The organism is Micromonospora sp. M42, from assembly GCF_000568915.1.
Lineage (GTDB): Bacteria > Actinomycetota > Actinomycetes > Mycobacteriales > Micromonosporaceae > Micromonospora > Micromonospora chalcea.
On record NZ_KK037233.1, the window covers coordinates 2,548,545 to 2,601,788 of the forward strand.

At 73.2% G+C, this 53,244-nt stretch carries 41 protein-coding genes, 5 tRNA genes and 4 pseudogenes; 22 read left to right on the top strand and 28 right to left on the bottom strand.

The genetic code is table 11. The features are described from left to right. Both MCBG_RS11460 and MCBG_RS11465 read right to left on the bottom strand, forming a co-directional pair. The coding region (locus MCBG_RS11460; protein WP_084789501.1) for a histidine kinase dimerization/phospho-acceptor domain-containing protein at window positions 1–964 on the bottom strand (964 nt) is incomplete at its 3' end. Continuing rightward, window positions 961–1,617, bottom strand: a complete 657-nt coding sequence (locus MCBG_RS11465; RefSeq protein WP_043325535.1) for a response regulator transcription factor — start codon at window positions 1,615–1,617, stop codon at window positions 961–963. The genes MCBG_RS11460 and MCBG_RS11465, both read right to left, overlap by 4 nt. 95 nt (window positions 1,618–1,712) lie before the next feature. On the opposite strand from MCBG_RS11465, the gene MCBG_RS11470 reads away from it, so the two are divergent. Both MCBG_RS11470 and MCBG_RS11475 read left to right on the top strand, forming a co-directional pair. Next, window positions 1,713–2,822, top strand: coding sequence for a LolA family protein (locus tag MCBG_RS11470; protein ID WP_043325536.1), 1,110 nt, complete (start codon window positions 1,713–1,715; stop codon window positions 2,820–2,822). A 241-nt stretch (window positions 2,823–3,063) separates the two neighbouring features. Then, window positions 3,064–5,283: a HelD family protein gene (locus MCBG_RS11475; RefSeq protein WP_223201436.1), complete on the top strand. Its 2,220-nt coding sequence runs from the start codon at window positions 3,064–3,066 to the stop codon at window positions 5,281–5,283. A 496-nt stretch (window positions 5,284–5,779) separates the two neighbouring features. Here MCBG_RS11475 and MCBG_RS11480 read toward each other — a convergent pair whose 3' ends face one another. After that, entirely contained in the window at window positions 5,780–6,202 is a 423-nt protein-coding gene (locus MCBG_RS11480) for a hypothetical protein (protein WP_043325539.1), read from the bottom strand. 286 nt (window positions 6,203–6,488) lie between these two features. On the opposite strand from MCBG_RS11480, the gene MCBG_RS11485 reads away from it, so the two are divergent. Then, the gene (locus tag MCBG_RS11485) at window positions 6,489–6,863 is read left to right on the top strand and encodes a hypothetical protein (RefSeq protein WP_043325541.1); all 375 of its coding nucleotides are present in this window, start codon (window positions 6,489–6,491) and stop codon (window positions 6,861–6,863) included. Between the two features lie 61 nt (window positions 6,864–6,924). Here MCBG_RS11485 and MCBG_RS11490 read toward each other — a convergent pair whose 3' ends face one another. The 4 genes and pseudogenes from MCBG_RS11490 to MCBG_RS11505 form a co-directional block, all read right to left on the bottom strand. After that, a complete protein-coding gene (locus tag MCBG_RS11490; protein WP_043325542.1) occupies window positions 6,925–7,917 on the bottom strand; it encodes a sporulation protein in 993 nt (330 codons plus the stop codon). Between the two features lie 100 nt (window positions 7,918–8,017). Continuing rightward, window positions 8,018–8,737 carry a hypothetical protein gene (locus tag MCBG_RS11495; RefSeq protein ID WP_043325544.1) on the bottom strand — a complete coding sequence of 240 codons (720 nt, stop codon included), beginning with the start codon at window positions 8,735–8,737 and terminating at the stop codon, window positions 8,018–8,020. A 57-nt stretch (window positions 8,738–8,794) separates the two neighbouring features. Further along, window positions 8,795–9,571 (bottom strand): DeoR/GlpR family DNA-binding transcription regulator, encoded by a 777-nt coding sequence (locus tag MCBG_RS11500; protein WP_043330505.1) that lies wholly within the window; start codon window positions 9,569–9,571, stop codon window positions 8,795–8,797. 35 nt (window positions 9,572–9,606) lie between these two features. Next, window positions 9,607–11,614, bottom strand: a pseudogene (locus MCBG_RS11505) (beta-galactosidase). A gap of 243 nt (window positions 11,615–11,857) precedes the next feature. Here MCBG_RS11505 and MCBG_RS11510 point away from each other — a divergent pair. Genes MCBG_RS11510 through MCBG_RS11525 form a run of 4 tightly spaced genes read left to right on the top strand, consistent with a single transcriptional unit; the run spans window position 11,858 to window position 17,307 of the window. After that, window positions 11,858–13,225, top strand: coding sequence for an ABC transporter substrate-binding protein (locus tag MCBG_RS11510; protein ID WP_223201189.1), 1,368 nt, complete (start codon window positions 11,858–11,860; stop codon window positions 13,223–13,225). Between the two features lie 22 nt (window positions 13,226–13,247). Beyond that, the gene (locus tag MCBG_RS11515; protein WP_043325546.1) at window positions 13,248–14,204 is read left to right on the top strand and encodes a carbohydrate ABC transporter permease; all 957 of its coding nucleotides are present in this window, start codon (window positions 13,248–13,250) and stop codon (window positions 14,202–14,204) included. Then, on the top strand, window positions 14,201–15,079 hold the full coding sequence (locus MCBG_RS11520; RefSeq protein ID WP_043325548.1) for a carbohydrate ABC transporter permease: 879 nt from the start codon (window positions 14,201–14,203) through the stop codon (window positions 15,077–15,079). The genes MCBG_RS11515 and MCBG_RS11520 overlap by 4 nt, the downstream gene beginning before the upstream one ends. Further along, on the top strand, window positions 15,076–17,307 hold the full coding sequence (locus MCBG_RS11525) for an alpha-galactosidase (protein ID WP_043325550.1): 2,232 nt from the start codon (window positions 15,076–15,078) through the stop codon (window positions 17,305–17,307). Before MCBG_RS11520 ends, MCBG_RS11525 begins: the two co-directional genes overlap by 4 nt. 87 nt (window positions 17,308–17,394) lie before the next feature. Here the strand turns inward: MCBG_RS11525 and MCBG_RS11530 are convergent, their stop codons facing one another. Beyond that, window positions 17,395–18,783 carry a cellulase family glycosylhydrolase gene (locus tag MCBG_RS11530; protein WP_043325552.1) on the bottom strand — a complete coding sequence of 463 codons (1,389 nt, stop codon included), beginning with the start codon at window positions 18,781–18,783 and terminating at the stop codon, window positions 17,395–17,397. A 293-nt stretch (window positions 18,784–19,076) separates the two neighbouring features. Here MCBG_RS11530 and MCBG_RS11535 point away from each other — a divergent pair, with 293 nt between their 5' ends. Continuing rightward, window positions 19,077–20,039: a TIGR03557 family F420-dependent LLM class oxidoreductase gene (locus MCBG_RS11535; protein ID WP_043325553.1), complete on the top strand. Its 963-nt coding sequence runs from the start codon at window positions 19,077–19,079 to the stop codon at window positions 20,037–20,039. A 228-nt stretch (window positions 20,040–20,267) separates the two neighbouring features. Here MCBG_RS11535 and MCBG_RS11540 read toward each other — a convergent pair whose 3' ends face one another. From MCBG_RS11540 to MCBG_RS11565, 6 genes are all read right to left on the bottom strand, one after another. Then, a complete protein-coding gene (locus tag MCBG_RS11540) occupies window positions 20,268–21,065 on the bottom strand; it encodes an endonuclease/exonuclease/phosphatase family protein (RefSeq protein WP_043325555.1) in 798 nt (265 codons plus the stop codon). 4 nt (window positions 21,066–21,069) lie between these two features. Next, window positions 21,070–22,560: a phosphatase PAP2 family protein gene (locus MCBG_RS11545; RefSeq protein WP_043325556.1), complete on the bottom strand. Its 1,491-nt coding sequence runs from the start codon at window positions 22,558–22,560 to the stop codon at window positions 21,070–21,072. Between the two features lie 77 nt (window positions 22,561–22,637). Then, the gene (locus MCBG_RS11550; RefSeq protein ID WP_043325557.1) at window positions 22,638–23,639 is read right to left on the bottom strand and encodes a YihY/virulence factor BrkB family protein; all 1,002 of its coding nucleotides are present in this window, start codon (window positions 23,637–23,639) and stop codon (window positions 22,638–22,640) included. After that, a complete protein-coding gene (locus MCBG_RS11555; RefSeq protein WP_043325560.1) occupies window positions 23,632–24,639 on the bottom strand; it encodes a diacylglycerol/lipid kinase family protein in 1,008 nt (335 codons plus the stop codon). The genes MCBG_RS11550 and MCBG_RS11555 overlap by 8 nt, the downstream gene beginning before the upstream one ends. Before the next feature lie 91 nt (window positions 24,640–24,730). Next, entirely contained in the window at window positions 24,731–25,306 is a 576-nt protein-coding gene (locus MCBG_RS11560; RefSeq protein WP_043325562.1) for a Clp protease N-terminal domain-containing protein, read from the bottom strand. Continuing rightward, window positions 25,306–25,542 carry an HTH domain-containing protein gene (locus tag MCBG_RS11565; RefSeq protein ID WP_043325563.1) on the bottom strand — a complete coding sequence of 79 codons (237 nt, stop codon included), beginning with the start codon at window positions 25,540–25,542 and terminating at the stop codon, window positions 25,306–25,308. Before MCBG_RS11565 ends, MCBG_RS11560 begins: the two co-directional genes overlap by 1 nt. 97 nt (window positions 25,543–25,639) lie before the next feature. Between MCBG_RS11565 and MCBG_RS11570 the strand changes: the two genes are divergently transcribed. The 4 genes from MCBG_RS11570 (at window position 25,640) to MCBG_RS11585 (ending at window position 30,745) form a co-directional block, all read left to right on the top strand. Beyond that, a complete protein-coding gene (locus MCBG_RS11570; protein ID WP_043325565.1) occupies window positions 25,640–26,440 on the top strand; it encodes a PP2C family protein-serine/threonine phosphatase in 801 nt (266 codons plus the stop codon). Window positions 26,441–26,523: 83 nt separating this feature from the next. Next, complete coding sequence (locus MCBG_RS11575) at window positions 26,524–27,354, top strand: universal stress protein (protein WP_043325566.1); 831 nt, start codon at window positions 26,524–26,526, stop codon at window positions 27,352–27,354. Between the two features lie 128 nt (window positions 27,355–27,482). Further along, the gene (locus MCBG_RS11580) at window positions 27,483–29,885 is read left to right on the top strand and encodes a phosphoketolase family protein (protein ID WP_043325567.1); all 2,403 of its coding nucleotides are present in this window, start codon (window positions 27,483–27,485) and stop codon (window positions 29,883–29,885) included. After that, window positions 29,882–30,745: a universal stress protein gene (locus tag MCBG_RS11585; protein WP_043325569.1), complete on the top strand. Its 864-nt coding sequence runs from the start codon at window positions 29,882–29,884 to the stop codon at window positions 30,743–30,745. Before MCBG_RS11580 ends, MCBG_RS11585 begins: the two co-directional genes overlap by 4 nt. 48 nt (window positions 30,746–30,793) lie before the next feature. Here MCBG_RS11585 and MCBG_RS11590 read toward each other — a convergent pair whose 3' ends face one another. Continuing rightward, window positions 30,794–33,142, bottom strand: coding sequence for a heavy metal translocating P-type ATPase (locus tag MCBG_RS11590; RefSeq protein ID WP_043325572.1), 2,349 nt, complete (start codon window positions 33,140–33,142; stop codon window positions 30,794–30,796). Between the two features lie 155 nt (window positions 33,143–33,297). Between MCBG_RS11590 and MCBG_RS11595 the strand changes: the two genes are divergently transcribed. Together MCBG_RS11595 and MCBG_RS11600 are read left to right on the top strand one after the other, a co-directional pair. Further along, window positions 33,298–34,308 carry an Acg family FMN-binding oxidoreductase gene (locus MCBG_RS11595; RefSeq protein ID WP_043330507.1) on the top strand — a complete coding sequence of 337 codons (1,011 nt, stop codon included), beginning with the start codon at window positions 33,298–33,300 and terminating at the stop codon, window positions 34,306–34,308. A 93-nt stretch (window positions 34,309–34,401) separates the two neighbouring features. Then, window positions 34,402–36,069: a sensor histidine kinase gene (locus MCBG_RS11600; RefSeq protein WP_176722880.1), complete on the top strand. Its 1,668-nt coding sequence runs from the start codon at window positions 34,402–34,404 to the stop codon at window positions 36,067–36,069. A gap of 7 nt (window positions 36,070–36,076) precedes the next feature. Here the strand turns inward: MCBG_RS11600 and MCBG_RS11605 are convergent, their stop codons facing one another. Continuing rightward, window positions 36,077–36,715 (bottom strand): response regulator, encoded by a 639-nt coding sequence (locus MCBG_RS11605; protein ID WP_013284884.1) that lies wholly within the window; start codon window positions 36,713–36,715, stop codon window positions 36,077–36,079. Between the two features lie 186 nt (window positions 36,716–36,901). Here MCBG_RS11605 and MCBG_RS11610 point away from each other — a divergent pair, with 186 nt between their 5' ends. Then, window positions 36,902–37,876, top strand: a complete 975-nt coding sequence (locus tag MCBG_RS11610) for an Acg family FMN-binding oxidoreductase (protein WP_030501785.1) — start codon at window positions 36,902–36,904, stop codon at window positions 37,874–37,876. Window positions 37,877–37,944: 68 nt separating this feature from the next. On the opposite strand, the pseudogene MCBG_RS11615 reads toward MCBG_RS11610, so the two are convergent. Continuing rightward, window positions 37,945–38,946 (bottom strand): annotated as a pseudogene (locus MCBG_RS11615) (NAD-dependent epimerase/dehydratase family protein). Window positions 38,947–39,974: 1,028 nt separating this feature from the next. Between MCBG_RS11615 and MCBG_RS11620 the strand changes: the two are divergent. After that, window positions 39,975–40,550: a hypothetical protein gene (locus MCBG_RS11620; protein ID WP_043325575.1), complete on the top strand. Its 576-nt coding sequence runs from the start codon at window positions 39,975–39,977 to the stop codon at window positions 40,548–40,550. A gap of 64 nt (window positions 40,551–40,614) precedes the next feature. Here the strand turns inward: MCBG_RS11620 and MCBG_RS11625 are convergent, their stop codons facing one another. The 3 genes from MCBG_RS11625 to MCBG_RS11635 form a co-directional block, all read right to left on the bottom strand. After that, window positions 40,615–42,261: a PKD domain-containing protein gene (locus tag MCBG_RS11625; protein WP_043325576.1), complete on the bottom strand. Its 1,647-nt coding sequence runs from the start codon at window positions 42,259–42,261 to the stop codon at window positions 40,615–40,617. A gap of 153 nt (window positions 42,262–42,414) precedes the next feature. After that, window positions 42,415–42,486, bottom strand: a tRNA-Val gene (locus tag MCBG_RS11630). 11 nt (window positions 42,487–42,497) lie between these two features. Further along, window positions 42,498–42,570 (bottom strand) — tRNA-Gly (locus MCBG_RS11635). Window positions 42,571–42,728: 158 nt separating this feature from the next. Here MCBG_RS11635 and MCBG_RS11640 point away from each other — a divergent pair. Beyond that, a complete protein-coding gene (locus tag MCBG_RS11640; RefSeq protein WP_043325578.1) occupies window positions 42,729–42,974 on the top strand; it encodes a DUF6458 family protein in 246 nt (81 codons plus the stop codon). Between the two features lie 76 nt (window positions 42,975–43,050). Here MCBG_RS11640 and MCBG_RS11645 read toward each other — a convergent pair whose 3' ends face one another. The 6 genes from MCBG_RS11645 to MCBG_RS11670 all read right to left on the bottom strand — a co-directional run bounded on the left by MCBG_RS11645 (window position 43,051) and on the right by MCBG_RS11670 (window position 46,535). Further along, window positions 43,051–43,734 carry a hypothetical protein gene (locus MCBG_RS11645; RefSeq protein ID WP_043325579.1) on the bottom strand — a complete coding sequence of 228 codons (684 nt, stop codon included), beginning with the start codon at window positions 43,732–43,734 and terminating at the stop codon, window positions 43,051–43,053. 96 nt (window positions 43,735–43,830) lie between these two features. Next, window positions 43,831–45,216: a response regulator transcription factor gene (locus tag MCBG_RS33005; protein WP_051611176.1), complete on the bottom strand. Its 1,386-nt coding sequence runs from the start codon at window positions 45,214–45,216 to the stop codon at window positions 43,831–43,833. Window positions 45,217–45,340: 124 nt separating this feature from the next. Further along, window positions 45,341–46,159, bottom strand: coding sequence for an isocitrate lyase/PEP mutase family protein (locus MCBG_RS11655; RefSeq protein WP_043325581.1), 819 nt, complete (start codon window positions 46,157–46,159; stop codon window positions 45,341–45,343). Between the two features lie 111 nt (window positions 46,160–46,270). Continuing rightward, window positions 46,271–46,345: transfer RNA gene (locus MCBG_RS11660), tRNA-Val, on the bottom strand. Window positions 46,346–46,357: 12 nt separating this feature from the next. Continuing rightward, window positions 46,358–46,428, bottom strand: a tRNA-Cys gene (locus MCBG_RS11665). A gap of 34 nt (window positions 46,429–46,462) precedes the next feature. Beyond that, a tRNA-Gly gene (locus MCBG_RS11670) sits at window positions 46,463–46,535 on the bottom strand. A 275-nt stretch (window positions 46,536–46,810) separates the two neighbouring features. Here MCBG_RS11670 and MCBG_RS11675 point away from each other — a divergent pair. Next, on the top strand, window positions 46,811–47,413 hold the full coding sequence (locus MCBG_RS11675; protein ID WP_043330511.1) for a TetR/AcrR family transcriptional regulator: 603 nt from the start codon (window positions 46,811–46,813) through the stop codon (window positions 47,411–47,413). Between the two features lie 39 nt (window positions 47,414–47,452). On the opposite strand, the gene MCBG_RS11680 is transcribed toward MCBG_RS11675, so the two are convergent. Then, window positions 47,453–48,280, bottom strand: a complete 828-nt coding sequence (locus MCBG_RS11680; protein WP_043330513.1) for a hypothetical protein — start codon at window positions 48,278–48,280, stop codon at window positions 47,453–47,455. Window positions 48,281–48,469: 189 nt separating this feature from the next. On the opposite strand from MCBG_RS11680, the gene MCBG_RS11685 reads away from it, so the two are divergent. From MCBG_RS11685 to MCBG_RS11700, 4 genes and pseudogenes are all read left to right on the top strand, one after another. Next, entirely contained in the window at window positions 48,470–49,138 is a 669-nt protein-coding gene (locus MCBG_RS11685; RefSeq protein WP_043325583.1) for a class I SAM-dependent methyltransferase, read from the top strand. A gap of 9 nt (window positions 49,139–49,147) precedes the next feature. Beyond that, a pseudogene (locus MCBG_RS11690) lies at window positions 49,148–50,310 on the top strand (cytochrome P450). Between the two features lie 69 nt (window positions 50,311–50,379). Next, window positions 50,380–51,312 (top strand): ABC transporter ATP-binding protein, encoded by a 933-nt coding sequence (locus MCBG_RS11695; protein WP_043325584.1) that lies wholly within the window; start codon window positions 50,380–50,382, stop codon window positions 51,310–51,312. Further along, window positions 51,309–52,130 (top strand): ABC transporter permease, encoded by an 822-nt coding sequence (locus MCBG_RS11700; RefSeq protein WP_051611178.1) that lies wholly within the window; start codon window positions 51,309–51,311, stop codon window positions 52,128–52,130. Before MCBG_RS11695 ends, MCBG_RS11700 begins: the two co-directional genes overlap by 4 nt. A 20-nt stretch (window positions 52,131–52,150) precedes the next feature. Here the strand turns inward: MCBG_RS11700 and MCBG_RS11705 are convergent. Then, window positions 52,151–52,829: pseudogene (locus MCBG_RS11705) on the bottom strand (response regulator). Window positions 52,830–53,244: the final 415 nt, after the last annotated feature.

Here is a 53,244-nt window from a genome sequence, read left to right on the forward strand (position 1 = left end):
GCGCCAGCTCGCCCAGCTCCACCGGGCCCACCGGCGCCGGGCGGGCGTCCTGCTCGTCCAGGCGGGCCAGCAGCAGCAGGTCGTCCACCAGGCGGCTGAGCCGCTCGGTGTCGGCGAGCAGGTCGTCGGCGACCGCCGGCCAGTCGGTGTCGTCGCCGAGCCGCCGGGCCACCTCCAGTTCGGTACGCATGTTCGTCAGCGGGCTGCGCAGCTCGTGCGCGGCGTCGGCGACGAACGCCCGCTGCCGGTCCCGGGACGCGGCCAGCCGGTCCAGCATGTCGTTGAGCGTGACCGCGAGCCGGTGGATCTCGTCCTGCCCGGCCGGTACGGGCAGCCGCTCCGCGCCGGCCCGCCCGGTGATCTCGGCGGCGCCGCTGCGCAACTGCTCGACCGGTCGCAGCGTCGCGCCCACCACCCGCCAGGCCACCACGCCCAGCCCGGCAACCAGCAGCGGGAAGCCCACCAGCAGCAGGTTGCGGACCACGCGCAGGCTGTGCCGCACGTCGGTGAGCGACTTGGCGACCAGCACCGTACGCGGCTCCTGCGGCGTGCCGGCCGGCACCGTGACCACCCGGACCGGGCCGGGCATGCCGGCGCGCCGCCCGTCCACCACCAGCCGCTGCCGCTGCCCGGGCCGCAGCTCGTCCGGGCCGAGCATCGGCACCAGGCGGTCCGCGTCGATCGAGGCGGCCCGGATCCGGCCCTGAACGTCGACCACCTGCACCCGCAACTGCCCGCCGGCCACCGGCAGCGGGTCCGGCAGCGCGTCCTCGGCGGTGAGCAGCGCCACCGCGTCGGCGGTACGCAGCGCCTCCTCGTCCACCGAGCGCTGCAGCGTCCAGCCCAGCGCGCCGACCAGCAGCGTCCCGCCGAACGCGAACCCGACCGCCAGCCCCAGCACACCGAGCGCGAGCAGCCGGGCCCGCAGGCCGAGGCGCGGCAGCGGCCCGCGTACCCAGCTCACGTGGCCAGCCGGTAGCCCGCGCCGCGTACCGTCTCCAGCCGTTCCCGGCCGATCTTGCGGCGCAGGTAGCCGACGTAGACCTCCACCGCGTTCGGGGCGGTGTCGACCGAGGCGTCCCAGACGTGGTCCAGCAGCTCGGTCTTGGAGACCACCTCGCCGGGGCGGCGCATCAGATAGTCCAGCAGCGCGTACTCGCGACTGGTCAGCACCACCTCGGCGTCGGCCCGGGTGACCCGGCGGCGGGCCGGATCGAGGCGCAGGTCGCCGACGGTGAGCACGGTCGGCCGCCGGGGCGCGCCGCGACGCAGCAGCGCCCGCAGCCGGGCCAGCAGCACCACGTACGAGAAGGGTTTGGTCAGGTAGTCGTCGGCGCCGCAGTCCAGGCCGTCGGCCTGGTCGTACTCGCCGTCCTTGGCCGACAGCATCAGCACCGGCAGCCAGCGCTGCTCGGCGCGCAGCCGGCGCACCACCTCGTAGCCGGACAGGCCGGGCAGCATCACGTCGAGGATCATCGCGTCGTACTCGCCGTGCCGGGCCGCGTCCAGCCCGGCCGGGCCGGTCGCCGCCACGTCCACCGCGAAACCCTCCGCCGACAGACCCCGGCGCAGCGCCGCCGCGAGCCGCGTCTCGTCCTCCACCACCAGCAACCGCACCGGTCCAGCGTGCCACCATGGGGTCACCCGTAGGGGATCTCCTCAGCGTGGTCACAGCGACGCTCGCGCAGCATGGTGCGCAGGAGGTGCACACTATGTCCGTGATGAAGAACCGCGCCGTGCTGCGCTGGCTGGTCCCGGTGACCGCGGGGGTCGCCGTGATCGGCGGTGGCGCCGCCGTCGGCACGTTCGCCGCCGGCGCCGACCCGGCGCTGCCGCCGCGCAGCGCCGCCCAGCTCCTGGAAGACCTGCGCACGTCCCGCCTGGACGGGCTCTCCGGCACCGTGGTGCAGCGCGCCGACCTCGGCCTGCCGCCGATCGCCGCGCTCGCCGGCCAGGCCACCGGCAACGACCTGGCCGGCCTGGTCTCCGGTACGCACACGCTGCGCGTCTGGTACGGCGGCGAGGACCGGCAGCGGCTCGCGCTGGTCGACACGCTCGGCGAGCAGGACATCCTGCGCAACGGCCGCGACGTGTGGACCTGGAACAGCCGGGAGAACACCGCCACGCACCGGGTGCTGCCGGCCGACGCGCCGGACCGGGCCACCGTGCCGGCCACCCCGGCCGACGCCGCGGACCGGGCGCTGGAGGCGATCGACCCGACCACCGCGGTCACCGTCGGCCGCACCGCCACAGTGGCCGGGCGGGACGCGTACGAGCTGGTGCTCACGCCGCGCGACAAGGCGTCCCTGGTCCACCAGGTCCGGATCGCGCTGGACGCGAAGGAGCACGTGCCGCTGCGTCTGCAGGTGCTCGCCGACGGGCAGGACGAGCCCGCGTTCCAGGTGGCGTTCACCCAGGTCGACTTCCGCACGCCCGAGGCCGACCAGTTCCGGTTCAACCCGCCGCCCGGCGTGAAGGTCACCGAGGCGACCGAGGGCGAGCGGCCCGGACCGGCGGGTAAGCGGTTCGATCGCAAGGACGCCGAGAAGCCGGACGTGCGTACCGTCGGCACCGGCTGGACCACCGTGGTGGTCGCCAAGATCGGCGACGCGGCGACCGGCGACGGCGCGAAGCCCGGCGCGGACGCGCCGGACGCCCAGATGCTCACGCAGGTGCTCGGTGACCTGCCCAAGGTCAGCGGCGACTGGGGCAGCGGCCGGCTGCTCAGCGGCAAGCTGTTCAGCGTGCTGCTGACCGACGACGGCCGAGTGATCGCCGGTCTGGTCACGCCGGAGCGGCTCTACCAGGCGGCCAAGGGCTGAGAATCGCCGTGCCCGGGGCCCGGTCGGCTGACGTCGACCGGGCCCCGAGTCGTGTCCGGGCTTGGTCGGGTGGCGGCCGACGCGCTATCTTTCTCAGTTCAGGCACAAAAAAGGAATGGCTTCTGAATGCCATTCCTGCGGCAATTTTAGTCAATGAGGAGCCGGATTGTCAACGCACTCCGACGTGTCGGCTGACCTGCGCCAGGACGACGAGATCGGCCGCGAGCAGGAATACGTCTCGATGCTGTACGACCGGCTGGACGGCATGCGGGAACAGGCCGCCCGGCGGCTCGACGAGGAGTTGCGTCACACCGGCGGCACACAGCAGGCCCGCTCCCAGCGCGACTCGACCGTGGCGATGTACGCCGACCAGGTCGAGCAGTTCTCCGCCGTGGAGAGCGGCCTGTGCTTCGGCCGCCTCGACGACGACGACGGCGCGGTCCGCTACATCGGCCGGATCGGGATCTTCGACTCCTCCGGCGACTACGACCCGCTGCTGATGGACTGGCGCGCCCCCGCCGCCCGGCCGTTCTACCTGGCCACCGCCGCCAACCCGCAGGGCGTACGCCGCCGTCGGCACCTGCGTACCCGCGACCGGAAGGTGACCGGGCTCAACGACGAGGTGCTGGACATCACCGCCGCCTCCCCCACCGCCCACGAGGAGCTGACCGGCGAGGCGTCACTGCTCGCCGCGCTCAACGCCGGGCGGACCGGCCGGATGCGCGACATCGTCGAGACCATCCAGGCCGAGCAGGACCGGATCATCCGCGCCGACCTGCCCGGCGTGATGGTGGTGCAGGGCGGGCCCGGCACCGGCAAGACGGCGGTGGCGCTGCACCGCGCCGCGTACCTGCTCTACACCCACCGCCAGCAGCTCTCCACCCGCGGTGTGCTGCTGGTCGGCCCGAACGCCACGTTCCTGCGCTACATCTCCCAGGTGCTGCCCACGCTGGCCGAGACCGGCGTGCTGCTGCGTACCCAGGCAGACCTGTTCCCCGGCGTGCACGCGCGCCGCGCGGAACCCGCCACCACCGCGGCGCTCAAGGGCCGCGCGGTGCTGGCCGACGTGCTCGCCGCGGCCGTCCGCGACCGGCAGTGGGTGCCCGACGAGCCGGTCACCATCGAACTGCCGCAACGGGAGGTGCTGACGCTCGACCCGGACACCGTGCGGCAGGCCCGCGACCGGGTACGCCGCACCGGCCGCCCGCACAACCTGGCCCGCGCGCTGTTCGACGTGGAGATCGTGCACGCGCTCGCCGACCAGGTGGCCGAGCGGATCGGCGCCGACCCGCTCGGCGGGGAGAACCTGCTCTCCGAGGCCGACCGCGCCGAGATCCGCCGCGAACTGCGCGAGGAGCCGGAGATCCGCGCCGCGCTGGACGAACTGTGGCCGGTGCTCACCCCGCAACGCCTGCTCGCCGACCTGTACGCCTCGCCGGAGCGGATCGCCACCGCCGCGCCGATGCTCACCGAGGACGAGCGGGCCGCGCTGCACCGCGAGCCCGGCGGCTGGACACCCGCCGACGTGCCGCTGCTGGACGAGGCCGCCGAACTGCTCGGCGAGGACGAGCGCGCAGCCGTCGCCCGCCGGGAGCGGATCCGGGCGCTGGAACGCGAGTACGCCGAGGGCGTGCTGGAGATCTGGCGCGGCTCCCGCTCCATCGACGTCGAGGACGAGGCAGACGGCGGTGAGATCCTCGGCGTCACCGACCTGATCGACGCCGACCGGCTCTCCGAACGGCAGGAGGAGTCCGACCGGCTCACCACCGCCCAGCGCGCCGCCGCCGACCGCACCTGGGCGTTCGGACACGTCATCGTGGACGAGGCGCAGGAGCTGTCGCCGATGGCGTGGCGGCTGCTGATGCGCCGCTGCCCGAGCCGGTCCATGACGATCGTCGGCGACGTGGCACAGACCGGCGCGCTCGCCGGCACGCCGTCGTGGGGCGAGGCGCTCGCGCCGTACGTGGCGGACCGGTGGCGGCTGGAAGAACTGACGGTCAGCTACCGCACCCCGGCCGAGATCATGGCGGTCGCCGCCGACGTGCTCGCCGAGATCGACCCGGCGCTGCGGCCACCCCGCTCGGTACGCGCCACCGGCGTACCGCCCTGGGACCGGACCGTACCGGCGGACCGGCTCGTGGCCGAACTGGTCGAGGCCACCGCCCAGGAGGCCGCGTCGCTCGGCGACGGGCGGCTCGGCGTGCTGGTGCCGACCGGGCGGGTGGACGAGCTGGGCGGCGCGGTGGTGGCGGCGCTGCCGGAGGCGACAGTGGGCGAACAGCCGGAGCTGGCGAACCGGGTGGTGGTGCTGACCACCGAGCAGGCCAAGGGCCTGGAGTTCGACTCGGTGCTGGTGGTGGACCCGGACCGCATCGTGTCCGAGTCTCCAAGGGGCCACAGCGACCTCTACGTGGCCCTGACAAGAGCCACCCAGCGCCTGGGCATCCTCCGCACCCCCTGACCGCCTTCGCCTCCGCCCCGTTGATCATGAAGTTGGCGGCCTTGTCGATCTCCAAGTCGGCCGCCAACTTCATGATCGACCGGGCCGAGCACGTGCTGCCCCATGTCCCGCCGTGCCCACTCTCGCCCCTCGCCCCGCTCGGCGATCATGGAGTTGCGGCCCCGGAAAAGCGCCATCAAACGGACATTTTTCGGGTCGGAAGTGCAAGATCGGCGAGCGCGGGCTTGGGGGCGGCGGACGGGGGCGTGTGTCCGGGTGGCCTGTTCGCGCCAGTTCGCCGGAGTGGCGGTCACGCGCACCAGATCGGGGAAGTTGCTGCATCACACCCGCCCCGACCACACCACCCGCCGAACTGGCGACCCTCGCACCAGAACGGGGAAGTTGCTACATCATGGCCGTGCCGACCACGCCACTTCGGCGAAGTGGCGCAGTCAAGACGCGGGTGCGCGAGGGCGGGGCGGCCGGAGGCCGTCCCGCCCTTGCCGTGCTGCCTCGGTCAGCCCGGATTAGGGCGATTGTTGGTGAAGTTGCCCACCTGCGCGCCGGTAGCCGAATTGTCGCTCGTGGAGCCACCGGCCGGGGTGCTCAGGCCACCCGTACCCGCGTCCCCGGTCGTCGTCGGGGCCACCTTGCCCGGGTGCTTCTCGGGCTGCCGGGCCAACCGGCGCACACTGGCCGGGCCGGCCGTGCCACCGGTCGTGGTCACCGCGCCCTGACCCCGGGTCGGTCCGCCGTCGCGCAGCACCGTCGGGTCGACGGGTACGTCCGCCGGGTCGTCCGGGTCGAGTTCCTGCCGCATCCGCTCCACGTCGGTCTGCGGCACGGTGATCTCGTCCAGCGCGCCGTCGCCGTACACGCCGCCGGCGACCCGCTGCTCGGCCCGCCGGGCGGCGTCCTGCCGCATGTCGTCCTCACGCACGTCAACCACCTCGCAGCTCTCTCGGGGTATCGGTGTTGCGTGCCCGAGGGTGGGTGGCTGAAACCGGAACCGGCGGCGGGAGGACCGGTGTGCGCCCTCGTGTCCGGTTCCGGCTGCGAGGCCGAGCGTGGTGGCCATTCGACGGCGACCGGCGGTTACCTTGTCTCCGGCCTCGGGTAGACCCAGGGTGCCCCCGCCACAGAGCGCGAACCGCGCCGTGGCCGACCTGCGGTAGCGGGGCGAGGGTGTGCAGGTTAACGACTCATCAAATCCTGAGGAGGACCAGATGAGCACGCAGGCTGCATCCACCAGGCCGATGAACCGGCCGATGTCCGACGTCCAGAACCGGTCGAGCATGCAGGACACGTCGACCCGGCACATGCCGTCGATGCACGACGGTCACCGGGAGAACATGCCGTCCCCGGGTACGGAGACGAAGCAGGCGTTCCTGACCACCGAGTTCTGGGTGTACGCCGCAGCGGTCGCGCTCGTGGTGATCGCCGCGTTCTGGAAGGGCACCACCGCCAACGGCCTGAACATCAACAACCCGAACCAGGCCTGGTGGTACCTGACCGCGCTGACCGGCGCGTACCTGGTCAGCCGTGGCCTGTCGAAGGCGGGCAGCGCGCGCCGCTCCGGCAAGGAGCGCCGCGGACGTTGATCCGACGCCGTGCGAACGGCGACGCCCCCGGGATCCGTCCCGGGGGCGTCGTCGCGTCTGCTCACTCCTCGCCGAAGTCCCCGAAGTCGTCGCCGCCGCCGTCGAAGGCGTCGTCGAGCATCTCGCCGGCGATCATGCCGCCGGCGACGCCCAGCGCGGCGCCCGCGATGACGCCGCCCATGCCCGGGCCGCGCCGCCCGTGGCCGGCGTAGCCGTGGTGACCCGGGTAGCCGTGGCCGCCGTGGTGCGGCATGCCGAAGCCCTGGGCGCGCATGCTGCCGTAGCGGCCGGTGGTCTCCCGCAGCCAGCCGTCGACGACCTGCACCCAGTCGGTACGGGCGGCGTCGGTGTGCGGGACCGAGTAGCGGCCGATCACGTCGTGCCCGGGGCTGAGGAAGCCGCCCCGCTTGTCGCACTCCAGGATCACCTCGACGCCCTGCGGGCTGGTCACGAACGTCAGCTCGACCTCGTTGACCGTCTGCGCGTACTGCGGCGCGGCGAAGAACTCGATCTCCTGGTAGAACGGCAGCGTCTGCGGCACGCCGTAGATGTGGCCCCGCTCCAGGTCGGCGTGCTTGAACCGGAAACCGAGCGCCTGGAACGCCTCCAGGATGCGCTCGTGGACCGGCAGCGGGTGCACCGACACCTGGTCCAGGTCGGACTTGTCGACGGCGCGGGCCACCGCCAGCTCGGTACGCAGGCCCATGGTCATGCCGTGCAGCCGCTGGCCGTACACGTCGGTGATCGGGGTCTCCCACGGCACCGGCATCTGGAACGGGATCGACAGCTGCTGCTTCGGCGCCAGTTCGAACGCGCCGCTGACGGGCAGCCGGTGGAACTCCATGACGCCCGCGTACTCGTGGTCGCCGCTCTCGATCTCGACGCGGGTGACCAGGCCGAGGTTGATCTGCTCGATCCGCGCCGGGCTGTCGCCGCCGACCAGGTTGACGTGACCGTCCAGGGTCAGCCCGGGCCGGGTGTTCGGGTTGGTGAGCACCGTGTCGACGCTCGGGCCACCCACGCCGAACGCGCTCAACATCTTCTTGAAGACCATCGGTCACTCCCGCTGAACGGCACTCCGACATGGACCGTCGGACGCTTCGTCAGGGCACCCTAAATGCCGCGACTGAGAAGTGGCTGTGAGGCGCATCGGATCACAGGCCCTCCTCCTGGTGCTCGGTGTCCAGCGCCGGCGGGCTGTCGGCGTCGGGGGTGATACGGATCCGGCTGGTCTTGATCCGGTCGTCGAGTTTCGCGTAGCAGAACTGCGGCAAGGGTTCGCCGACCGGCACCAGCGCCGTCTCCGGAAACTCGTCGCACCGCAGGTCGCTCCAGCGGTTGTCGCTCGTGTACCGGCGGTGGAACTGCGCGAGCAGCCCGTCCCGGGTGACCACCGTCCGCTCGGCGGTCGCCGTCCACTTGAAGAGCTGGGAGCCCGACGGCGTGGCGACGACCGTGTAGACCACGTCGAGTCCGGCGTACGTGACCGTGCAGTCGAACGTCGCCGCCTGTTCGCCGGTGAATCCCTTGTTGTCGCAGCGGCTCGTCATCGGCTTCAGCACACCGGCGGAGGCGAGCACGTTCTGCTCCAGGGTGTGCCGGATACCCGGATCGGGCCGGCCGTAGAGGAGGTTGGGCTTGGGCCACGTCGGCTCCGGCGACTCGGGCACCGCCGGTGACGGCACCGGGCGGCCGAGGCCCTCCCAGTCGTCCTGGTTGACCACCTCGGTGATGAGCTGACCGACGCCGCAGAGACCGCCACAGACGAGCAGCGCGACGACCACGCCCAGCAGGATCTTCCGCCCACCGGGTCTCGCCTGCTGCGGGCCTACCGGCTGGGCCGTGGCCTCCGCGTACTGATGATCACCGTCCATAGTGTCTCCCCCGTCGATCGTGACGAGGGCAGAGGGTAGCCGACGGCGGACCGGCTGTCAGTCCGCCCGGACCACCACCAGTTCGCCCACCTGCTCGCCGAGTTGCCGACGGGCCTCTGGCAACAGGCCGCTGTCGGTGATCAGCACGTCGGCCTCCTCCAGCGGCGCGATGGTGGCGATGCCGATCGTCTCCCACTTGGTGTGGTCGGCCAGCACCACCAGCCGCCGGGCGGAACCGATCAGCCGCCGGTTCACCGCCGCCTCCAGCAGATTCGGCGTGGTGAACCCGGTACGCGGGCTCATCCCGTGCACGCCGAGGAAGAGCAGATCGACGTTGAGCGCGGCTATCGCCGCCTCGGCTACCGGGCCGGTCAGGGCGTCCGAGGGCGTACGGATGCCACCGGTCAGCACGACGGTCTGATCGGTGCGCGGGTTCTGGTAGAGCGCGTCGGCCACCGGGATCGAGTTGGTGACCACAGTGAGCCCGCGTACCTCGGCCAGCCGCGCGGCCAGCGCGGCGGTGGTGGTGCCGGCGGACAGCGCGACCGCCATCCCCGGCTCGACCAGGCCGGCGGCCCGCTCCACGATGGCGCGTTTCTCGGCCTGCTGGCGGACCGACTTGGCGGCGAAGCCGGGCTCCTCGGTGGAGCCGGGACCGGCGAGCGTCGCGCCGCCGTGCACCTTGTCGATCAGGCCGCGTTCGGCCAGCACCTCCAGGTCGCGGCGGATCGTCATGTCGGACACCCCGAAGCGGCTGACCAGGTGACTGACCCGGACGCCGCCACTCTGGCGGATCAACTCCAGGATGGCGCTCTGCCGTTGCTGGGCGAGCATGTGGACCTCCATCGGCGCGAACGGCAGGGTTGCGGTCAGGCGCTCACGGGCGCCGGCGCGGGCTCTCGCGGACCACCGCCACCTCCCCCGCCGGCACCTCCAGCTCGCCGTCGCAGCGGGCGCCGCCGAGCAGCTCGACGCCGGTGACCGGCAACCGTACCGGCTCGGTGGTGTGGTTGATCAGGAACAGCCAGCTCCGGTCGCCGCGCGGCGGCGGACCACCTCCACCCCGGTCGGCGCGCTCACCGGCGGCCGGACGCCGGCCTCGGCCAGCAACCGGGCCACCAGCCGGTCGGTGGCCTCGTCGTCGAGCCGGGTGCCGACGTACCAGGCCGCGCCCGCGCCGACGGTGTTGCGGGTCAGCGCCGGCACGCCGGGCAGGGGACCGTCGGCGTACGCGGCCAGCACCTCCGCGCCCTCGGCGTGCAGCCACTCGGTCCACACGTCGGCGCGGGCGCCGTCGTCGAGGCGTACCGTCTCGCCGGCCCGCAGCGGGAAGAACTCCTCGACGTGTACGCCGAGCAGGTCGCGGTACGCGCCGGGGTAGCCGCCGAGCCGGATGTGGTCGTGCTCGTCGACGATGCCGCTGAAGTAGGTGACCACAGCGGTGCCGCCGGCCTCCACGAACCGGCGCAGCGCGTCGGCGTCGGCGTCGCGGACGAGGTAGAGCGTGGGAACCACGACGAGCCGGTAGCGGGACAGGTCGGCCGAGGGGTGCACCACGTCGGCGGTGATCCCGGCCCGCCAGAGCGCGGCGTGCAGCGCGGACAACCGGTCGGTGTAGGTGACGTCGACGCTCGGGTGGGAGTCGAGTTCGGCGCCCCACCACGCCTCGTAGTCGAAGAGGATGGCCACGTCGGCGTCGACGCGGCTGCCGCGTACCTCGGCGAGCGCGCGCAGGTCGGCGCCGAGCCGGCAGACCTCGCGGAACACCTTGGTGTCCGGGCCGGCGTGCGGCACCAGCGCGGAGTGGAACTTCTCCGCGCCGGCCCGGGAGGCCCGCCACTGGAAGAACAGCACGCCGTCGGCGCCGCGCGCGACGTGGGCGAGGCTGTTGCGGCGCATCTGACCGGGTGTCTTGGCCACGTTGCGGGGCTGCCAGTTGACGGCGCTGGTGGAGTGCTCCATCAGCAGCCACGGCGCGCCGCCCGCCACGCCCCGGGTGTGGTCGGCCGCGAGCGCCAGGTTGACCTGCGGCTGCGGGTCGGCGGCGGTGAGGTAGTGGTCGTTGGCGACCACGTCCACGTCGGCGGCCCAGGAGTGGTAGTCCAGGTACTTGATGCCGGTGCCGATCATGAAGTTCGTGGTGACCGGCTGCGGGACGAGCCGGTTCAGCAGTTCCCGCTCGGCGCGCAGCTGGGCGCGCTGCTCGTCGGAGGAGAACCGCAGGAAGTCCAGCTGCTGGGTCGGGTTGGCGAACGTCGGCGCGGTACGCGGCGGGTTGATCTCGGCCCAGTCGTGGTAGCGCTGGCTCCAGAACGCGGTGCCCCAGGCGGCGTTGAGCGAGTCGAGGTCGCCGTAGCGCTCGCGCAGCCAGCCGCGGAACGCCTCGGCGCTGACGTCGCAGTAGCAGTGCACGTTGTGGCAGCCGAGTTCGTTGGAGACGTGCCAGAGCACGACGGCGGGGTGGCGCGCGTACCGCCGGGCGACCGCCTCGACCAGGGCGAGCGAGTGGTCCCGGAACACCGGCGAGCTGGGGCAGTACGCCTGCCGGCCGCCGGGCCAGAGCACCGTGCCGTCGGCGCGGCGGGGCAGCGTCTCCGGGTGCCGGTGCGCCAGCCACGGTGGCGGGCTGGCGGTGGCGGTGGCCAGGTCGACGCTGATGCCGCCGTCGTGCAGCAGGTCGATCGCCCGGTCCAGCCAGTCGAAGACGTACCGACCGGGGGTGGGCTCCAGCAGGGCCCAGGAGAAGATGCCGACCGAGACCAGATTGACCCCGGCCCGTCGCATGAGCTCGACGTCCTCGGTCCACGTCTGCTCGGGCCACTGCTCCGGGTTGTAGTCGGCGCCGTACCAGATGCCCTCGCCGTGCCAGTTCCGCATGACAGCAGAGGTTGCCCCCCGAACAGCACCCAAGTCAACACTTTCCAACATCGACTGAAGTTCCAACGTTTACCGGCTCTTTGCCCTGCCTTACCACCAACGGCGTCGCCTTTTTGCCCTCTTGACAGCGCCGCACCAAGGGGTAGCTTCAAGCGCCACCGGCTGTTTGTGTTCGGACGTGTGGATTCTCGGTGGATCTACCGCGACCGACACGACACCGCTCACCGCCAACGATCACGGTCCATGAGCGCAGCGCACCTCTTCCACGCAGGAGGCACCATGTCCCGTCCCCGCTCGCAAGCCGAATACCTCGCCCGGCTCGTACCCCCGTCCGTCGCCGGCCTGAACCGGCGCTCGCTGCTCGCCGGCGCGGCCGGCGCAGGAGCGCTGCTCGGCACCGGTCTGCTCGCCGGCTGCGGCGACTCCGACTCCGGATCCGGCGGTGACGCCAAGAGCGTCTCGGTCGGCTCCAACCAGTCGGACCCGAAGCCCAAGGACGTCGTCGCGAAGGTGATGGACGGCTTCAAGACGTCCTCTGGGGTGACCGTCAACATCAACACGGTCGACCACAACACGTTCCAGGAGAACATCAACAACTACCTGCAGGGCAAGCCGGACGACGTGTTCACCTGGTTCGCCGGCTACCGGATGCGGTTCTTCGCGGCAAAGGGCCTGGCCGGTGACCTCAGCGACGTGTGGGGCAAGCTCGACGGCTACTCCGACGCGTTCAAGAAGGCGTCCACCGGCGACGACGGCAAGCAGTACTTCGTGCCCGCGTCGTACTACCCGTGGGCCGTCTTCTACCGCAAGTCGGTGTGGCAGCAGCGCGGCTACGAGGTGCCGAAGACGCTGGACGACCTGAACACGCTCGGCGCGCAGATGAAGAAGGACGGGCTGAACCCGATCGCGTTCGCCGACAAGGACGGCTGGCCGGCGATGGGCACGTTCGACATCCTCAACCTGCGGATCAACGGCTACCAGTTCCACATCGACCTGATGGCCGGCAAGGAGGCGTGGACCTCCGACAAGGTGAAGAAGGTCTTCGACACCTGGGCCGGGCTGCTCCCCCTGCACCAGCCGGACTCGCTCGGCCGCACCTGGCAGGAGGCCGCGCAGTCGCTGCAGCAGAAGAAGAGCGGCATGTACCTGCTCGGCCTGTTCGTCGGCCAGCAGTTCAGCGGCGCCGACCTGGAGGACCTGGACTTCTTCACGTTCCCCGAGATCGACTCCACCATCGGCGCGAAGGCCCTGGACGCCCCGATCGACGGCTACATGATGGCCCGCAAGCCGAAGTCCAAGGACGCCGCGCAGAAGCTGCTGACGTACCTGGGCTCGAAGGAGGCAGCGGACATCACGGTGAAGAACGACCCGAGCACGCTCGTCGCCAACAGCGGCGCGGACACCGGTGCCTACACCGCGCTGCAGAAGAAGGCCGCCGAGCTGGTCGGCTCCGCCACCGAGATCGCCCAGTTCCTCGACCGCGACACCCGGCCGGACTTCGCCTCCACCGTGATGATCCCGGCGTTGCAGCAGTTCATCAAGGACCCGAAGGACATCGGCGGGCTGCTCACCAGCATCGAGAACCAGAAGAAGTCGATCTTCACCAGCTGACGGCGGAAGGGGGAAGGACATCATGTCCGACCTGCCCCTGATCCAAGCGGATCGCGCCGTGCCGCCGCCGGCCGCGACCACCAGCAACGGTGGTCGCGGTCGCCGGCTACGGCTCCTGTCCCGCACCGACCGCGTGGTCATCACGCTCATGGTGCTGGTACCCCTGCTGCTCGTCGCCGGCCTGGTCTGGCTGCCCGCGGTGGCGACGGTGCTGCTCTCCGGCACGAACTGGGACGGCATCGGCCCGGTCTCCGAGATCGAGTGGGTCGGCCTCAAGAACTACGACGACGTGGTGAACATCTACCCGCCGTTCGTCCCCGCGGTGCAGAACAACCTGCTCTGGCTGGCCGCGCTGTTCGTGGTGGCCACCCCGTTCGGCATGTTCCTCGCCGTGCTGCTGGACAAGGAGATTCGCGGCAGCCGCTTCTACCAGACCACGCTCTACCTGCCGGTGGTGCTGTCGCTGGCGCTCATCGGCTTCGTCTGGCAGCTCATCTACAGCCGTGACCAGGGGCTGCTCAACGGCGTGTTCGGCGGCGAGACCGACTGGTACGGCGACCCGAACGTCAACATCTGGGCCGTGCTGGTCGCGGCCGGCTGGCGGCACGTCGGCTACATCATGCTGCTCTACCTGGCCGGCCTCAAGGGCGTCGACCCGTCCCTGCGGGAGGCCGCCGCTGTCGACGGCTCCTCGGAGACCAGCACGTTCTTCCGGGTCGTCTTCCCGGTGATGCGCCCCATCAACATCATCGTGCTGGTGGTGACGGTGATCGAGTCGCTGCGCGCGTTCGACCTGGTCTGGGTCATCAACAAGGGCCGCAACGGGCTGGAGCTGATCTCCGCGCTGGTCACCCAGAACGTGGTCGGCGAGGCCAGCCGGATCGGCTTCGGCTCCGCGCTGGCGACGATCATGCTGGCCGTCTCGCTCGTCTTCATCACCATCTACCTCTGGACCGTGATGCGGGAGGACAAGCGATGACCGCCGTCTCCGCCGGCCGCCGCCCCGTGCGGCCCGCCCGGGTCGTCCTGCACCTCTTCCTGGGTACGGTCGCAGTGGGCTGGCTGTTCCCGATCCTGTGGGCGGTGCTCACCTCGTTCCGCTCCTACGAGTACACCGCCGCCAACGGCTACGTGTCGCTCGGCGGCTGGACCGTCGACAACTACGTCACCGCCTGGCGCACCGCCGAGTTCGGCAAGCACTTCCTCAACTCGGCGTACATCACGGTCCCGGCGGTGCTGCTCACGCTCTTCCTCGCCTCGTGCGTGGCGTTCGTGATCGCCCGGTTCAGCTGGAAACTCAACATCGCGCTGCTCGGCCTGTTCACCGCGGCGAACCTGCTGCCGCAGCAGGCGCTGCTCATCCCGCTGTTCCGGATGTTCACCGAGATCCCGCTGCCGGCCTGGATGAGCGACTCAGAGCTGCTGTACGACAGCTACTGGGGGCTGATCCTGGTCAACGTCGCGTTCCAGTGCGGCTTCTGCGTGTTCGTGCTCAGCAACTACATGAAGGCGCTGCCGCACGAGCTGTACGAGGCAGCGATGGTCGACGGGGCGAACGTGTGGCGGCAGTACTGGCAGGTGACGATGCCGCTGTGCCGGCCGGCGCTCGCCGCGCTCGCCACGCTCGAGGTCACCTGGATCTACAACGAGTTCTTCTGGGCCACTGTGCTCATGCGTACCGGCGACAAGTTCCCGGTCACCAGCTCGCTGAACAACCTGCGCGGCGAGTTCTTCACCGACAACAACCTGGTCTCGGCCGGCTCGGTGCTGGTCGCGATCCCCACCCTGGTGATCTTCTTCCTGCTGCAGAAGCAGTTCGTCCGGGGTCTGACGCTGGGAGCCTCCAAGGGATGACGATCGTCCACCTGCGCCGCGCGCGGACCAGCCTGGTGCTCGACGCACGCGGCCCGGGGCTGCCCCGGGTCGTGCACTGGGGCGCCGACCTCGGCCCGCTGCCCGACGAGGACCTGCCGGCGCTCGCCGACGCCACGGTGCCGCCGGTGGTGCCGAGCAGCTTCGACGCGCCCACTGTGCTGTCGCTGCTGCCCGAGGCGAGCGCCGGGTGGAGCGGGCGGCCCGGTCTCGCCGGTCACCGCGACGGCCGGGACTGGTCGACGGCGTTCCGCCTCACCGGCCTCGACGTGCACGACGAGCCCGCAGCGCCGCCCGATGGTGCCGCCGCCGGCGGGCCCGCGCGGTTAGGAGGGGCCCCTTTACATGCACCAGGCGTTAACAAGGGGCCCTTCCTTTCCTCCGGGCGGGTTGTGGTGCGGGCGGCGGACCCGGATGCCGGGCTGAGCCTGACCGTCGAGATCACGTTGGACCCGGCGGGCGTGCTCACGCTGCGGCACCGGCTGCGCAACGACGGCGACGGCCGGTACGAGCTGCGGGAACTGACGCCCGTGCTGCCGGTGCCGGCGGTCGCCACCGAACTGCTCGACCTGACCGGACGGTGGTGCCGGGAACGCGCGCCGCAGCGGCACCCGTGGCCGATGGGCGCGTGGGTGCGCGAGGGGCGGCACGGCCGCACCGGCCACGACGCCACGCTGCTGCTGGTCGCGGGCACCGCCGGGTTCGGCTTCCGGCACGGCGAGGTGTGGGCGGTGCACACCGCGTGGAGCGGCGACCACGTCACCGCCGCCGAGCGCCGCCCGACAGGTGAGTCCACGCTCGGCGGCGGTGAGCTGCTGGCGCCCGGCGAAATAGTGCTCGGGCCGGGCGAGGAGTACGCCACTCCCCTGCTCTACGCGGCACACTCCACCGACGGGCTGGACGGGCTCAGCGAGGCGCTGCACACGCACCTGCGGGCCCGCCCGTCGCACCCGCGCACACCGCGGCCGGTGACGCTGAACGTGTGGGAGGCGGTCTACTTCGACCACGACCTGGACCGGCTGCGGGCGCTCGCCGACGCGGCCGCCGAGGTCGGCGTGGAACGCTTCGTACTCGACGACGGCTGGTTCCGGGGCCGGCGGCACGACCAGGCCGGGCTCGGCGACTGGTGGGTCGACGGCGAGGTCTGGCCGGACGGGTTGCAGCCGCTGATCGACCACGTACGCGGGCACGGCATGCAGTTCGGGCTCTGGGTGGAGCCGGAGATGGTCAACCCCGACTCCGACCTGTTCCGCGCCCACCCGGACTGGGTGCTCCAGGCGCCGGACCGGCTGCCGCCACCGTGGCGGCATCAGCAGGTGCTCGACCTGGCCAACCCGGACGCGTACGCGTACCTGCTCGAACGGCTCGACGCGGTGCTGAGCGAGCACGACGGGATCGCGTACCTGAAGTGGGACCACAACCGCGACCTCACCGAGGCCGGGCACGCCGGACGGCCCGGCGTGCACGCGCAGACCCTCGCGGTCTACCGGCTGCTGGACGAGCTGCGCGCCCGGCACCCGGACGTCGAGATCGAGAGCTGCTCCTCCGGCGGCGCGCGGGTCGACCTGGAGATCCTGCGCCGCACCGACCGGGTGTGGGCCAGCGACTGCAACGACGCGCTGGAACGGCTGTCCATCCAGCGCTGGACCGGCCTGCTGCTGCCGCCGGAGCTGATCGGCACGCACATCGGGCCGCAGCGCTCGCACACCACGCACCGCGTGCACGACCTGGGTTTCCGCGCGGTCACCGCGCTGTTCGGCCACCACGGCATCGAGTGGGACATCACCGCGATCGACGCGACCGAGCGGGCCGAGCTCGCCGCCTGGGTGGCGCTGCACAAGCGGCTGCGCCCGCTGCTGCACGGCGGCCGGGTGGTCCGGGTCGACCACCCGGACCCGGCCGTGCAGGCCCACGGCGTGGTCGCCCACGACCGCGACCACGCGGTGTACGCGGTCAGCCGGGTCGCCACCTCGGCGGCGCAGGTGCCGGGCGCGGTGCGGCTCCCAGGGCTGGACCCGGCCCGGCGCTACCGGGTCCGTCCGCCCGCCGAGGCGCCGGAGCCGGCGATGCTGGAGCTGTCCCCGCCGGGCTGGCTCGCCTGGCCGGGCGACGGCATCACGGTGACCGGTTCGGTGCTGACCTCGGTCGGCCTGCAACTGCCGGCTCTGCACCCCGAACAGGCCCTCCTCCTGGAGGTGGTCGCGGCCTGACCCCGCGCCCCACCCCGGTGATCAAGGAGTTTGTGTCACCGCAGGCGTCCGAACGGGACACAAACTCCTTGATCACGCACGAGAGGGTCAGGCGGGGGTGCAGGTCACGGCGGGGGTGGAATTCGTGCCCTGCCAGCTGCCGATGAAGCCGAAGGTGGTGCTCGCGCCCGCGCCGAGGCGGCCGTTGTAGTCGACGTTGCGGGCGGTGTACGCCGACCCGCTGTTGCTGACGCTCGCGTTCCACGCCTGGGTGACGGACTGGCCGTTGGCGTACGTCCAGCGCACCGTCCAGCCGGTGATCGCGGCCGCTCCGGCGGTCACCTTGACCTCGCCCTGGAAGCCGCCCTGCCACGAGTTCGCGACGGTGTAGGTGGCGGTGCAGCCACCGGACGGCGGGGGCGTGGTGGGCGGCGGCGGGGTCGGGCTGACGGTCGGGCTGGTCGTCGGGCTCACGGTGGGGCTGACCGTCGGGCTGGCGGTCGGGGTGGTGCTCGCGTACACCGACGCCTCCCGGGAGGTGGCGGCGATGCCGTTGGCGCCGTTGAAGATGCGCTGCCCCCAGCTGGTGAGCTGGGCCGGGTTGAACGACGTGGTCATGTCCAGGTACTCCACGCCGCCGCCGTTGCCGCTCCACGACCAGCCGAGGTAGCCGATGCCGTTGGCCTGGGCGTACGCCATGATGGCGTCCTCGTCCGGGTTGCCGTCGGAGTGGTTGAACCCGAACTCGCCGACCACGATGGGCAGCCCGGCGGTACGGAAGCGGCCCAGGTAGTCGCTGATCTCGGCGGCGGTGTCGAACACGCCGTACATGTGGATGGAGAAGACGGTGTTGCGCTGCGGATCGGCGGCGAACACGGTGCCGGCGTTGTCGCGCATGGTGAACGACCAGTCCTGGCCCCAGTTCGGCGCGTCCACCATGATCGTGTGGGTCAGGCCGGCGGCGCGCAGCCGCTTGATCGCGTTCGACGTGTCGGTGGTCCAGGCGCTGTAGCCCTGGTTGCCGAACGGCTCGTTGCCGATGTTGACGATGACGTACCTCTCCTGGCCCTTGAGCACGTCGGCGATGCTCAGCCAGTAGTCGGTGGCCTTGGCCAGCGTGGTGGCGGCGCCGTCCTCGCCGTACCCGGTGGTGTCGTGCACCTCCAGCACGCAGATCATCCGGTTGCCCTTGCACAGGGAGATCACGTTGGCCACGTCGGCGGCGCTGTTCTTCGTCCAGCGGTCGCCGCTGGACAGCACCACCCGGACGGTGTTCGCGCCGAGCGCCTTGATGTTGGCGAACGAGCTGGTCTGCTGCGGGTACCAGGTGTGCGCGTGGTTGACGCCACGCATGACGAACTCGACACCGTTGGCGTCGTAGAGACGCCCGTTGGAGACGGAGAAGCCGGTGGCGGCCTGGGCCGGCTGCCCGAGGGCGAAGACGGCGGCGAGGGCCGTCAGCAGGGCGGCGCCCGCGACGGAGAGCAGTTTCTTCATGGCTGTCCTCAGGGGAAGGATCCCCCGTGCCCGAGCGGGGGTGCGGTGACGGTGAGAGGGTGGTGGCGACTGAGCCCGGTAGCCGCCGCCCGGTTCCCGAACGGACGCAGGCATCAGCGTAGGACGATGGAAGGCGTGAGGCAACCGGTTAAGCAGGATCGGCCGGGAGGCGACACCGCTTGACGCGCCGTATGAACTGAACCGGTTAAGAGACGAATGCGAAAGCGGACAGCAGGGTTGACCCGCGCCGGGCGGGGTATCCGGGGACGATCCGCCCGGGAAGGAGACGTGCCATGGTCAACGTCGGTTACACCCTCATGTGCGAGCAGGCCGGCCCGAAGGAACTCGTCGACCACGCCGTACGCGCCGAGGCCGCCGGCTTCGACCACCTGGTCATGTCCGACCACTACTACCCCTGGCTGGAGTCCCAGGGCCACTCCCCGTACGCCTGGTCGGTGCTCGGCGCGGTCGCGCACGCCACCAGCCGGGCGGAGCTGATGTCGTTCGTGACCTGCCCGATCCGGCGGTACCACCCGGCCGTGGTGGCGCAGAAGGCCAGCACCATCGGGGTGCTCTCGGACGGCCGCTTCACGCTGGGCCTCGGCGCCGGGGAGAACCTCAACGAGCACGTGGTGGGCGGATGGCCGCACGTGCAGCAGCGGCACGAGATGTTCGAGGAGGCGTTGCAGATCATCCGGCCGCTGCTCAACGGCGAGACGCTGACGTTCTCCGGCAACCACTTCGACGTGCCCGACGCGTACGTCTGGGACCGCCCGGACCGGCCGGTGCCGATGGCGGTGGCCGCGTCCGGGCGACAGTCGGCCACGCTTGCCGCCGAGTACGCCGACGCGATGATCGCCACCGACCCGCTGTCGCACCTGATCGACATGTACGAGGAGGCCGGTGGCGCGGGCCGCCCCCGCTACGGGCAGGTGGCCATCTGCTACGGCCCGGACGAGGACGAGTGCCGCAAGATCGTGCACGACCAGTTCCGCTGGTTCGGCCTGGGCTGGAAGGTCAACGCCGACCTGCCCGGCCCGGAGTCGTTCGAGGCGGCCACCCGGTTCGTCCGGGAGGAGGACGTGGCCGAGGGCATCTCCTGCGGCCCGGACACCGACCGGCACGTCGAGGCGTTCAAGAAGTTCGTCGAGGCGGGCTTCACCCACGTCGCGCTGGTCCAGGTGGGCGGCGACACCCAGCCGATGTTCCTCGACTGGGCCCAGGAGGAGCTGCTGCCCCGGCTGCGGGAGCTGTGACCGCTGAGGAGTTGACGCCATGCGTATCGGGAACACCGAGATCCGGCCCGCCGGGGGCGGGCTCGGCTGCCTGCTGATGATCCTCTTCTCGATCGTCGCCTCGGTGGTGCTCACCGTGCTGCTCAACCTGGTCCTGTAGAACCCGGCCCGGCGCGCTCGGCGGCGACACCAGAACGGGGTGGCTGCGCCCCGGCCCACGTACGCCTTCGGTCTGGGCTGGCGCGTCGTTCAGCCGGCCGTGAGGTCCACCTCGGCCAGCACCGGATAGTGGTCCGACGCCGAGTCGGCGTCACCGTCGCGGACCACCCGCACCGCGCGTACCCGGTCGGCCAGCGCCGGGGTGGCGAGCAGATAGTCCAGCCGCATCCCGGCGAACTCGGCGCCGCCGTGCCGGGTCGGCACGGTCCGGCCGCCGGGCTCGTCGCCGCCGGAACGCGGCCACAGGTCCACCAGCCCGGCGTCGAGCAGCCGGGCCACCGCGCGGGTGTCCACGGTACGGCCGTCGCGGCGCAGGTGCCGCCGCCGGTACGGAGTGGCCAGCCCGGCCAGCCGGGCGGTGTGGTCGACGGTGGGCTCCAGCGTGTTCAGGTCCCCGGCCAGCAGCGCCAGCTCTCCCCCGGTCCGCCGCAGCGCGGCGGCGAGCCAGTCCGCCTCCATCCGCCGCCGCCCACCCGAGTAGGGGTACAGGTGCGTGCTCAGCACGGTCAGCGGTCCCGCGCCGGTGGCGACCTGTACCCGGGCGGCGGCGTGGTGGAACGGGCGGCGGACCCGGCCTGCGCGCAGCACCCGCAGCGGCGGGCGGACCAGCACCGCCACCGGCTGGCCGAGACAGGACCGGGCCAGGTACGCCGCCATCCCGAGCCGGTCGGCCAGGCCGCCCAGCGTGGCGTCCATGCCGCGCAGCTCCTGCATCGCCAGCACGTCGGGGCGCTGCGCGGTGACGACCGAGACGATCCGGTCCCGGCGGTCGGCGCCGCCCGCGTCCCGCCCGCCGGTCCGGATGTTCCAGGTCATCACCCGCAGCATCGGCTCAGTCCGGCCGCGCGGCCTTGGCCAGCTCGTCGTCCAGCTCGTCCACCTGTTCGGACTCGATCGCCGGCTGGTTGCCCTCGTACACGTCGGCGTTCGGCTTGATCACCCAGTACAGCAGCGACAGCCAGAGCGCGCCGAGCAGGATCGCGCCCATGAAGTCGGTCGGGTGGTGCATGCCCCGGTACATCCGCGAGGTGGCCACGCCGACCGGCATCAGCACGGCCATGCCCACGAACAGCCACCGCCACCACCTGTCGGTACGCGGGAACACGATGACCGCCATGGCCGCCCAGAGGCAGATGGTGGCCGCGATGTGCCCCGAGGGGAACGACGAGGTGGGCATCTGCCCGTCCAGGTTCTCCACCGGCGGCCGGGGCCGGTCCACCACCCGGGCGCTGGCCAGGAAGAGGCTCAGCTCGCCGAACATCGCCAGCACCACGTACAGCACCGGCCGCCAGCGCCGCCACACGGCCAGCACGATCGGGCAGAACACCAGCGACACCAGCAGGATGGCGTGGGTGTCGCCGAACTTGCTCCACCACCAGCTCAGGTCGGTGAGCGCGTCGGTGTGCCGCTCGGCGAACCAGCGCGGCACCTTCGTGTCGAGCGTGTCGAAGAACGTGCCCTTGGCGTGGTAGCTGACGAACATGCCGAACGCGTAGAGCGCGCCGAAGACGAGCACCCAGCCGACCAGCAGCTCGGCCACCGCGGAGCGGGGGTGCTCCAGCACCTTCTCCTCGTCCGGCGCGAGCGCCAGCTCGTCGCCCGCCTCCGGTTCCAGGCCCTCGCGCAGCGGCGGCACCGGCCGGCCGCGCTCGCGCCGCCACAACCGGAAGGCGTACGCGGTGACGCCCAGCCAGGCCGCGCCGAGCAGCCAGCCGCCGATCACGTCGGACACGAAGTGCACGCCCAGCGCGATCCGGGTCAGCCCGACCAGGAAGACAAGCACGGCGGCGACGGCGATGGCGGGCTTGCGCCAGCGCGGCGACATGGCCGGCAGGAACACCAGCAGCAGCGCCCCGTACGCGACGAACGAGCCGAGCGCGTGCCCGCTGGGGAAGCTGTTGCCGGGGGCGTCGGCGATCGGCACGTCCACCACCGGGCGCAGCCGGCCGACGAGCGCCTTGAGCGACGGGTCGAGGATCAGCCCGCCCACGCCGGTGACGATCAGGTAGACCGCCAGCCGGGACTGGCGGCGGATCAGCAGACCCACCACCGCGATGGTGACCAGCCAGATCAGCACCGGCCGGCCGCCCAGGTCGGTGATCGCCTGGAGCACTGTGACCAGCGGGCCGTGCGGCGCCACCAGGCCGTTGAACCACTCGGCCGCCGCATGATCGGCATCGCGCAGCGGGCTCCAGCGGAACCGGACGAGCATCAGGAGCAGCCCGAACCCGACTCCCGCACCGGCCACGGCGAGCAGGCCCGCCAGACTCCGCTCGGCGAAATGGCCCAGCGGCCGGCGCCCGGCTTCCTTGACCGCGGTCACACCGCACCTCCCTCGTTCCTCTGCGAGGCGCGCTGTACCCGATCGGCGTGTCCCGTACACGCCGGACCGGCGCGGCGTCAGAGCGAGGTCATCTCACCGGTGTCGAACAGGTCCTCGCGGTGCGCCTCCGGCTGCCACAGATCCGGCTGGGCCGGCTCCTCCACGCCGATGCGCATCGCCTCCAGCTGGGCGGCGAAGGCCAGCCCGCCGAAGAGCGCCATGCCGGTGAGGTTGGCCCAGAGCAACAGCGCCATCATGCCGGTCAACGCGCCGTAGGTCTGGCCGAATCCGCCGCTGTACTTCACGTAGGCGGCCAGCAGCAGGCTGGCCAGCCACCAGATCGCGATGGCGATGGCCGCGCCGAAGACGAGCCAGGACAGGCCGGGCTGCCGGCGTCGCGGCGCGTGCCGGAACAGCACCGCGACGGCGATCACCGTCAGGCCGAGGCTCAGCGGCCAGCGGATCACGTCCCATCCGGCCATCGCGGCGTCGCCCCACTCGTAGTGCCGCCGTACCGACTCGCCCATCGCCCGGCCGCCGACCAGGATGAGGAAGCCGGCCAGCGCGGGTACGCCGGCGACCACCGCGAGGACCGTGGCGCGCAGGTACTTGGCCAGCGCCGGGCGGTCCCGCTCGACGCCGTAGATCCGGTTCGCGCCCCGCTCGATCTGCGCCATCGTGGTGGTCAGCGCGACCAGCCCGGTGAGCAGGCCGAGGGTCAGCGCCAGCTCGCCGGCGTCCTCGCTGCGCTCGCTGTCGGTCAGCAGGTCCTGCACCATCGCCTCGCTCTGGCCGGGCGTGATGGCCAGTACGGTGTCCGCGACGACCTTGCCGCCCTCGTCCACCCCCAGGTCGGTGATCAGGCCGGTGAGCGCGATCAGGAACGGCACCACCGCCAGGCAGAGCTGCAACCCCAGCGCCCGGGAGTGGCTGAAGCCGTCGCCGTAGCGGAACCGGACGAACGCGTCCCGCAGCAGGCACCAGCCGCCGTGCCGGCGCAGCGTGTGCCAGGCGTCGTCGGCGGACAGCTCGTTCTCGGTCATCAACCGGGTCTCGGGGACCAGCTTGGTGCTACTCACGGCGGGCCTCCTCGACCAGGTGCTCGCCGCGCTCGCCGACCGCGTCGGCGTCCACCGCCAGGTCGGGGTGCTCCTCGGGGCGCGGTACGCAGAGCCAGAGCGACTCGGGGCGGATGGTGGCCTTCAGCGAGCGGCCCGGCTCGATCAGGTCGCCGTCGAGCTGCCGGGGCTGCGCCCGGGTGCTGGTGATCTCGACCGAGCGGGCCCGGAACACCTCCATCCGGGGCACGCTGTCGCGGCGGCGCAGCACCGCCCAGCCCATGGCGAGCCAGTGACGCAGCGCGCGCGGTGTCAGCACCGCCACGTCGAGCCAGCCGTCGTCCGGCTCGGCGTCGGTGAGCAGGCGTACCCCGCCCTGCAGGCGCCCGACGTTGGCGACCAGGACCGACCGGGCCCGGCGGCGCAGCGGCGGGCGGCCGTCGATGCGCACCGAGACCCGCATCGGCCGGTCGCGCAGGTGGCGGGCGGCGCCCATCAGGTACGCCGGCCAGCCGATCCGCTTCTTGGTGGTCTCGGAGGTGGAGTCGAGCATCTGGGCGTCGAAGCCCATCCCGGCCATCACCGCGAAGCACTGGTCGCCGACCACGCCGACGTCGAGGCGGCGCATCCCGCGTTCGACGGCGACCTGGAGCCCGGCGGCCAGGTCGTTCGAGAGGCCGAGGTTGGCGGCGAGGAGGTTTCCGGTGCCCTGGGGCAGCACCGCCAGCGCCACGTCGGTGCCGGCCAGCGCGGTCACGCACGCCATCACCGTGCCGTCGCCGCCGCAGGCGAAGACGACCTCCGCGCCCGCCTTCACCGCCTGTTCCGTCTGCCCGCGGCCCGGGTCCTCGACTGTCGTCTCGTACCAGGTCGGGGCCGGCCAGCCGGCGGCGGCGAGCGCGCCCTCCACGGTCCGGCGGAACTCGTCCAGGTCGGCCACCTTCACCGGGTTGACCACCACTGCCGAGCGCGGGGTGCGGTTCTCCGCGTTCACCGGGCGCTTGTCGTCTGCACCGTCCACGGCGTCAGTGTGCAGGACACGGGGCGTGACGGCGACCCGGCGCAGCGGGACGTTGCGATGGCCGCAAACAGGTTTGAAAACCGGGTACGGGTCAGGCGGCCTCGCGCAGCGCCGTGTCGATGCGGCGTCGCAGGTCGTCGATGTCCACCCCGGCCTCGGTGAGCACCGCGGCGGCCAGGCCGTCGCCCTCGCGCAGCAGGCCGAGCAGGATGTGTTCGGTGCCGATGTGCCGGTGGCGCAGCCGCAGCGCCTCGCGCAGCGACAGCTCCAGCACCTTCTTGGCGCGGGGCGAGAACGTGCCGTGGTGCGTCCCGCGACGCCACCACCGGCGCGGGCGCGGGGTCGCCTCACGCAGCGCGTCCGGGCCGAAGGACTCCTCGATCCGGGCCACTATCGCGGCGAGGTCGATGCCGATCTCGCGCAGTGCCGCGGCGTCCGCCGCGCCGAGCCCGTCCACGCCCTGCGCGGTGTGGCGGGTCACCGCGGCGCGCAGGGCGTCGGCCTCGACGCCACCGGCCGCGAGCAGCCGTACCGCCAGGTTGTCGCGGTCGGCGAGCACGCCCAGCAGCAGGTGCTCGGTGCCGACCGGCCGCCGTCCCTCGGTGCGGGCCTCGTCGAGCGCGTGGTGCACCACGGCACGGGCCCGGTCGGTGAATCGTTCGAACATCACGCCTCCCAGCTGTCGCGTACCGCCGGTCGCCCGGCGTGCTTCTTGTGGACCGCCTGCCGGCTGACCTCGAGGGCGTCGGCGATCTCCTGCCAGGACCAGCCCTGTCGCCGGGCGTTGTCCACCTGGATCACCTCCAGCCGCTCCAGCAGCCGGCGCAGGGCGAGCACGGCACGCAGGCCGACCTTGGGGTCGGTGCTGCCGGCCGCCGCCGCGAGTTCCGTCGCCTGACTCATGGTGTCAATGTAGGTTGACAGCACGACGGGTGTCAACCCTGGTTGACACCCGTCGTGGCCTGCCACCCGCGGCCCGCGGCGGTGCTACGGTCCGCTGGTGTTCCGCCGCCGTCCGCTGGACCGGCCGGTCGAGCCCGCGCGCCGGCTCACCGCCGGCCGCCTCACCCTGGAGATCGCCGGGGGCAGCGTCGTCGGGCACCGCTACCCGGAGAACTACGACGTGCTGCACGTCGACCCGGAGCTGCCGCTGGCGGTGGTCTGCGACGGCATGGGCGACGGCGAGGGCAGCCGGATCGCCGGCACCACCGCCGCCGAGACGTTCGTGGCGCGGGTCCGCGCCGACTGGCCCGCCGTCGGCCCCACCGGGCTGCGCGCCGCCGTCGCCGAAACCCAACGGCGGGTACGCCAGGCCGGAGCGGCGCAGCCCGGCCTGACCGGATGCACGCTCACCGCGCTCGTCGTCCAGCCCGACGGCGACCAGGGCTGGCTGGTCCAGCTCGGCGACTCGCGGGCGTACCGGCTGCGCGACGGGCTGCTGGAGCTGGTGACGGTCGACCACACCATGGCCTGGCTGGGTCTGCTGCACGGCTGGTGGCCGCCGGACTCGCCGGAGGCGGCCCGGGCCCGCTACCAGCTGCTGCGCTACGTCGGACACCCGGACCGGCCCGAGCCGGACCTGCTCGCCGTGCCGCTGCGCCGGGGCGACACCTGGCTGCTGTGCACCGACGGGGTCAGCGACCAGCTCGGCTACCACCGGCTGCGCGACCTGCTCGCCGCCCGGCGCGACCCGGCGCGCACCGCCGAGGCCCTGCTCGCCGCCAGCCTCGACGAGGGCGGCGAGGACAACGCCACAGTCGTCGTGCTGCGCGTCCACCCCGCCCTGCCCGCCCCGCGCTGACCGCCGGTTTCCGCCGACCCGGTCCGGCGCACCCGGTCCCGCGACTACGGTGAGTGAAAAGCGGGGTCGGGAGGTGAGCCGGGGTGGCCGCACCCAGCCACGGTTCGGTGGTCGTCGGCGTGGGCCGGTCGGCGGAGGATCTGGCGGTGGTCCGCACCGCCGCCGCCGAGGCCGCCGCCCACCACCGGCCGCTGCATCTGCTGCACGCGTTCAACTGGGCCGCGACGCCCGGGCCCGCCCCGGCGGGCGGCAGCCGCACGGACGCGGAGAACCTGCTGGAGGCCGCCGGGCAGGCCGCCGCCGAGTGCGCGCCGGAGGTGCCGGTCAGCGGCGAGATCGTCGAGGGCTCACCCGTCGAGGCGTTGTTGCGGGCCGCCGACACCGCGTTCCTGATCGCGCTCGGTGACGGCGGCATGTCGACCCGCCCGCACTCGGTACCCACCGACACGCCGGCCGTGGAGGTGGCCGCCCGGGCGGGCTGCCCGGTGCTGGTCGGCCGCGCCGAGCCGGCCCCGCCCGGACCGTTGGTCGTCGGCTTCGACGGGTCGGCCAGCTCCCGCGCCGCACTCGGGTACGCCTTCGACTGCGCGGAGAGCCGCGGCGCCCGCCTGCTCGCCGTCCGGGTGATCGAGCCCGGGTGCGGCGACGGCGACGACGGGCTGCTGGAGGAGGCGGTGAACCGGCACGCCGTCCGGCACCCCCGGGTCACCACCGACTGCCTCACCGTCCACGGTGAGCCGACATCCGTCCTGCTCGACCGGTCCCGCGCGGCGCAGCTCGCAGTCGTCGCCGCCCGCGGCGACGGGCCGGTACGGTCGACTCTGGGCGCGGTCAGCCAGTCCCTGCTCTACCATTCGCCGGCCCCGCTGATCGTCGTACGGGGACTCGACACGGGCGCCGGGGACGGATCGTGACGCCCACCCGAGGCGGGACCTACGGCCCTGACCGGCGGCCCCGGACCGGGGCGAAGCTGAACCCGCCGGGGAAGAAGACGTGGTCCCCGAGTGGCAGCAGATCCCGAGCCACGAGAGGCTAAGGCAGCATGGACACCGCGGTGAACCTGCACAGCCCCCTGACCGAGGACGAGTTGCGCCGGCTGGACGCCTACTGGCGGGCGGCGAACTACCTGACCGTCGGCCAGATCTACCTGCTCGACAATCCGCTGCTGCGCGAACCGCTCAGACCCGAGCACGTCAAGCCGCGCCTGCTGGGCCACTGGGGCACCAGCCCCGGGCTCAACCTGCTCTACACGCACCTCAACCGGGTCATCGTCGACCGGGACCTGTCCGCCATCTTCGTCACCGGTCCCGGCCACGGCGGCCCGGCGCTGGTCGCGAACACCTGGCTGGAGGGCACCTACAGCGAGCTGTACCACCACATCCCCCGCGACGAGACCGGCATGCAGCGGCTGTTCCGCCAGTTCTCCTTCCCGGGCGGGATCCCGAGCCACGTGGCGCCGGAGGTGCCGGGTTCGATCCACGAGGGCGGCGAGCTGGGGTACGCGCTGAGCCACGCGTACGGCGCCGCGTTCGACAACCCGGACCTGCTGGTGGCCTGCGTGATCGGCGACGGCGAGGCGGAGACCGGCCCGCTGGCCGGGAGCTGGCTGTCGAACGTGTTCCTCAACCCGGCCCGCGACGGCGCGGTGCTGCCGATCCTGCACCTCAACGGCTACAAGATCGCCAACCCGACCGTGCTGGACCGGATCCCCCGTAGGGATCTGCGCGAGATGATGCGCGGCTTCGGCTACCAGCCGTACGTGGTGGAGGGCGACGACCCGGCGGCAGTGCACCAGTCGCTCGCCGCCACGCTGGACCGGGCGGTCGACGAGATCGGCGAGATCCAGCGCCGCGCCCGCTCCGGTGAGCGCGTGGAACGCCCGCGCTGGCCGATGATCGTCCTGCGTACGCCGAAGGGCTGGACCGGGCCGTCCCGGGTCGACGGCAAGCAGGTCGAGGGCACGTTCCGCGCCCACCAGGTGCCGATCTCCGGCGTCCGGGACAACCCGGAGCACCTGGCCGAGCTGGAGCGCTGGCTGCGCAGCTACCGTCCGGAGGAGCTGTTCGACGCCACCGGCGGCCCGGTCGCCGAGGTGGCCGACCTGCCGCCGACCGGTGACCGCCGGATGAGCGCGAACCCGGTGGCCAACGGCGGCCGGCTGCTGCGCGACCTGGAGCTGCCCGACTTCCGCGACTACGCGGTCGACGTGCCGAAGCCGGGCGAGCCGATGGCCGGCGCGACCGGTGTGCTCGGCCCCTGGGTCCGCGACGTGATCGCGCGTAACCCGGAGACGTTCCGCCTGTTCGGCCCGGACGAGGTCGCCTCGAACCGGCTCGGCGCGGCGTTCGAGGTGACCGGCCGCGCGTTCATCGGCGCGGAGGTGCCCGGTGACGACCATCTCTCCCCCGACGGCCGGGTGATGGAGGTGCTCTCCGAGCACCTGTGCCAGGGCTGGCTGGAGGGCTACCTGCTGACCGGCCGGCACGGCATCTTCACCAGCTACGAGGCGTTCATCCACATCGTCGACTCGATGGTCAACCAGCACGCCAAGTGGCTGAAGGTGACCCGGGGCATCCCGTGGCGGGAGCCGGTGGCCTCGCTGAACTACCTGCTGTCCAGCCACGTGTGGCGGCAGGACCACAACGGCTTCTCGCACCAGGACCCGGGCTTCATCGACCACGTGATGAACAAGAAGGCCGAGGTGGTCCGCGTCTACCTGCCGCCGGACGGCAACACGCTGCTGTCCACCATGGACCACTGTCTGCGCAGCCGGCAGTACATCAACGTGGTGGTGGCCGGCAAGCAGCCCGCACCGAACTGGCTGACCATGGACGAGGCGATCCAGCACTGCCGCCGCGGCCTGGGCATCTGGGACTGGGCCAGCACCGACGACGGCGTCGAGCCGGACGTGGTGCTCGCCTGCGCCGGCGACGTGCCGACGCTGGAGACGCTCGCCGCTGTCGACCTGCTGCGCCGGCACCTGCCGGACCTGAAGGTGCGGGTGGTCAACGTGGTCGACCTGATGCGCCTGCAACCGCCGTCGGAGCACCCGCACGGTCTGCCGGACAACGAGTTCGACACCATCTTCACCCGCGACAAGCCGGTGATCTTCGCCTACCACGGCTACCCGTGGCTGATCCACCGGCTCACCTACCGCCGGACCAACCACGAGAACCTGCACGTACGCGGCTACAAGGAGGAGGGCACCACCACGACGCCGTTCGACATGGTGATGCTCAACGACCTGGACCGCTTCCACCTGGTCATCGACGTGATCGACCGGGTACCGGGGCTGCGGTCGCGGGCCGCGCACCTGCGTCAGGACATGGTGGACGCCCGCCAGTCCTGCCGCGACTACACCCGGCGCTACGGCGAGGACGACCCCCGCGTCGCCGAGTGGCGCTGGGTCCGCGAGAACGATCCGGCGGTAAGGAGTGGCGAATGAACGAGGAGATCCTCGTCGGCTACGACGGCTCCCCTGACGCGGCTGTCGCCCTGAACTGGGCGCTGGACGAGGCGGGCCGCTCGGGCCGGCCGGTGCGGCTGGCGTACGTCTTCGAGTGGTTGACGGTGACCGGCTGGATCGGTCCCGGGGTGGCCCCGGGGGTGTGGCCGGACGAGGCCGCCCGCCGGCAGGTCGAGGAACTGGTCCGCAAGGCGGCGGCGGACGCCGCCGCCGACCGGCCCGGCCTCACCGTGCACGGCGAGGTGTTCGACGGCCCGCCCGCGCTGGTGCTGCAGGAACGGTCCGCCGAGGCCGGGATGCTGGTGCTCGGCAGCCGGGGCCACGGCGGCTTCGGCGGGCTGCTCGCCGGCTCCACAGCGGTCTCGGTGACAGCGCACGCCCACTGCCCGGTGGTGGTGGTCCGCGACGGTCAGGCCGCCACGTCCGGGCCGGTGGTGGTCGGCTCGGACGGCTCGGAGACGGCGCTGCGGGCGCTCGGCTTCGCCGTCGAGCGGGCCGCCCAGCGGGACGTGCCGCTGCGGGTGCTGCGGGCCTGGGAGCCGCCCGGCGACAGGTGGGTGCCGCCGGGCTTCGACCCGGAGGAGACCGCCGCCGCCGAGCGGGCCGCCGCCGAGGCGGAGCTGGCCACCTGGCGGGAGAGCTTCCCCGACGTGCCGATGGAGGTCGAGGCCGTTCCCGGCAGCCCGTCGGCGCTGCTGGTGGAGGCGAGCCGGTCGGCGCAGCTCGTGGTGGTCGGCAGCCGGGGCCGCGGCGGGTTGCGCGGCATGCTGCTCGGCTCGGTCAGCCAGCAGCTCATCCAGCACTCGCACTGCCCGGTCGCCGTGGTACGCGAGCGCTGACCAGACGGGCGCGCTTGGCTCGTGGAGCACCTGCCGCGAGGGCGGTGGTCAGCGGCCGGACGCGGTGGAGCCCTCCTCCGGGTTGAGCGAGAAGTAGTCCTCCTCCTCCTGCGCCAGGTGCAGGCGCAACACCGCGTCCAGGCCGTAGAGCGCGGCGAGCAGATCCGGCACCTCGTCACGGCGCAGCCGCCCGTCCGGCTGCGCCGTGAGATGCCCGCCGATCCGCTCCACCAGCCGCACGATCTCCACGTGCGCCCGGCTCATCGTGGAGGTCGCCTCGTCGCCGCCGAGCGGCCCGGCCAGCGCCGGGTACAGCTGCCGGTCCTCGGCCGCCTCGTGCGGCAGCACCTCGTCGACCAGACGCCGGTGCACCTCCCGCAGCGCCGGCAGGCACGCCGGGTCGTCCGGTCGGGTCGCCACCATGTCGGCGGTGTCCCGCAGCCGGGCCAGCACGTCCCGGATGCCACCGTGCTCGCCCGCGTACCTGTCGATCAGCTCCGCCGTGTGCGGGGGCAGGTCCCGCCGCCGCAGGCCACCGCCGAGCGCGCGCAGCGCATTGAGGATCACCAGGACGTCGATGCCCTCCTGCAGGAACGCGCCGGCCACCGGGGGCAGCCGGCCCGCGGCCGCCACCAGCATCGCCAGCACCGCCAGGCCCATCCCGACGGTGGCGCTCTGCACCGCGATGCGGCGGGCGTACCGGGCGATCTCGACGGCGTCCGCGAGCCGGTCCAGGCGGTCCACGGTGAGCACCGCGTCGGCCACGTCGGCCGAGGCGGTCGCCCCGGTCGCGCCCATCGCCACCCCGACGTGCGCCTCGGCCAGCGCGGGCGCGTCGTTCACGCCGTCGCCGACCATCACTGTCACCGCGTGCGCCGACTCCTCGCGTACCCGCTCGGCCTTCTCCTGCGGCGAGCAGCGCGCGATCACGTCGTCCACGCCCACGATCTGCGCCACCTGGCGGGCCGTGCCCGGACGGTCGCCGGTCACCATGACCAGCCGGGTCAGGCCCGCCTCGCGCAGCCGCCGCACGGTCCGCCGGGCGTCCGGGCGCACCGGGTCCTCCAGCAGGATCGCGCCCAGCGGGCCGTGGTCGTCGCTGACCCAGACCGCGGAGCGCCCGGCCCGTTCGGCGCGCTCACCGAGCCGGCCCGCCCACTCCGGCGGCTCACCCGCGAACTGCCCGACGTGCACCGTCCGCCCGTCGACGCGCCCGCTCACGCCGTGCCCCGGCTCCTCGGTGACATCGGTCGGCTCGGCCAGCGCCAGCCCGCGCTCGCGGGCCTGCCGGACCAGCGCGGCGGCCAGCACGTGCGGGGAGAGCTGCTCGACCGAGGCGGCCAGCCGCAGCACCTCGTCCCGGTCGCCGCCCGGCGCCACCACCACCTCGGCCGCCCGGGGCCGCCCGGCGGTGAGCGTCCCGGTCTTGTCCAGCAGCAGCGTACGAGCGCGGCCGAGCTGCTCCAGCGAGCCACCGTCACGCACCAGCACGCCGCGCCGGGCCACCCGGGACAGGCCGGACACCACGGCGATCGGGGTCGCCAGCAGCAGCGGGCACGGGGTGGCCACCACGAGCACCGCCACCGCCCTGGTGAACTCGCCGGACAGCAGCCATGCCAGCCCCGCCAGCACCAGCGTGAACGGCACGAACGCGGCGGCGTACCGGTCGGCGAGCCGTACCATCGGCGCCTTGCGGGCGGTGGCCTCGCCGGCCAGGCGGACGATGCCGGCGTAGGTGCTCTCCGCCGCGTTGCGGCGGGCCCGCAGCCCGAACCCGGCGCCCGCGTTGACCACCCCGCTGGCGACCTCGTCGCCCGCCGCGCGGGTGACCAGCTGCGACTCGCCGGTGACCACCGACTCGTCGAGCGTGGCCGCCTCCTCGACCACGCCGTCGACAGGCACCACGTCGCCCGGCCCGACCACGAGGCGGTCCCCCACCTCGACGCGGTCCAGCGGCACCACCTCGATCCCGCCGTCCGGGGTCCGCCGCCGCGCCTGCCGGGGCGCGCGTTCCAGCAGCGCCCGCAGGTCACGGGTGGCGCGGCGCTGGGCGTACTCCTCCAGCGCCCGCCCGGTCGCGACCATCACCGCGATCACGGCGCCGGCCAGGAACTCCCGCACCAGCAGCGCGCCGAGCAGCGCCAGCACCGCGATGACGTCCACGCCGAACTGCCGCAGCCAGAGCTGGCGCAGCGTGGTCCAGGCGGCCGGGACGAGCGCGACCACCGTGACCGCCGCCCAGACCAGCCGGGCGGCGTCGTGCGCGCCCGCGAACCACAGCGCTGCCCCGGCCAGCACGGCCGCGGTGAGCAGCACCAGCGGCGCCCACTCGGCCCACGCCCACCGCCGGGCACGGGCCGGCTGCTCGGGTACGCACTCGCGTGGTTCGCTTCCCACGTGTGGATCGTCGCAGCCCGGACGTGGGGCGGGCGGGACGACGCGGGTAATCCGGCCCTGCGGGGCGGCCGGGCATGTCCGAGGATGGAGCGGGATCCCCCACCCGGGCGTCCCGGGCGTGGGGCACGATGGGGAAAACAGGAAAGGTCGTGACGATGAGCCACGAGACGCCGGCCGGCGATCGCCCGTTGACCACCGCGCTCGCGGAGGCCGCCGGAATGGCCGGCCACGCCCCCTCGGTGCACAACACGCAGCCGTGGCACTGGACTGTGCTGCCCGACGCGCTGGAGCTGCGGGTGGTACGCGAACGGCACCTCAGCGCCATGGACCCGGAGGGTCACCTGCTGGTGGTCAGCTGCGGCGCCGCGCTGCACCACGCCCGGGTGGCGCTGGCCGCCGAGGGCTGGACCCCGGTGGTGGAGCGGCTGCCCGACCCGAAGGAACCCGACCTGCTGGCCCGGATCACCAGTCTGAAGCACACCGGCGCCGACCCCGACGCCATGCGCGTCGTGCAGTGCATGCAGGTCCGGCACACCGACCGGCGTCCGGTCAGCGACGAGCCGATCCCGACCGCCGCGCTCGATGACATCGACCGGGCCGCCACCCGCGAAGGCGTGAACCTGCAACTGCTCGACGACACCCAGAAGATCCAGCTCGCCGCCGCCGCCCAGCAGGCCGCCGCCGTCGAGGCGGACAGCCCGGAACTGCGCGAGGAACTGGCGTACTGGACCAGCCGGGCCGGCACCGGCACCGGGCTGCCGCCGGAGGTGCTGCCCGAGCAGGCCCCCCAGACGACCGTTCCGGCCCGCGACTTCGGCCGCGCCGGATCGCTGCCGATCGGCCCCGGCCACGACAAGACCGCCGTGTACGGGATCCTCTGGGGCGCCGACGACGAGCTGATGAGCTGGCTGCGCGCCGGTGAGGCGCTTTCCGCCGCCTGGCTCACCGCCACCCGGCACGGGGTGTCGCTGGTGCCGCTGTCCGGCGTGGTGGAGGTCGAGGGCACCCGTGAGGTGCTACGGCAGATGCTCGCCGGCCTGGGGTTCCCGTACATCAGCATGCGGCTGGGTGTGGCCGACCCGAACCACGCCGGCCCGCCGCACACCCCCCGGCTGGACGTCACCCAGACCGTCGACACCTCGGCGGTCCGCGACCGGCTCACCTGACCGGTCTCGATCAGGGCGGCCGCCGGGCGATACCATCGCCCGGTGGCCGCCGCACCCCAGCCCCAGCACGAGCACGTCGCGCCGTCGCTCGGGCTGACCCCGCTGTCCCGCGTCCGCCTGGACGAACTGCTCCAGGAGATGCTCGACCGCGTCGGCGAGGTGGTGACCAGCCGCGAGCGGCTCCGGGCGCTGCTGGACGCCGTCGTCGGCATCGGTTCCGACCTCGACCTGCGCAGCACGCTGCAGCGGATCGTGCAGTCGGCGTGCGAGCTGGCCGGCGCCCGCTACGGCGCGCTGGGCGTGATCGGCCCCGACCGGATGCTGCACGACTTCATCGTCCACGGCATCAGCCCCGAGCTGCACGCGAAGATCGGCGAGCTGCCGCACGGCCGCGGCGTGCTGGGCCTGCTCATCGACGAGCCGAAGCCGGTACGCATGCCGGACATCACCAAGCACCCCAACTCGTACGGCTTCCCGCCGCACCACCCGCCGATGCACAGCTTCCTCGGCGTGCCGGTGCGCATCCGTGACCACGTCTGGGGCAATCTCTACCTGGCCGAGAAGCAGGGCGCCGCCGAGTTCACCGAGGACGACGAGGAGATCGTGGTGGCGCTCGCCGCCGCGGCCGGCGTGGCGATCGAGAACGCCCGCCTCTACGCGCTGGCGCACCGGCGCGAACGCTGGCTCGCCGCCGCCGCCGAGATCACCTCGGTGCTGCTCGGCGAGGTACGCCGCACCGACGCGCTGACCCTGGTGGCCCGCCGCGCCCGCGAGGTCGCCGAGGCCGAGCTGGCCCTGGTGCTGCTCTACGACGAGGACGAGGCGCAGTTCACCGTCGAGGTGGTCGACGGCGCCGACCCGGTCACCCGGGAACTGGTCGGCGCGGTGCTGCCGGCCGCCGAGACCAGTTTCGCCGCGTCCGCCACGTCGGGCCGGCACGACCAGGTGGAGAACCTCGCCGCCGCGGCGCCCTGGCCCCGGCCCGTGGTCGCCGGCCCGGCAGTGGTCTCCCCCCTCGCCGCCGCCGACACGCTGCACGGCGTCCTGGTGATCGGCTACCGGCCCGACCACGGCCCCGCCGCCGACGACGACCTCGCGCTGCTGGCCAGCTTCGCCGGGCAGGCCGCGCTGGCCATGGAACGGGCCCGCGGGCAGGAGGAGCGGGAACTGCTGGTGGTCCTGGAGGACCGCGAACGCATCGCCCGCGACCTGCACGACGTGGTGATCCAGCGGCTGTTCGCCACCGGCCTGCAACTGCAGAGCGGCGCGATGAACGCCCGCCCCGAGGCCGCCAAGCGGATCAACCAGGCGGTCGACGACCTGGACGCCACCATCCGCGACATCCGCCGCACCATCTTCGAGCTGCGTACCCCGATGAGCGCGGCGCTGCGCACCGAGATCCGCGAGGCCATCGAAGTGGCCGCCGAGTCGCTCGGCTACCGGCCCGACCTGGAGCTGGTCGGCCCGATCGACAGCGCCGTGCCGGACGAGCTGCGCGGAGAACTCACCGCCGTGCTGCGCGAGGCGCTGTCCAACGCGGTACGCCACGCGCAGGCCGACCGCGTGTCGGTGCGCGTACGCGTCGACTCCGGCCGGGTCGAGATCACCGTCACCGACGACGGGATCGGCTGCGACCCGGAGGCGGCCCGCAGCGGGCTGGTCAACCTGCGGGAGCGGGCCGAGCGGCTGGGCGGCGAGTTCTCGCTGCGCCGGGCCGAGCCGCGCGGCACCGAGGTGCGCTGGAGCGTCCCGCTCGGCTGAGGCGGCGTCAGGTGTTCTTGCCGAGCAACCGGGTCGCCAGCACCGCCGCCTGGGTGCGCCGCTCCAGACCGAGCTTCGCCAGCACGCTGGAGACGTAGTTCTTCACCGTCTTCTCGGCCAGGAACATCTTCCCGGCGATCTCCCGGTTGGTGAGCCCCTCCGCCACGTACTCCAGGATCCGCCGCTCCTGCTCGGTGAGCGACTTCAGCTCCCGGGGCTGCTCCACGCCGCTGCGGATGCGCTCCAGCACGCGGGTGGTGATCGCCGGGTCGAGCAGGGACTGCCCGGCCGCCACCCGGCGGACCGCGTCCACCAGGTCGGTGCCGCGGATCTGCTTGAGCACGTACCCGGCGGCGCCCGCCATGATCGCCGCGAACAGCGCCTCGTCGTCCTCGTACGAGGTGAGGATCAACCCCTTGATCGAGGAGTCCACGGCGCGGACGTCCCGGCACACGTCGATGCCGTTGCCGTCGGGCAGCCGGGCGTCGAGGATCGCCACGTCGGGGCGCAGCGCGGGGATGCGGCGCGCCGCCTCCTGGGCCAGGCCGGACTCGCCGACCACCTCGATGTCGCCGCTGCTCTGCAGCAGGTCGGCAAGGCCACGACGGACGACCTCGTGGTCGTCGAGCAGGAACACCCGGATCATCAGTCCTTTCTACCCGCTTTCCCGCGTCAGTAGCACGGGTCGAAAGTCCCGTCCTGCACGCGCCGGCCGGGACCGACGGCCGGGCCCAGGTGGGGACCTCCGGCCCTGCTCACCGCGCCGCCCGCTGACGCACCGTAGTGGTGTACCGGACGGGGGAGCCGGCGCCGCACGAGAGGAAGCACCACCATGACGACCGAATACACCACCGCGGACCTGCGGGCCGCGGTCGCCGACGCGGTCCGGGCGCCGTCGCTGCACAACACCCAGCCGTGGCGGTTCCGGGTGGTCGACGGCGGCATCGAGGTGTCCGTCGACCCGCTGCGCGGCCTGCCCGCCACCGACCCGACCGGCTGGGGCGCGCGCATGGCGGCCGGCGCGGCGCTGTTCAACCTGCGGCTCGCGCTCGCCGTGGCGGGCACCCCGGCCACGGTGCGGCTGCGCCCGTACCCCTCCGACCCGGACGTCGTGGCCCGGCTCGTGCCGGACGTGCCGCGCCGCCCCACCCCGACCGAGCAGAGCCTGTACGGGGCGATCAGCCGCCGGTTCAGCAACCGCGCGCCGTTCTGGCCGGACCCGGTGCCGGCCGAGGCCCGCTGGCGGCTCGGCGAGGCAGCCCGCGCCGAGCAGTGCTGGCTGGAGCTGGTGATCGGCACCAGCGCGGTGAACGCGGTCGCCGAGGTCGCCCGCAGCGCCCACCGGGTGCTGGAACGCGACCCCGCGTACGTGGCCGAGCGGGCCGAGTGGATCCGCTCCGAGCCGGCCCCGGACGGCGTGCCCTCCGGTGCCGGCGGACCGCAGAGCGAGCCGCAGGACCTGCTTCCCCAGCGCGGCTTCGGCGGCCGCAACCGCGCCCCCGGCCGCGACTTCGAGCCGGAGCCGCTCGTCGCGGTGCTCGGCTCGGCCGGCAACACCTCCGCCGACCAGATCCTCGCCGGGCAGGCGTTGCAGCGGGTGCTGCTCACCGCCACCGACGCCGGGCTCAGCGCGTCGATGCTGTCCCAGCCGATCGAGGTGCCGGCCGCGCGGGAGGCGCTGCGGATGTCGCTGGGCCGGTTCGGCACTCCGCAGATGGTGATGCGGATCGGGTACGGCCAGCCGGGCCGCGCCACCCCGCGTCGCCCGGTCGAGGAAGTGCTCGACCTGCCGGTCGTGCCGGCCTGACCCGGGCCCCTCCGCGGGTCAGGCCGGCCGCACGGTCCTTGTGCCGGCTCCGGACTCCGGCGCCCGGCTCAGGCCGGGAGCGTGGCCAGCAGGGTGGCCTCCCGCTCCGGCGCCAGGCCGACCGGGGCGCGGGCGGGCCGTCCCGCGCGCGCCGGCACCTGCCCCACCTCGCGCAGCCACCGCCAGGTTCGGCGACCGTCTCGGTCACCGGCCGGCAGACCAGCCCCGCCGCGTACGCCCGCTCGACGTTCCGCTCCTGCAACCAGCGGTACTCGTGCCCCACGCGGCACCCAGACCGGCAGGTCGTTCCACGGCACCACCCCGGCCGCCAGGATCGGCTCCGGCGCCGCCCACCGCAGCGTCGCGTCCGACCCGGTCGCCGCCACCGCCGCGTCGAGCAGCTCACCCATCGTCGTGTGCCCGGTGCGACCGATCACGTTGTACGCCCCGCCGACGCCCTCGGCACCCCGGTCCAGCAACCAGTTCGCCAGGTCACGGACGTCCACGTACTGGATCGGCAGGTCACGCGGCCCGGGCGCCAGCACGTCCCCGCCCCGGGCGATCCGGTTCAGCCACCACGGCAGCCGCCCGATGTCCTCCCCCGGCCCCAGGATCAGCCCGGCGCGCACGAGCAGCGCCCGGTCACCGAACTCCCGGGTCGCGGCGAGTTCCCCGCCCGCCTTGTTCTCCGGGTAGTCGCCGTCGTCGGCGTCCGGATCCGCTGACACCGTCGGCGCCTCCTCGCCGGTGCCGAGTTCGACGGGCGGCGCGTACACCGAGCCGCTGGACACGTAGACGTAGTGCGGCACCGCGCCGGCGAGCGCCGACGCCGCGTCCCGGACCGCCCGGGGCGCGCCGTCCCAGGTGTCCACCACGAGATCCCACTCGCCGCCGGCGAGCGCGGCCAGCCCGTCCGGCATCGTCCGGTCACCCCGCAACCGGTGTACGCCGGGCGGCGCCTGCCCGTGTACGCCCCGGTTGAACACTGTCACCTGCCAGTCGCGGCGTACCGCCTCGGCCACCACGGCACCACCGACAAAGCCCGTACCACCCAGCATCAGCAGTCGCATGCGTCCCAGCCTGCCGCCGCCCGCCGGCCATGGCGCCCCTTGTTCACGGTGAGCGGATCTGCCAGCGGCAGAACCCGGTCCGAGGGCAGCTCGGCCCGGACGGGGCGGCGGCGCATGTCTTTGTCCGCCGATCTTGGAGTAATGGTGCCCAGTATGCCCGGTTGACACCCTTCGCAATGCACCACAACTCCAAGATCGGCGCACCCGCCCAAGACCACGGCGATTTCCGAGCCCTCTCAAACAGCCCTCGCCCCAGTCCTCCGCGATCTTGCACTTCGGTACCCCGCATAACGCGCAAACGGGGACACCCGAAGGGCTGCACCTGCAAGATCGACGCGGCACTACGCCGCCCTTCGGTCCGATCCGGCCCCACCCCGCCCCGCGCGAGCCGCCCCAAGGGCGTCGATCATGAAGTTGACGGCACTTGGTGTCCGGTTTGTCGCCGCCAACCTCATGATCAACCGATGGCGGGGTGCCTGGGGAGGGCTTGTTCGATCTTGGAGTTGTGGTGCCCAGGATGCCCGGCTTGACATCGTTCGTGAGGCGCCACAACTCCAAGATCGCGGTGATCAAGGAGTTTGTGTGCTCGTGGGTGCCGGAAAGGGCCGCAAACTCCTTGATCACCTGTGCAGAGCGAGGTGCCGGGTGGGGTGGGTGTGTCTGGTCGGTGGTGGGCGGGGTGTCGGGTTCGGGGGTGGTGGGCGGCACTCTGGTGGCGGAATCGTGGGCGGGTGCGGGGCGTTGTAATCGGGTGAACGACCGAGCAGGACCGCCCCCGAGCGGTCGGCTGAGGGAACACGGCCTGCGGGTCGTTGAGCCTGGTTCCGACGACGTGAACCCGCGCCCGGGTGGTGTGAGGCCCCCGGGAATGATGCCGGGTCGACGGTCGTTGGACATCCTTCCGGCGCCGCGTGAAGGCCCCCCGCCCTCCGCGAGCAGCCCGAGACCCCTGAGACTTTTGAGCGCCTGACGGTGCCCACGTATCCCGTCCCCCACGGGTGCGTCGACCCCCGAACGGAGCCCCCATCATGAACACGATTCTGCGTAAGAGCATCCTGGGTATTGCTGGCCTGGCTTTCACCGGTGGCGTGTTCGCCGGCCCGGTCGCCGCCCACGCCGTTGACACCACCCACGCCGCCAAGCCGGTCACCGCCACCGTGCAGGGTGACAAGCTGATCCCGCACGGCGTGCAGGGCGACCAGTCCCGCATCGACCTCAACGACGAGCAGACCGCCAACGTCAAGGCCATCATCGCCGCCACGAAGAAGGCCGGCATGGACGAACGCGCCGCGGTCGTGTCGATCGCTACCGCCCTGCAGGAGTCGAAGCTGGAGAACCTCGGCCACCTCGGTGACCGCAACGACCACGACTCGCAGGGCCTGTTCCAGCAGCGCCCCTCCAGCGGTTGGGGCACGGTCGAGCAGATCACCGACCCCGAATACTCCACCACCGCGTTCCTGAAGGGCCTCAAGCAGGTCGACGGCTGGCAGGACATGCCCCTGACCAAGGCCGCCCAGACCGTCCAGGTCTCCGCCTACCCGGACCACTACGCCCAGTGGGAACAGCAGGCCGCCGACCTCGTCGCCAAGCACTGGAACAAGTAAGACAAAACGTGAAGGCCGGCACCCCGAACCAACGGGGTGCCGGCCTTTTCGCGTACCCGATGGGTCAGGCCGGGGGCAGGACGAACGTCCACGTGGTGGTGGTCGTGCTGGCCGCGGCGCCGGTGGCGGTGAGCCCGCCGTAGCTGCCGGTCGGCACGCTGCTCGCCGAGTCGGCGAGCAGGCCGGTCACCCGTCCGCCCCCGGTCTGCGAGGTGTTGCTGCGCACCGCCACGCCGGCCGGCGGGGTGAGCGCGGTGGAGGTGCTGTCGCCGTGCAGCCAGTACGACACGGCCCAGCTCTGCGCCGCGGTCACCGGCGCGTACGGGGTGATGCGGGTGGCGGTGCTCGCCGGATCGGTGGCCCGGGTGAAGACCGGCGCCCCGGGCGCGACCCCCCGGTACGCGGCCAGCACCAGGTTGCCCTTCGCCTGACCGTCCAGTGTCACCCGGACCGCAGTGCCCGCATCACCGGCGCTCGCGGTCTTCCACCAGGCGGTGGTGGTGGCGAAGCCGCCGTCGAGGCGGTCGAGCCTGCTCCAGCCGGTCACGCCGGTCGGCTCGCCGGTGCCGGTGTGCGTGTTCTGGCTGAGCAGGAGCAGCAACATGTCACCGGCCTGCACGCCCGCCGGAACGGTCACGGTGTGGCTGGTCCAGTTGGCGTTCGCGGTGGCCTGGCCGACGAACGAGATCCGCTCCGGTACGGGCTCGACAGTCACCTCGACGGTCGCGGTGCCGGTGGCGCCCCGGTCGTCGGTGACGGTGAGCGTGACCGGGTAGGTGCCGGCCGCCGCGTACGTGTGGGACGTGGTCGGTACGGAGGCGGTGCCGGTGGTGTCGCCGTCGCCGAAGTTCCAGCTGTGGTCCTGGATCGCGCCGTCGGCGTCGGTGGAACCCGCGCCGGTGAACGTGCACACCAGCCCGGAGCAGGTGGGCGTCAACGCGGCCACCGGCGCCTGGTTCGCGGGGCCGCCCGATCCCTTCAGGATCTTCACGTAGTCGATGTCGCCGGCGAAGTAGTCGCAGGTGACCTTCGTACCGTCGCACTGGCTCTTGCCGCCGACGGACAGCGGCCAGGTGTTCGCGATGGTGCCGGTCGGCCCGTTGAGGCGGCTGGTCCGCACGCCGTCGACGTACATCTCCACGTACGCGGAGGTGCGGTTGCAGGTGATCGTGTGCCACTGGCCGTCGGAGATCGGCGCGTCCGTGTAGCCGGTACGGGAGGCGCCGTCCGCACCCCGGAACAGGCACTTCGGCTTGCCGTTGGGCGCCTCGAACTTCCAGTAGCCGCCGGCCGTGTTGCCCTGTCCCTTCTGGAGGATGTTGCCGAAGGAGTACGTGGTCCGGTAACGGATGGTCACCGAGAAGTCCCCGGCGTCCGGGTTGAAGTCGGTGGTGTGCGGCACCAGGTCGACGTGGCCCGGGACGTACTCCTGGTCCGTGGGGAGGTGGGTGGCGAAGCGGTGGCCGGTCGCCCCGGCGTAGAGCGCGCCGGTGACCACCTCGCCGCCGATCGTGCCGTGGCGGCCGTTGCCGCTGTAGTCGGTCAGCGCCGTCGACGACGCCGGTTCGTCCATGCTGTAGAACGCCACCGTCCGCGTCGCGGTGGCCTGCGCGGGCGCGGCGTAGACCGTCACCCCGGCCGCCGCGACGACAGTCGCCACCCCTAATCGTGCGGCCGTCCGCCGCCACCGTCCCCGCTCGATCGTTGCCATGTGACCGCCTCCCTGCGCATCGGGCCTCACAGTGACACGCGCGGTGGCAGCGGCAGAATAATCCGCACGGTGGACCTGGGAGACCGATGTAGCCGGTGCCGGCTGTCCGGTGGGAGACGACCGCCTGTCGACCGGCGGCGTGGTGACTCTCGGTGGGCGATACTGGGTTTGAACCAGTGACCTCTTCCGTGTCAAGGAAGCGCGCTCCCACTGCGCCAATCGCCCGGGCAATCGCGAGCGGACGACGGGATTCGAACCCGCGACCCTCACCTTGGCAAGGTGATGCGCTACCAGCTGCGCTACGTCCGCGTGCCGCCGGTTCGAACCGGCGACGCAGCAGACTCTACCCGATGCCAAGATCGCCGTGCGCCAGGCCCCCGCCGCGCCGGGCGGCAGGTGGTTGCGCCGCTCGCCGCCGGGGTATTGAGGCCGGTGACAGCACAACCATCCCCCCGAAGGAGGCTGTCGTGGGTATCGGTACGAGCATTTTCCTGATCGCGGTCGGCGCGATCCTCACGTTCGCGCTCAACGCCAGCGTCGGCGGGGTCGACCTCGACGTCGTCGGCTGGATCCTCATGGCGGCCGGCGTCCTCGGCCTGATCATGACCACGCTGGTCTGGGGCCGGCGTCGTCCGGTGGTCGCCACGACCACCGAGGAGCCGGTGGAGTACCGCCGGGTCGAGGAGCGCCGGGACGTCGCACCGCCCATGTGATCGCGAGCGGGGCCGACGGAGCTGATCGGTCCCGGGACCGGACCAGCCGGATCGAACATCCGGCCGGTCCGGCCTGCTATGCCCGCTCGCCGTCGGTGGCGGCGCCGTCGGTGAGGGCGCGCAGCCCGTACCAGCCGATCGCGGCCACCAGCGCCACCTGCGCCAGGTAGCTCGCGACGACCACCGCACGAGCGGCGTCCTGCGGCACCAGCACGAACGCCACCACGTAGACGAGCGCGGCGACGACCAGCGGACGCGGCATGGTCCGGCCGATCAGGATCCCGACGAGCGCCAGGACCATGCCGAGGACGATCGCCACCTGGCTGCCGAGGACGGCCGGGAGCAGCCCGTCCAGTTGGTCGTTGAACACGTCGAACAGCGCCCGTCCCTGCGCCTCCGGCACGACCGCCGGGTCGGCGGCGTAGGCGAACGGCAGCACCTCCGCGGTGATCGCCAGCGCGAACACCACGCCGCCGAGGCCGGCCAGGAAGGCACCCACCAGGTTCAGCACGCCCGCGCGGCCCCGGGCCAGCCCGACGATGAACACCGCCGCGGCGATCCAGGACACCGCGTACGCGGGCCCGCCCAGGTAGAGGTTCATCGGCCAGTACGCGGACCCCAGCTCGCGGACGTCGTCGTAGTGGATCGCGCCGTCGAACGGCGGCTCCCACAACATGAACACGGTCCGTCCGGCCAGGGACGCCAGGAGCAGGACGAAAAGGGCGACGAGCGCGGCACGGCGCAACTTCGGTACGGGCACGGTGAGAGCCTCCGTCGATTCAGGTGTCGCCCCACCGTGCCGAGGTACCGCCCGCGCGGGCATCGGCCTCAGCACCTATCTTCGGAAAATCCCTGCTCAATGCGACTGTCTGGCGTGCTCCAGCCAGATCCGCGCGGCCCGCACCCGACGGTTCGTGGCGCCGCCGGGCGTCAGGTCGAGCTTGACGAAGATCGCGCGCAGATGGGCGTCGACGGTCCGCTCGGAGACCACCAGCTGCGCGGCGATCCCCGCATTGCTGGCGCCGTCGGCGAGCGCGGCGAGCACCTCGCGTTCACGCGCCGTCAGCCCGCCGACCGACACCGGGCCCGCGGCATCCACAACCGCCGTGGCCGGGGCCGCCGGCTCGATGACGTTCGTCGTCTCCGCCGCACCGCCTCCCGTCGTACCCTCTGCACCGCCTCGCGGCGTCACCGGCGCTGTCGGCGCGGCGGTGAGCAGCGCCGACAGCCGGCCGGTGCCGGCCCACGCCCCGCCGACGACGGCGACGGTCAGCGCCGACACGACCAGGGCGACCGAGGTCGGGCCGAGGGACGACCCGGGAGCGGCCACGAGCGTGCCGACGCCGACCACCAGCAGGGCCGCGGCGGCCAGGCCCGCGCCGCGCACCACGGCGCCGACCCGGCGCGGCTCGGTGGCGCCGCGGGCGGCGGTGACCGCGCACGCGGCGGCGAACACGGCGGCCCCGGCCAGTGCCACCAGGAAGGCGACCGAGCCCAGCGACGGTTCGACGTCGCCGGGCGTGCGGGCGACGGCGAGCAGCAGGCAGAAGACGACTGTCAGCGGCGCGGCGGTGGTGGCCGCCGCGGCCACGCCGAGACGCGCCCGGACGGCGTGGTGCGACCCGAGAGCGGCCCGCCAGAGCGTCACCGGGAGCAGGAACAGCGCCACCGCTGCCAGCAGGGTGACGGCGGCGCCGACCGGCGCGAGCGCGGTACGCCAGGACTCCGCGGCGATCGTCGGAACCCCCGCGAACGGCTCGGTCGCCGTGGTCAGCAGCGCGTTGACGAGCGTGGCCACGCCCAGGGTGAGGCCCACGAGCCGGTGCGTCCACGGGACGGCGTCGCCGGCGCGGACGGCGGCCGAGGCGGTCAGCTGAAGGAGTGCCAGCGGCGGGATCCACGCCGAGTTCCACGCCGCGACGGCCGGCCCGGCCCACGGATGCCCGGCCGCGACGGCGGCCACCGCGACGACGGCGAGCGCCAGATACGCCAGCAGCGACGCGGCGAGCCCGGCCGCCAGCCGGCCGGCGGCACGGTGACCCGACCGGCTGAGCCGGAGCGCGGCGAGCGCGGTGACCACGGCTGCCGTCGCGAGGGCCACGGCGCCGACCGGGTCGCTCGCGAAACCGCCGTGCCCGGCCGCGCCCAGGACGGCGAGCGCCGCGACGCCGAGGGTCGCCGTGGCGGCGGTGAGGACGGGCAGGCTCCGCAGCGCGGGCACCGGGCGGACGACCGCCGTCATCCGTGGTGATCCCGTCGGGACGGGCGCCGGGGACAGCCGGTCGCCGTCCGCCGGCTCGGACGCGGGACAACGGCCACCAGCACATTCAACCCGGTCCCCCGCCCGAGGTCGATCCCGTGGCCGGTCAGTCGCGCATCAGCTCGTTCAGCTCGCCGAAGTCGAGCCCGCCGGCGAGCGCCTCGTACGTCCCGGCGCCGAACACCTCCGCCGCCGCACGCCGGACCACCGCGTACGCCGTCTCGGCCAGCGCCGGGCCGAGGCTCACCCGGGCCACCCCGAGTCGCGCCAGCTCGGCCACCGGCGGCGCGCCCGGCCCGGCCAGCACGTTCAGCGGGGCCGGGATCGCCGCCGTCAGCGCGGCCACCGTCTCCGGCTCCACGGTTCCGGGTACGAAGATCCCGTCCGCGCCGGCGGCCAGGTACGCCTCGGCGCGCTCGACCGTCTCCGGTACGCCCCCGGCGCCCCACAGGTACGTGTCGACGCGGGCGTTGACGTACAGCGGGATGCCGGCGCGGTCGGCGGCGGCCCGGACCGCGGCGAGCCGGGCGACCTGCTCGTGGATCGGGCGCAGCGGACCGCCGCCGTCGTGCCGGGCGTCCTCGACGTTGACGCCGACGGCTCCGGCGGCGAGCACGGCGGCGACGGTCTCGGCCACCTGGTCGGGGTTGTCGCCGTACCCGGATTCGATGTCGGCGGTGACCGGAAGGCGGACCGCGTCGGCGACGCGGCGGATGACGTCGACGGCGGTGTCGCGGGCGAGCAGGTCGCCGTCGGGGGCGCCGCGACTCCAGGCGACGCCGGCGCTGGTGGTCGCGATCGCGTGGGCGCCGGCCGCGGCGACGAGCCGGGCGCTGACCGCGTCCCAGGCGTTGGCCAGGATCAGTGGGTCACCGGGCCGGTGCAGGGCGCGGAACCGCTGGGCTCGGGTCTGTTGATCGTCCACCGGGCCAGTCTGGGTGGGGCACGCGGGTGCGGCAATGGCCAGCGGCGCGGCACTGGACTGATCGATGGCGACGAGAAAGGCCGTGTCGAATGATCGACACGGCCTTTCCGCTGGTGGGCGATACTGGGTTTGAACCAGTGACCTCTTCCGTGTCAAGGAAGCGCGCTCCCACTGCGCCAATCGCCCTCGTCTACTGCGAGGTGGAGACGGGATTTGAACCCGTGTACACGGCTTTGCAGGCCGTTGCCTCGCCTCTCGGCCACTCCACCGAGGTTGCCCCCGAACTGCGTGGCGGCATCTCCGAGCGGACGACGGGATTCGAACCCGCGACCCTCACCTTGGCAAGGTGATGCGCTACCAGCTGCGCTACGTCCGCACGCCCCCGGTGTTATCCGGTGACGGATGAGAACTTTAGCCGAGCCCGGGAACGGTTGCCAAATCGGGTTCCGTTTCCGGCGCGTCCGGTGGTGGCGGACCCCGCTCCCCCTCGGCTTCCTAGGAGCCTGGGTGGCTTCCGTCCGAGAGCACCGGCGAGCGCTCCCACCTGCGGAAGCAGACCGGCGCGTCGAGTGTCCGGCATCCGACTGCCCGCCCGCCGACCAGCCGCTTCGGTAACTCCCCGTGGTCATGCGGATGGGTTACCGTAACGCCGTGACGAGACGAGCCGCCGAGATCCGCCTGGACGCGCTGCTGCGTACGGCCTGTGAGGTGATCGCGGAACGAGGGCTCGCCAACACCCGCACCGCCGACGTGGCGGAGGCCGCCGGGGTGAGCCAGGCCCTCGTGTTCTACCACTTCGCCACCAAGGACCGACTGCTCGCGCAGGCGTTCGCGTACGCCGTCGAGCAGGACCTGGCCAAGCTCGACGCGGTGCTCCGCTCCTCCGCGCCGCCGCTGGCGAAGCTGCGCCGCATGCTGCGCCTGTACGCGCCGGCCGGCCGGGCCACCTCCTGGTCGATGCGCATCGACGGCTGGGCGGAGTCGCTGCGTACCCCGGAACTGGAGAAGCTCTCCCGGCGGCTGGACCTGCGGTGGCGGCAGGACCTGGCCGCGCTGATCACGGACGGGGTCGCCGAGGGCACGTTCGACTGCCCCGACCCGGCCGGCGCGGCCTGGCGGATCAGCGCGGTGATGGACGGCCTCGCGGTCCAGCTCGCGGTGCACGAGCGGGTGATCACTCGCCGCCAGATCGCCGAGTGGATCCGCCTCGTCGCCGCCCGCGAACTGGGCCTCGAACCCAGTCAGCTCGACTGACCGGGCCCCGCCCCCGGCCCGCGCGGGCGGGTCCGCCGGTCAGGGCCAGGTCGGGCGGGGGCGCTCGAAGGGCGGTGGCAGGGTTTCCGGTTCGGTGACGGCGGCCGGGCGCAGCAGGCGGCGCATCCGCAGCAGCAACCCGGCGCCGAGGAACAGCAGCAGCCCGCCGAGCAGGAACGCGGCCTGCACGAGGCCGAAGCCGCCGCTGTCCGCGACCGGGCGTCCGGCCACACCACCGGGCGGCGGCGGCTCCACCACTGCCGCGTCGGTCGGCTCGTCGGTCACCGGGTCGTCGGTGGGTGGCTCCTCGCTCGGCGTCTCCGAGGGCTCCGCGCTGGTGGGCGCCGGGGTCGGCGAAGCCTCCTCCCCCACCACCTCACGCGAGGCGGTCCGCCGGGCCAGCAGCCGCAACTGCGGGTCGTACGCCTCGGCGGCGAAACTCACCCGGCCGCGCGCGACGTCCTCGGCGAACGCCACCCGGTAGCGGGCGGTCACGGTCCGGCCCGGGCAGAGCACACCCGGGTCGAGTTGCCGGTCGGTGAGCCGGGCGGTGTCTCCCTCGGTGCGGATCTCCAGCGGGAACGACCCGCTGTCCTCCACCCGGTCCACCTTGAGCTGGTCCAGCCGCAGGCCCTGCACCCGCACCAACATCGACCAGCGCACCTTGACACAGCCGCCCCCGTCGGAGCGGGACACCACGGCGGACAGCGTCTCCACCCGGTTCCCGGCGGTGAACTCGTCCGGCAGACCGCTCAACTCGGTGGAGAAGGCCGCCGCCGCCCGCGCGGGCAGGGCTCCCCCGTACCCGGTCCCGGCCACGAAGGTCAGCACCAGTCCGATCCGTAGCGTGTGCCGCCACCCGCTCACCACGCCTCCTCACCCTCGGTCGTGTCCACAGGCAACGCTAGGAGCGCGCCGGGCACGCCGGTAGACGGGCGTGTTCGCATCCAACGCCACAACACGGGGGCCATTTCACCGAGCGTGGTGAACCGGTCACGGCCCCGCCGCGACACGCCCGGGATCGGGCCCGGCCGGCGGGTGGGACACAATTCTCCGGTGTCCGAGCTGTCCGCCGCGTTCGTCCGGCTGCACGCCCGCCTCGCCCCCGTGGCGTTCGTACCCGAGGTGCGCCTGCACCAGGCCGACGAGCCGATCGGCCTGTGGGAGCTGACCGAGGGCGAGTTCCGCAGCGCCCAGCCGCCGCCGTTCTGGGCGTTCGCCTGGGCCGGCGGGCAGGGCCTGGCCCGCTACGTCACCGACCACCCCGAGGTGGTCGCCGGCCGCCGGGTGCTCGACCTGGCCTCCGGCTCCGGCCTGGTCGCCATCGCCGCCGCCCGCGCCGGCGCGGCCGCCGTCCGGGCCGTCGAGGTGGACGAGCGGGCCGTCGCGGCCGTCGCGCTCAATGCCGAGGCCAACGGGGTACGCGTCGACGCCGAACTCGGCGACATCCTCGACGCCGACGCGGGCGACGCCGAGGTGGTGCTGGCCGGGGACGTCTTCTACAGCGAGGCGATGGCCCGCCGGATGCTGCGCTTCCTGCTCCGGGCCGCCCGTTCCGGCGCCCGCGTGCTGGTGGGCGACCCGGGCCGGGCGTTCCTGCCCCGCGAGCGTTTCCACGAGCTGGCCGCGTACGACGTGCCGGTGTCCGAGGCGCTGGAGAGCGTACGGGTGAAGCACACCACCGTGTGGGAGCTGGACCCGAACCCGCCGGGCGCCCGCCGCTAGCGTTACCGCGTGCTGTTCCGGGGCTGGGGGGAGTCCGTCGACGGGCAGTGGCCGGACACGGCCACCGTTGTCGACCACGTCGGCGTGCCGCACCTGGTGGTGACCCGGCACGCGCTCGTACGCAAGGTGCTCACCGATCCGGTGACGTTCCGGCCGGACAACGCGCTCGACGCGGTCACGCCGATCCCGGTGGCCGCGCTGCGGGTGCTCGCCGGGCACCGGTTCCGGCTGCCGCCGACGCTGGCGAACAACGGCGGCGCCAGCCACCCGGAGATCCGCGGCATCGTCGCCGACGCGCTGCACCCGCACCGGGTGGCGGCCCAGCGCCAGTGGCTGACCGGGCTGGTCCGGGAGCGGGTGGCCGGGCTGGCGGCGACGCTGGACGAGGGCCGCCCGGTCGACCTGTACGCCGGGCTCGCCGCCGACCTGCCGCTGCTGGTGCTGGCCCGGCTGGTCGAGCTGCCGGACGCGCCGGTCGGCGCGGTGAAGGACTTCGCCCGGGCCGCGCTGGAGCTGTTCTGGGCGCCGCTGGACTCCGCCCGGCAGCTCGCGCTGGCTGCCGAGGTGGGCCGGTTCCACACCGTGCTGCGGGAGTTCGCCGCGACCGGGGGCGGGCTCGCCGCGCGGCTGCGCGACGCCGGGCACTCCCCCGACGTGGTCGTCGGCGCGCTGTTCTTCCTGCTGGTCGCCGGCCAGGAGACCACCTCGCAGTTCCTGACCCTGCTGCTGCACCGGCTGTCCAGCGAACCGGCGGTACGGGCCGGCCTGCGCACCGGCACTGTCGCGGTGGACGACGTGGTCGAGAAGGGCTGAGGCTGGAGCCGCCGATCGTCACGTGGCGGCGGGTGGCGGCGGCTGACACGACGCTCGGCGAGCTGCCGGTGGCGGCGGGCACCAGCGTGGTGGCGTGGCTGGCCCGCGCCGGGCGCGACCCGGCGGTGGTCGGCGCGCCGGGCGAGTTCCGCCCGGGGCAGCCCGGCTCGCGGCGGCACCTGGCGTTCGGCGCCGGGCCGCACCGCTGCGTCGGCGCGCAGCTGGCCCGGATGGAGGCCGCCGTGGTGGTCGCCGAGGCCACCGCGCTGCTCGACGGCGTGACGGTGGTGCGTCCGCCGTGGTGCCCGGACAACCTGACGTTCCGGATGCCCGACGCGTTCGTGGTCCGTCGCACCTGACGAAAGTCGGTGTCGGCCGTTGCCGTTCGACGGCAGTGTGGCGCCACCGCCGCCCAATAGCGTCGCCGCATGATCACACTTCGTGGGTTGACGAAACGGTTCGGCGCCGTGACGGCCGTCGACGACCTGACCGTCGAGATCCGCCCCGGCCAGGTCACCGGGTTCCTCGGCCCCAACGGCGCCGGCAAGTCCACCACCATGCGGATGGTGCTCGGCCTGGACCGGCCCACCGCCGGGCAGGCGCTGGTCAACGGGCGGGACTACCGCACGCTGCGGCACCCGCTGTACGAGGTGGGCGCGCTGCTCGACGCGACAGGCGTGCACCCGGCCCGCTCCGGCGTGGCGCACCTGCGGGCGATGGCGCGCAGCAACGGCGTACCGGCCCGGCGGGTGACCGAGGTGCTCGACCTGGTCGGCCTGGACGCCCGCGCCGCCGGCAAGCCGGGCCGGGCGCTGTCGCTGGGCATGGGCCAGCGGCTCGGCATCGCCGGCGCGCTGCTCGGTGACCCGCCGGTGCTGCTGCTCGACGAGCCGGTCAACGGGCTCGACCCGGACGGGGTGCGGTGGATCCGCGGGTTCACCCGCCGCCTCGCCGACGAGGGGCGCACCGTCCTCGTCTCCAGCCACCTGATGAGCGAGATGCAGCAGACCGCCGATCGGGTGGTGGTGCTCGGACGCGGCCGTCTGGTCGCTGACGCGCCGCTGGCCGAGCTGATCGCCGCCCGGCCCGCCGCGTCGGTCCGGGTACGCGGGCCGGAGCCGGCCGCGCTCGCCGCGCTCGGTGACCGGCTCGCCGCCGAGGGCGCGACTGTCACCGCCGATGAGGGCGGGATGTCCGTCGCCGGCAGCACCGCCGGCCGGGTCGGCGACCTCGCGCACGAGATGGGGGTACGGCTGCACGAGCTGACCCCCGTCGCACCCTCCCTGGAGGAGGCGTTCCTGGAACTGACCGCCGACAGCGTGGAGTACGCCGCCGGCTCGACCGGAGGTGGGACCCGATGACCGCACCGTCCACGCTCGACCCGGCACGCCGGACCACCCGGCCCGCTCCGGCCGGGCATCCGCTCACCGGGGCGGTGGCCGCCGAGTGGACGAAGCTCTGGTCGGTCCGCTCCACCTGGTGGACGCTGCTCGCGGCGGTGCTGACCATGGCGGCCACCAGCGCCCAGCTCGCCATCTACGCCCAGAACGCCAACACCGACGACGACCCGGCCAACAACCCGGGCGTGGTCGGCGTCGGCGAAATCGTGGCCGGGTCGCTGGAGCTGACCCAGTACGTGGTGCTGGCGCTCGGCCTGTTCGCGATCACCAGCGAGTTCGCCACCGGCACGATCCGCACCACGCTGCGCTGCACCCCGTCGCGGGGCCGGGTGCTGGCGGCCAAGGCGATCGTGGTGGGCGCGGTGACGTTCGGCCTCGGGCTGCTGCTCGGCGCTGTCGGCGCGGTGACGGCCCGGCCGGTGCTCGGCGAGTGGGGCCGCGCCCCGCTGGGCGGCACCGTGGCCGGCGTGGTGGCCGCCGCGGCGTACCTGGCGCTGATCGGCGTGCTGGCGCTCGGCCTGGCGGCCGCCCTGCGCGGCGCGGTGCTGGCCCTGACAGTGCTGTTCGCGCTGCTGATGATCGTGCCGCTGTCGTTGCAGGAGCCGGACATCACGGTGCTGACCCGGATCGCCGACGCGTTCCCCGGCGTGGCGGGCAACCACTTCCTGGCCGGGGACACCGAGCCGTACCCGGCAGCCGTCGGGCTGCTGGTGCTCGCCGCCTGGACCGCCGCCGCGCTGGCGCTGGGCCGGTGGGCACTGTCCCGGCGCGACGCCTGAGGAACGCGGGGCGGGGCTGGTCAGCCGGTGGGCGGAACCAGCCCCGCCTCGTACGCGAGGATCGCCGCCTGCACCCGGTTGCGCACGTCCAGCCGGGTGAAGACGCTGGTCAGATAGCTCTTCACGGTGCCCTCGACCAGGTGCAGCCGGCGGGCGATCTCGGCGTTGGACAGTCCCGCCCCGACCAGCGCCAGCACGTCGCGTTCCCGGTCGGTGAGCCCGGCCAGCCGGTCCCGCGCGTACGGGCCACGGGCCAGCCGGCCGCCGCTCAGCTCGATCACCCGGCGCGCCACCCGCGGCGACAGGTACGCCCCGCCCTCGGCCACCGCCCGCACCCCGGCCAGCAGTTCGCGCGGGTCACCGGACTTGAGCAGGAACCCGGCGGCGCCGTGCCCGAGCGCGCGGGCGATCAGGTCGTCGTCGCCGAACGTGGTGAGCATGACCGCCGCGGTCTCGGGCACCAGCCGGCGGATCTGCGCCGCCGCGCTGAGCCCGTCGCAGCGGGGCATCCGGATGTCCAGCAGCGCCACCCGGGGGCGGTGCGCGCGGACCAGCTCGACCGCCGCGAGGCCGTCCTCGGCCTCCCCGACCACCTCGATGCCGGGGTCGGCGGCCAGGATCGCCCGGACCCCGGCCCGGACCAGCGTTTTCGTCGTCGGCGAGCACCACCCGCAGCGGGCGGTCGTGGTCGTCGCTCATGGTGCGATCTGCTCCTTGCTGACCAGCCGCCCGTCGGCGAAGCAGAGCCGCCAGGTCGCCTGGGCGAACGGGAAGTTGCCGTCGGGTGTAGAACTCGCAGCCCGGCGCGGCACCGGTCGCGGGCGGGTCGGCCTGCCGCCGGGGCAGCCCGAGCGCGTCGCGCGGCTCACCCAGCCGCAGCCGTTCGTAGCCGGCCCGGTCCAGCACCGCGCCGGCCGTGGCGAGCGGGTAATAGACCAGCGCCAGCACCAGGGCGAGCCCGGCGGGCGCGCCCGATCGCGACGAGCAGGCTGCGCCGCACCCGCCGCCGGGCCTCCCCGCAGCCCCGGGCCGCGTCCCCCCGGTTCACCCCCGCCGGGATGCGCCGGCACCGGCGAACGGGTCGGGTCCGCGACGCCGTCAGCCCCGGGTCGGC

Coding starts and splice junctions, on each gene's coding strand:
- MCBG_RS11470 (WP_043325536.1), top strand. CDS start 1,713: ATGTCCGTGATGAAGAACCGCGCCGTGCTGCGCTGGCTGGTCCCGGTG.
- MCBG_RS11475 (WP_223201436.1), top strand. CDS start 3,064: ATGCTGTACGACCGGCTGGACGGCATGCGGGAACAGGCCGCCCGGCGG.
- MCBG_RS11485 (WP_043325541.1), top strand. CDS start 6,489: ATGAGCACGCAGGCTGCATCCACCAGGCCGATGAACCGGCCGATGTCC.
- MCBG_RS11490 (WP_043325542.1), bottom strand. CDS start 7,917: ATGGTCTTCAAGAAGATGTTGAGCGCGTTCGGCGTGGGTGGCCCGAGC.
- MCBG_RS11495 (WP_043325544.1), bottom strand. CDS start 8,737: ATGGACGGTGATCATCAGTACGCGGAGGCCACGGCCCAGCCGGTAGGC.
- MCBG_RS11500 (WP_043330505.1), bottom strand. CDS start 9,571: ATGCTCGCCCAGCAACGGCAGAGCGCCATCCTGGAGTTGATCCGCCAG.
- MCBG_RS11510 (WP_223201189.1), top strand. CDS start 11,858: ATGAGCGCAGCGCACCTCTTCCACGCAGGAGGCACCATGTCCCGTCCC.
- MCBG_RS11515 (WP_043325546.1), top strand. CDS start 13,248: ATGTCCGACCTGCCCCTGATCCAAGCGGATCGCGCCGTGCCGCCGCCG.
- MCBG_RS11520 (WP_043325548.1), top strand. CDS start 14,201: ATGACCGCCGTCTCCGCCGGCCGCCGCCCCGTGCGGCCCGCCCGGGTC.
- MCBG_RS11525 (WP_043325550.1), top strand. CDS start 15,076: ATGACGATCGTCCACCTGCGCCGCGCGCGGACCAGCCTGGTGCTCGAC.
- MCBG_RS11530 (WP_043325552.1), bottom strand. CDS start 18,783: ATGAAGAAACTGCTCTCCGTCGCGGGCGCCGCCCTGCTGACGGCCCTC.
- MCBG_RS11535 (WP_043325553.1), top strand. CDS start 19,077: ATGGTCAACGTCGGTTACACCCTCATGTGCGAGCAGGCCGGCCCGAAG.
- MCBG_RS11540 (WP_043325555.1), bottom strand. CDS start 21,065: ATGCTGCGGGTGATGACCTGGAACATCCGGACCGGCGGGCGGGACGCG.
- MCBG_RS11560 (WP_043325562.1), bottom strand. CDS start 25,306: ATGTTCGAACGATTCACCGACCGGGCCCGTGCCGTGGTGCACCACGCG.
- MCBG_RS11565 (WP_043325563.1), bottom strand. CDS start 25,542: ATGAGTCAGGCGACGGAACTCGCGGCGGCGGCCGGCAGCACCGACCCC.
- MCBG_RS11580 (WP_043325567.1), top strand. CDS start 27,483: ATGGACACCGCGGTGAACCTGCACAGCCCCCTGACCGAGGACGAGTTG.
- MCBG_RS11585 (WP_043325569.1), top strand. CDS start 29,882: ATGAACGAGGAGATCCTCGTCGGCTACGACGGCTCCCCTGACGCGGCT.
- MCBG_RS11595 (WP_043330507.1), top strand. CDS start 33,298: ATGAGCCACGAGACGCCGGCCGGCGATCGCCCGTTGACCACCGCGCTC.
- MCBG_RS11605 (WP_013284884.1), bottom strand. CDS start 36,715: ATGATCCGGGTGTTCCTGCTCGACGACCACGAGGTCGTCCGTCGTGGC.
- MCBG_RS11610 (WP_030501785.1), top strand. CDS start 36,902: ATGACGACCGAATACACCACCGCGGACCTGCGGGCCGCGGTCGCCGAC.
- MCBG_RS11620 (WP_043325575.1), top strand. CDS start 39,975: ATGAACACGATTCTGCGTAAGAGCATCCTGGGTATTGCTGGCCTGGCT.
- MCBG_RS11625 (WP_043325576.1), bottom strand. CDS start 42,261: ATGGCAACGATCGAGCGGGGACGGTGGCGGCGGACGGCCGCACGATTA.
- MCBG_RS33005 (WP_051611176.1), bottom strand. CDS start 45,216: ATGACGGCGGTCGTCCGCCCGGTGCCCGCGCTGCGGAGCCTGCCCGTC.
- MCBG_RS11695 (WP_043325584.1), top strand. CDS start 50,380: ATGATCACACTTCGTGGGTTGACGAAACGGTTCGGCGCCGTGACGGCC.
- MCBG_RS11700 (WP_051611178.1), top strand. CDS start 51,309: ATGACCGCACCGTCCACGCTCGACCCGGCACGCCGGACCACCCGGCCC.